Origin of the sequence: Sphingorhabdus sp., assembly GCF_023910635.1 — a bacterium.
Classification (GTDB): Bacteria; Pseudomonadota; Alphaproteobacteria; order Sphingomonadales; family Sphingomonadaceae; genus Sphingorhabdus_B.
Genome location: NZ_JAAVVZ010000009.1, coordinates 57,672 through 110,864 on the forward strand (window position 1 = coordinate 57,672; position 53,193 = coordinate 110,864).

The 53,193-nt window shown below is 55.0% G+C and carries 44 protein-coding genes, 2 tRNA genes and 1 pseudogene (1 of these 47 cut by a window edge); 21 read left to right on the plus strand and 26 right to left on the minus strand.

The annotated features are described in order from the left end of the window. Together mfd and HEQ34_RS07400 are read right to left on the minus strand one after the other, a co-directional pair. Positions 1–3,212, minus strand: the 5' portion of a protein-coding gene (gene mfd / locus HEQ34_RS07395) for a transcription-repair coupling factor (protein ID WP_296199272.1). It extends 259 nt beyond the left edge of the window; 3,212 of the gene's 3,471 nt are visible here — the first part of the coding sequence; the start codon lies at positions 3,210–3,212; its stop codon lies off the left edge, out of view. Then, entirely contained in the window at positions 3,209–3,496 is a 288-nt protein-coding gene (locus HEQ34_RS07400; protein ID WP_296199274.1) for a succinate dehydrogenase assembly factor 2, read from the minus strand. The genes mfd and HEQ34_RS07400 overlap by 4 nt, the downstream gene beginning before the upstream one ends. A 60-nt stretch (positions 3,497–3,556) precedes the next feature. Here HEQ34_RS07400 and recG point away from each other — a divergent pair, with 60 nt between their 5' ends. Further along, positions 3,557–5,617: an ATP-dependent DNA helicase RecG gene (gene recG / locus HEQ34_RS07405; protein WP_296199276.1), complete on the plus strand. Its 2,061-nt coding sequence runs from the start codon at positions 3,557–3,559 to the stop codon at positions 5,615–5,617. A gap of 34 nt (positions 5,618–5,651) precedes the next feature. Here recG and HEQ34_RS07410 read toward each other — a convergent pair whose 3' ends face one another. Beyond that, on the minus strand, positions 5,652–5,939 hold the full coding sequence (locus HEQ34_RS07410) for a PilZ domain-containing protein (RefSeq protein ID WP_296199279.1): 288 nt from the start codon (positions 5,937–5,939) through the stop codon (positions 5,652–5,654). 120 nt (positions 5,940–6,059) lie between these two features. Further along, on the minus strand, positions 6,060–7,286 hold the full coding sequence (gene tyrS, locus HEQ34_RS07415) for a tyrosine--tRNA ligase (RefSeq protein WP_296199280.1): 1,227 nt from the start codon (positions 7,284–7,286) through the stop codon (positions 6,060–6,062). 32 nt (positions 7,287–7,318) lie between these two features. Here tyrS and HEQ34_RS07420 point away from each other — a divergent pair, with 32 nt between their 5' ends. Further along, positions 7,319–7,879, plus strand: coding sequence for a DOMON-like domain-containing protein (locus HEQ34_RS07420; RefSeq protein ID WP_296199282.1), 561 nt, complete (start codon positions 7,319–7,321; stop codon positions 7,877–7,879). After that, positions 7,876–9,075, plus strand: a complete 1,200-nt coding sequence (locus HEQ34_RS07425) for a DUF1343 domain-containing protein (RefSeq protein WP_296199284.1) — start codon at positions 7,876–7,878, stop codon at positions 9,073–9,075. The genes HEQ34_RS07420 and HEQ34_RS07425 overlap by 4 nt, the downstream gene beginning before the upstream one ends. On the opposite strand, the gene HEQ34_RS07430 is transcribed toward HEQ34_RS07425, so the two are convergent. From HEQ34_RS07430 to HEQ34_RS07455, 6 genes are all read right to left on the minus strand, one after another. Then, positions 9,072–10,256 carry a VWA domain-containing protein gene (locus HEQ34_RS07430; RefSeq protein ID WP_296199286.1) on the minus strand — a complete coding sequence of 395 codons (1,185 nt, stop codon included), beginning with the start codon at positions 10,254–10,256 and terminating at the stop codon, positions 9,072–9,074. The genes HEQ34_RS07425 and HEQ34_RS07430 overlap by 4 nt on opposite strands. An 81-nt stretch (positions 10,257–10,337) precedes the next feature. Further along, the gene (locus HEQ34_RS07435; protein ID WP_296199288.1) at positions 10,338–11,183 is read right to left on the minus strand and encodes a MoxR family ATPase; all 846 of its coding nucleotides are present in this window, start codon (positions 11,181–11,183) and stop codon (positions 10,338–10,340) included. Between the two features lie 173 nt (positions 11,184–11,356). Next, positions 11,357–13,396 (minus strand): RNA polymerase sigma factor RpoD, encoded by a 2,040-nt coding sequence (gene rpoD / locus HEQ34_RS07440; RefSeq protein WP_296199290.1) that lies wholly within the window; start codon positions 13,394–13,396, stop codon positions 11,357–11,359. 18 nt (positions 13,397–13,414) lie between these two features. Then, positions 13,415–15,280: a DNA primase gene (dnaG, locus tag HEQ34_RS07445; RefSeq protein WP_296199292.1), complete on the minus strand. Its 1,866-nt coding sequence runs from the start codon at positions 15,278–15,280 to the stop codon at positions 13,415–13,417. 88 nt (positions 15,281–15,368) lie between these two features. Then, on the minus strand, positions 15,369–15,767 hold the full coding sequence (locus HEQ34_RS07450) for a DUF559 domain-containing protein (RefSeq protein WP_296199293.1): 399 nt from the start codon (positions 15,765–15,767) through the stop codon (positions 15,369–15,371). A gap of 51 nt (positions 15,768–15,818) precedes the next feature. Further along, positions 15,819–16,271, minus strand: coding sequence for a GatB/YqeY domain-containing protein (locus tag HEQ34_RS07455; RefSeq protein ID WP_296199295.1), 453 nt, complete (start codon positions 16,269–16,271; stop codon positions 15,819–15,821). Positions 16,272–16,561: 290 nt separating this feature from the next. On the opposite strand from HEQ34_RS07455, the gene HEQ34_RS07460 reads away from it, so the two are divergent. Next, on the plus strand, positions 16,562–17,896 hold the full coding sequence (locus tag HEQ34_RS07460; protein WP_296199297.1) for a carbamoyl phosphate synthase small subunit: 1,335 nt from the start codon (positions 16,562–16,564) through the stop codon (positions 17,894–17,896). Further along, positions 17,893–18,342 (plus strand): hypothetical protein, encoded by a 450-nt coding sequence (locus HEQ34_RS07465; RefSeq protein WP_296199299.1) that lies wholly within the window; start codon positions 17,893–17,895, stop codon positions 18,340–18,342. Before HEQ34_RS07460 ends, HEQ34_RS07465 begins: the two co-directional genes overlap by 4 nt. 176 nt (positions 18,343–18,518) lie before the next feature. Here HEQ34_RS07465 and HEQ34_RS07470 read toward each other — a convergent pair. Next, a pseudogene (locus tag HEQ34_RS07470) lies at positions 18,519–18,878 on the minus strand (DUF559 domain-containing protein). Positions 18,879–18,957: 79 nt separating this feature from the next. Here HEQ34_RS07470 and carB point away from each other — a divergent pair. The 3 genes from carB (at position 18,958) to HEQ34_RS07485 (ending at position 23,558) form a co-directional block, all read left to right on the plus strand. Then, positions 18,958–22,278, plus strand: coding sequence for a carbamoyl-phosphate synthase large subunit (gene carB, locus HEQ34_RS07475; RefSeq protein ID WP_296199301.1), 3,321 nt, complete (start codon positions 18,958–18,960; stop codon positions 22,276–22,278). A 98-nt stretch (positions 22,279–22,376) separates the two neighbouring features. Then, a complete protein-coding gene (gene greA / locus HEQ34_RS07480) occupies positions 22,377–22,853 on the plus strand; it encodes a transcription elongation factor GreA (protein WP_296199303.1) in 477 nt (158 codons plus the stop codon). A gap of 42 nt (positions 22,854–22,895) precedes the next feature. After that, positions 22,896–23,558 (plus strand): rhomboid family intramembrane serine protease, encoded by a 663-nt coding sequence (locus tag HEQ34_RS07485; RefSeq protein ID WP_296199305.1) that lies wholly within the window; start codon positions 22,896–22,898, stop codon positions 23,556–23,558. 198 nt (positions 23,559–23,756) lie between these two features. Here HEQ34_RS07485 and HEQ34_RS07490 read toward each other — a convergent pair whose 3' ends face one another. From HEQ34_RS07490 to HEQ34_RS07510, 5 genes are read right to left on the minus strand one after another with little or no spacing between them, the layout of a single operon-like run. After that, entirely contained in the window at positions 23,757–23,975 is a 219-nt protein-coding gene (locus HEQ34_RS07490) for a DUF4170 domain-containing protein (RefSeq protein WP_296199307.1), read from the minus strand. Positions 23,976–23,985: 10 nt separating this feature from the next. Beyond that, a complete protein-coding gene (locus HEQ34_RS07495; RefSeq protein ID WP_296199308.1) occupies positions 23,986–24,471 on the minus strand; it encodes a hypothetical protein in 486 nt (161 codons plus the stop codon). A 14-nt stretch (positions 24,472–24,485) separates the two neighbouring features. Next, a complete protein-coding gene (locus tag HEQ34_RS07500) occupies positions 24,486–24,821 on the minus strand; it encodes a hypothetical protein (protein WP_296199310.1) in 336 nt (111 codons plus the stop codon). Then, complete coding sequence (locus tag HEQ34_RS07505; RefSeq protein WP_296199312.1) at positions 24,802–25,203, minus strand: phage holin family protein; 402 nt, start codon at positions 25,201–25,203, stop codon at positions 24,802–24,804. Before HEQ34_RS07505 ends, HEQ34_RS07500 begins: the two co-directional genes overlap by 20 nt. Before the next feature lie 51 nt (positions 25,204–25,254). Next, positions 25,255–25,752, minus strand: a complete 498-nt coding sequence (locus HEQ34_RS07510) for a hypothetical protein (protein WP_296199314.1) — start codon at positions 25,750–25,752, stop codon at positions 25,255–25,257. Between the two features lie 198 nt (positions 25,753–25,950). Between HEQ34_RS07510 and eno the strand changes: the two genes are divergently transcribed. The 6 genes from eno (at position 25,951) to HEQ34_RS07540 (ending at position 31,320) form a co-directional block, all read left to right on the plus strand. After that, entirely contained in the window at positions 25,951–27,225 is a 1,275-nt protein-coding gene (gene eno / locus HEQ34_RS07515) for a phosphopyruvate hydratase (protein WP_296199316.1), read from the plus strand. 46 nt (positions 27,226–27,271) lie between these two features. Then, the gene (locus tag HEQ34_RS07520) at positions 27,272–27,583 is read left to right on the plus strand and encodes a septum formation initiator family protein (RefSeq protein ID WP_296199356.1); all 312 of its coding nucleotides are present in this window, start codon (positions 27,272–27,274) and stop codon (positions 27,581–27,583) included. Between the two features lie 119 nt (positions 27,584–27,702). Beyond that, a complete protein-coding gene (gene pdhA, locus HEQ34_RS07525) occupies positions 27,703–28,779 on the plus strand; it encodes a pyruvate dehydrogenase (acetyl-transferring) E1 component subunit alpha (protein WP_296199318.1) in 1,077 nt (358 codons plus the stop codon). Further along, complete coding sequence (locus HEQ34_RS07530) at positions 28,779–30,137, plus strand: pyruvate dehydrogenase complex E1 component subunit beta (protein ID WP_296199320.1); 1,359 nt, start codon at positions 28,779–28,781, stop codon at positions 30,135–30,137. The genes pdhA and HEQ34_RS07530 overlap by 1 nt, the downstream gene beginning before the upstream one ends. 75 nt (positions 30,138–30,212) lie before the next feature. Continuing rightward, positions 30,213–30,812, plus strand: coding sequence for a squalene/phytoene synthase family protein (locus tag HEQ34_RS07535; RefSeq protein WP_296199322.1), 600 nt, complete (start codon positions 30,213–30,215; stop codon positions 30,810–30,812). Between the two features lie 43 nt (positions 30,813–30,855). Then, a complete protein-coding gene (locus tag HEQ34_RS07540; protein WP_296199325.1) occupies positions 30,856–31,320 on the plus strand; it encodes a hypothetical protein in 465 nt (154 codons plus the stop codon). A gap of 274 nt (positions 31,321–31,594) precedes the next feature. On the opposite strand, the gene trmFO is transcribed toward HEQ34_RS07540, so the two are convergent. Continuing rightward, positions 31,595–32,932, minus strand: a complete 1,338-nt coding sequence (trmFO, locus tag HEQ34_RS07545; RefSeq protein WP_296199327.1) for a methylenetetrahydrofolate--tRNA-(uracil(54)-C(5))-methyltransferase (FADH(2)-oxidizing) TrmFO — start codon at positions 32,930–32,932, stop codon at positions 31,595–31,597. Positions 32,933–32,990: 58 nt separating this feature from the next. Between trmFO and HEQ34_RS07550 the strand changes: the two genes are divergently transcribed. Both HEQ34_RS07550 and HEQ34_RS07555 read left to right on the plus strand, forming a co-directional pair. Then, complete coding sequence (locus tag HEQ34_RS07550; RefSeq protein WP_296199329.1) at positions 32,991–33,851, plus strand: NAD(P)H-hydrate dehydratase; 861 nt, start codon at positions 32,991–32,993, stop codon at positions 33,849–33,851. Further along, on the plus strand, positions 33,829–34,512 hold the full coding sequence (locus HEQ34_RS07555) for a lysoplasmalogenase (protein ID WP_296199330.1): 684 nt from the start codon (positions 33,829–33,831) through the stop codon (positions 34,510–34,512). Before HEQ34_RS07550 ends, HEQ34_RS07555 begins: the two co-directional genes overlap by 23 nt. A gap of 533 nt (positions 34,513–35,045) precedes the next feature. Here the strand turns inward: HEQ34_RS07555 and gyrA are convergent. Together gyrA and HEQ34_RS07565 are read right to left on the minus strand one after the other, a co-directional pair. Continuing rightward, positions 35,046–37,772 carry a DNA gyrase subunit A gene (gene gyrA, locus HEQ34_RS07560; RefSeq protein ID WP_296199332.1) on the minus strand — a complete coding sequence of 909 codons (2,727 nt, stop codon included), beginning with the start codon at positions 37,770–37,772 and terminating at the stop codon, positions 35,046–35,048. Positions 37,773–37,899: 127 nt separating this feature from the next. Further along, complete coding sequence (locus HEQ34_RS07565; RefSeq protein WP_296199333.1) at positions 37,900–38,595, minus strand: SDR family NAD(P)-dependent oxidoreductase; 696 nt, start codon at positions 38,593–38,595, stop codon at positions 37,900–37,902. 128 nt (positions 38,596–38,723) lie between these two features. On the opposite strand from HEQ34_RS07565, the gene HEQ34_RS07570 reads away from it, so the two are divergent. Further along, complete coding sequence (locus HEQ34_RS07570) at positions 38,724–40,052, plus strand: hypothetical protein (protein WP_296199334.1); 1,329 nt, start codon at positions 38,724–38,726, stop codon at positions 40,050–40,052. A 48-nt stretch (positions 40,053–40,100) separates the two neighbouring features. Here the strand turns inward: HEQ34_RS07570 and HEQ34_RS07575 are convergent, their stop codons facing one another. Further along, the gene (locus HEQ34_RS07575) at positions 40,101–40,577 is read right to left on the minus strand and encodes an Lrp/AsnC family transcriptional regulator (RefSeq protein WP_296199336.1); all 477 of its coding nucleotides are present in this window, start codon (positions 40,575–40,577) and stop codon (positions 40,101–40,103) included. 164 nt (positions 40,578–40,741) lie between these two features. Between HEQ34_RS07575 and HEQ34_RS07580 the strand changes: the two genes are divergently transcribed. The 3 genes from HEQ34_RS07580 (at position 40,742) to HEQ34_RS07590 (ending at position 42,662) form a co-directional block, all read left to right on the plus strand. Then, the gene (locus tag HEQ34_RS07580) at positions 40,742–42,337 is read left to right on the plus strand and encodes a histidine kinase dimerization/phospho-acceptor domain-containing protein (RefSeq protein ID WP_296199337.1); all 1,596 of its coding nucleotides are present in this window, start codon (positions 40,742–40,744) and stop codon (positions 42,335–42,337) included. 106 nt (positions 42,338–42,443) lie between these two features. Further along, positions 42,444–42,520 (plus strand) — tRNA-Ile (locus HEQ34_RS07585). Positions 42,521–42,585: 65 nt separating this feature from the next. Continuing rightward, a tRNA-Pro gene (locus HEQ34_RS07590) sits at positions 42,586–42,662 on the plus strand. Between the two features lie 126 nt (positions 42,663–42,788). Here the strand turns inward: HEQ34_RS07590 and istB are convergent. From istB to HEQ34_RS07620, 6 genes are all read right to left on the minus strand, one after another. After that, a complete protein-coding gene (istB, locus tag HEQ34_RS07595) occupies positions 42,789–43,568 on the minus strand; it encodes an IS21-like element helper ATPase IstB (RefSeq protein WP_296199340.1) in 780 nt (259 codons plus the stop codon). Further along, complete coding sequence (gene istA, locus HEQ34_RS07600) at positions 43,558–45,096, minus strand: IS21 family transposase (protein ID WP_296199342.1); 1,539 nt, start codon at positions 45,094–45,096, stop codon at positions 43,558–43,560. Before istA ends, istB begins: the two co-directional genes overlap by 11 nt. 402 nt (positions 45,097–45,498) lie before the next feature. Then, on the minus strand, positions 45,499–46,809 hold the full coding sequence (locus HEQ34_RS07605) for an MFS transporter (protein ID WP_296199344.1): 1,311 nt from the start codon (positions 46,807–46,809) through the stop codon (positions 45,499–45,501). Beyond that, positions 46,809–47,705, minus strand: coding sequence for an ROK family protein (locus HEQ34_RS07610; protein WP_296199345.1), 897 nt, complete (start codon positions 47,703–47,705; stop codon positions 46,809–46,811). Before HEQ34_RS07610 ends, HEQ34_RS07605 begins: the two co-directional genes overlap by 1 nt. Then, positions 47,702–48,838, minus strand: a complete 1,137-nt coding sequence (locus tag HEQ34_RS07615) for a glycoside hydrolase family 68 protein (RefSeq protein WP_296199346.1) — start codon at positions 48,836–48,838, stop codon at positions 47,702–47,704. Before HEQ34_RS07615 ends, HEQ34_RS07610 begins: the two co-directional genes overlap by 4 nt. Before the next feature lie 85 nt (positions 48,839–48,923). Further along, positions 48,924–51,371 carry a TonB-dependent receptor gene (locus HEQ34_RS07620; RefSeq protein ID WP_296199348.1) on the minus strand — a complete coding sequence of 816 codons (2,448 nt, stop codon included), beginning with the start codon at positions 51,369–51,371 and terminating at the stop codon, positions 48,924–48,926. A gap of 176 nt (positions 51,372–51,547) precedes the next feature. Here HEQ34_RS07620 and HEQ34_RS07625 point away from each other — a divergent pair, with 176 nt between their 5' ends. Further along, positions 51,548–52,603 (plus strand): LacI family DNA-binding transcriptional regulator, encoded by a 1,056-nt coding sequence (locus HEQ34_RS07625; RefSeq protein ID WP_366934847.1) that lies wholly within the window; start codon positions 51,548–51,550, stop codon positions 52,601–52,603. Positions 52,604–53,193: the final 590 nt, after the last annotated feature.

Genomic DNA, 53,193 nt, shown 5'->3' on the forward strand with positions numbered 1-53,193 from the left:
TGGATAAGCTTGAGCAGGTTTTGCGTGGGTTCGGGGATCGGACCAAATCGGTCGGTCATTTCCGCAGCGAAGCCTTCGACGTCTTGGCTTTCTTCGAGGTCGTTCAGGCGGCGATACAGCGCCATGCGGACCGACAGGTCGGGGACATAATCTTCGGGAATAAGGATTGGGGCGTCGATGGTGATTTGCGGTGAGAAGCTGCCACGTGGTTTGGCCAGCCCCTGCGCGCCCGCGCGGGCCTCAAGGATCGCTTCTTCCAGCATCGATTGATACAATTCAAAGCCGACTTCTTTGATATGGCCCGATTGTTCATCACCCACCAAATTGCCTGCGCCGCGAATGTCGAGGTCATGGCTTGCAAGCTGGAATCCTGCACCCAGGCTATCCAGATCGCCAAGCACCTTCAGGCGCTTTTCTGCCGTCTCCGTAAGCACATGGTTGGGTTCGTGGGTCAAATAGGCATATGCGCGCGTTTTGGAGCGTCCCACGCGCCCGCGAAGCTGATATAATTGCGCAAGGCCGAAACGGTCGGCGCGCAGGATGATGAGGGTGTTGGCGCTTGGAATATCGAGGCCGCTTTCGACGATGGTCGTTGAAAGCAGCACGTCGTATCGCTTTTCATAAAAAGCGCTCATGCGCTCCTCAACTTGTGTGGGCGACATTTGGCCATGTGCGGTAACATATTTCACTTCGGGTATTTCGGTGCGCAGATATTCCTCAACCTCAGTCAAATCTGAAATGCGCGGCACAACGAAAAAGCTTTGCCCGCCGCGATAATGCTCGCGCAGCAAAGCCTCGCGCAGCACGACCGGGTCCCACGGCATGACATAGGTGCGCACGGCCAGACGGTCGACCGGTGGGGTTTGAATGACCGACAGATCACGCAAGCCCGACATTGCCATCTGCAATGTGCGTGGTATGGGAGTCGCGGTGAGCGTTAGCATATGCACGTCGGTCTTGAGCGCCTTGAGCTGCTCCTTGTGATTAACGCCGAAGCGTTGTTCTTCATCCACAATGACAAGCCCAAGGCGTTTGAATTGTAGTGACTTTGCCAGCACGGCATGCGTCCCGATCACAATGTCCACGGTCCCGTCGGCAAGGCCCTCACGCGTTTGCGTGGCTTCTCCGGTGGGCACAAGCCGCGACAGGCGCCCCAGTTTCAAAGGCAAATCACGAAAACGTTCGGCAAAGTTCGCATAATGCTGCCGCGCCAGCAGGGTCGTTGGCGCAATGACAGCGACCTGAAGCCCCGCCATGGCGGCGGCAAAAGCGGCGCGCATCGCAACCTCGGTTTTGCCAAAGCCAACATCGCCGCACACCAGTCTGTCCATAGGCTTGCCAGCGGATAGGTCCTGAAGCACTTCTTCAATCACGCGGAGCTGATCTTCGGTTTCTTCATAAGGGAAGCGGTCAACGAAGCTTGCATAAGCAGGGCCATCAACTTCAATAACCGCGCCCGCCCGTAATGCGCGTTCGGCGGCGGTTTTGAGCAATTCTCCGGCAATGGCGCGGATACGTTCTTTCAGCTTCGACTTACGCCGCTGCCACGCTTCGCCGCCCAATTTGTCGAGCGCGACATGTTCGCTGTCTGAACCATAACGCGACAGCACGTCGATATTTTCAACAGGGACGTATAATTTGTCGCCGCCCGAATAGGTAAGCGCAACGCAGTCATGCGGGCTATTGCCGACGGGGATGGAAATCAGGCCATCATACCGCCCGATACCATGGTCTTGGTGGACAACGAGGTCACCCGGCGTCAGCGCGGCCAATTCGGCCAAGAAAGCGTCCGCCGACTTACGCCGCTTCTGGCGACGCACAAGACGGTCGCCAAGCATGTCCTGTTCGCTCAGCACCACAAGGTCGGGCGTGGTATAGCCATGGTCCAGCGGCAGAACGACCATGGCGGTTTGGCCAGCGGCGACGCCCAAGGCTTGCTGCCAACTATCGACTGCGACAATCGTCGGTGCCTTATGCTCCGCCAGCAACCCCTTCAGCCGTTCGCGCGCGCCACCGGAGTAGCTGGCAATGACTGTCTTGGTTTTGGCGGCATGAAGCGATTTAAGATGCGCGGCCACCGCCTCATACACATTTGCCTTTTGCGCCCGTTCCGGCGCGAAGTCGCGCGCGGCACCAATGCCGAAGTCAACGATATTTGCCGAGTCCGGCTGCGAAAAGGGTGTGACGAGATGCGCGGCATTATCCGCAAACAACTGGTCGAGTTCGTCGCCGCTTAGGTACAGCATTTCGGGCGGGAGCGGGCGATAGCTGCCAGGTTCAGCCGCCTGCGCCTTTACGCGGTTTTCGTGATAGTCGGTGATGGAGTCGAGCCGTGACTGGCCAGCCGCCGTCGCGCCGCTATCGCGTATTACCAACGTGTCAGCGCCGACATGATCGAATATGGTCGCCATGCGCTCTTCAAACAATGGCAGCCAATGGTCCATACCGGACAGCCTGCGGCCTTCGGATACCGCCTGATATAATGGGTCGCCGGTTGCAGTGACGCCAAATCGATCACGGTAGCTTATGCGGAAGCGTTTAATGGCCTCTTCATCCATTAAGGCTTCTACAGCGGGCAAAATGTCGAAATGATCGACCTGATCAATGCTACGTTGGTCCGATGGGTTAAAACGGCGGATGCTTTCAATTTCATCGCCGAAGAAATCAAGGCGAAGGCCGACTTCGCTGCCGGCGGGAAACAGGTCGACAATGCTGCCGCGTATCGCGAATTCGCCAGCGTCGGCGACTGTGTCCACGCGGAAATAGCCGTTGGATTGTAATAAGGACGCCAGCCGTGCGCGGCTTATCTCGCGGCCAGCGGTCAACCGCTCGCCTGTCTGGCGAATGCGGAAAGGCGTCACATATTTTTGAATGACCGCGCTTATGGTCGTGACCACAAGCTGCTTCTTTTTCGTAGGCTGTTGAAGCGCTTGCAAAGTCGACATGCGCTGCGAGGTGACCGCGACCGAAGGCGAGGCGCGGTCGTAGGGCAGGCAATCCCAACCGGGCAGAATCAGGATTTCGATTTCAGGTGCGAAAAAAGGCACGGCATCCGCAATGGCGCGCATCGCCGATTCATCGGGCGCAATGTAGAGCGCACGAGTCTTTGCCGCGCGCGTGAGGTCCGCCAGCAACAACGGCGCAAAGCCATTTGGAACCGACGCAAGCGTTAGTGCTTGGCGGCTGTTTATGATGCGTTGCAGGTCAATCATGACTTATGGGTGCTGAGCCCTTCAGGAAGCACAATGAAATCCAATTGCATCATCTGGTCCATCAACGGGCCAGTAAAGGCCGGGTCCGGCGCAGCCGTGCCGAGCGCCCATGCCATGATGTCAACATCCTGTTCATCCAGCAGACGTTCAAACCATTCATACTCAACCGCGCCCCATTGCGCGGAGCAATGATCGAAAAACCCACCGACCATAGCGTCGGCCTCTCGCGTGCCACGGTGGTGCGCGCGATAATGTAGTTTGCGACGATAGGGGTCAGCGTCCATGTCACGACTCCTTTAAGCTTCTGGTGGAATATGATTTGCGGGTTATAAGAGGCCCTAGTCATGCGCCCCGATATACTCAATCCGTTATTTGCAGACATACGTGCACTAAAGGGCGTCGGGCCTGGTCTTGCCAAGCCGTTGGAGCGGCTTGGGCTGGAACGGGTGAAGGATGTTCTGTACCATTTCCCCCATAGTTGGACCTATCGCAAGGCGGTGTCGCGTTTGGATGTGGCCGATGTGGGCCAAAACATCATCCTCAATGTGACCGTCATGGATCATCGCGGTGGAAATAGCCCACGTGCGCCATTACGCATATTCGCGGCAGATGTGGACGGCAATTACATCACGCTGACTTTCTTTGGCCGGAATGGTGGTTGGGCGCGTAAGCAGCTTCCCGTTGGCGAAACGCGCATAATATCGGGCAAATTGGACCGTTATGGCGACGAGCTTCAGATGGTCCATCCCGACCATATTGTGCCCATCGGCAGCGACGCCTCGCCGGGGCTGGCCGAACCGATTTATCCCTTGTCCGATGGGCTGACAAACAAGCGCATGGGGCAATTGGCGGCGGCATCGTTGCAACACGTGCCTGATTTGGCGGAGTGGATTGAACCGACCTTGTTATCCAGTCGGGGATGGCCAAGCTGGTCGAAGTCTATCAACCTACTGCACAACAAGGATGACCAAGACGCGCGGAATAGGCTGGCTTATGATGAGCTATTCAGCAACCAACTTGCGATGCGGTTGATCCGCGCGGCGATGGACAAAAGAACCGCCGTGCCGATACGCGGTGATGGCTCTTTGGTGACAAAGCTACAGTTGCCTTTTGCCCTCACAGGCGCTCAACAGCGCGCCATAACCGAGATTGAAGGCGATCTTGCGCAGTCGCGGCCAATGTTGCGCTTGCTGCAAGGCGATGTGGGCGCTGGAAAGACGATGGTCGCGCTGATGGCGCTGCTGCGCGGCGTTGAGGCAGGGATGCAGTCGGCGATGCTCGCGCCGACAGAAATCCTTGCGCGGCAACATTATGCCAGCCTTCAAAAAACACTTTCTGGCCTGCCCATCAACATTGCGATTCTTACGGGTCGCGAAAAAGGCCGCTTGCGTGAGGCAACTTTGATGGGGCTTGCCGATGGATCCATTCACATCCTTGTTGGCACCCATGCGATATTTCAGGAAGCTGTGACCTATAAGGCGCTTGCGGTCGCGGTGATTGATGAACAGCACCGCTTTGGCGTTTCACAACGGCTGATGCTGTCCCGCAAGGGCAGGGGCGTGCCGCATTTGTTGGTCATGACGGCTACCCCAATCCCACGCAGCCTTGCGCTTGCCGCTTATGGTGAAATGGATAGCTCGATACTGGACGAGCTTCCCCCCGGACGGACGCCGGTTGAAACCCGGGTGATGTCGCAGGATCGGCTATCGGAACTCGTCGATGGCGTCGCGCGGCATCTCGCCGCTGGAAAACAGGCGTTTTGGGTGTGCCCATTAATAGAGGAAAGCGACAAAAGCGACCTCGCCGCCGCCGAACAACGCGCTGAACAGCTTCGCTTGCGCTTTGGTGATCAGGTTGCGCTGGTGCACGGGCGGATGCGGGGCCCGGAAAAAGACGTCGTCATGGAACACTTTGTTGCAGGCAAAACGCGGTTGCTGGTTGCTACAACGGTGATTGAGGTTGGCGTGGACGTTCCAAATGCCAGCCTTATGGTGATTGAGGCAGCGGATCGCTTTGGCCTTGCACAACTGCACCAGTTACGCGGGCGGGTTGGTCGAGGGGCCGAGAAATCAGCCTGCATCCTTGTCCGCAGCACGCAAATTGGCGAAACAGCGCGGGCACGACTGGCGTTGATGCGCGAGACGAACGACGGTTTCCGCATTGCCGAAGAGGATTTGAAACTGCGCGGCGCGGGTGAATTGCTGGGCACAAGGCAGTCGGGCGAAAACCCGTTTCGCGTGGCGACGCCCGAACAAGTCCGCGCGCTGATTGGCGTCGCCGCAGATGATGCGCGCCTGTTGCTTGACCGCGACGGCGGGCTTGATGGCAAACGCGGTCAGGCGGCGCGGATGGCGTTATACTTATTTGAAAGAGATGCAGGTGTTGCCACCCTGCGCGGCGGTTAGCGGCTTTTGTAACCAGGGCGTGATATATATGGGTTCATGGCCTAATTTCGTCCAGCAGCACTTGAAAATCAGGGAAACGCAGCACGCGTTCAAATTGCAGTCCCGCGCGTTGGGCCACTGTCCAGATAACCAGCGCTTCAATCCGGCCAATAATCGGCAATCGTAATTCAACCCTTTCTCCGCGTTCGTAGCCGGGGTTGTTGTCGATCATAAACCCTTGCGCAGAAATGTTCACTATATGGATATACTGATCGCCATGCCGCCGGCTTTCGGCAATCACCTTATGGTTGGCACGGTGCCGCGCCGCGCGACGTAAATTCATATCTGAATTTTGTAAGGCTTGCGCCATGCTCAGCACCCCGTGCGCTGTTTAATTGAAACAGCAATATGGACCAGAGTTACGAATAAATGGTAAACCCGCCCTTTGGGACGAAACGGCAGGTTATATGAAGTTGATTAAACCGTGTTTTTTCTTTCCCGCTGAGATTTTTACAGGGGCTGCTTGAGCCGAAATGACTGCGTCTTCTGCGGTAACTGCGTCGCCATCAACGCGTGCGCCGCCGCCTTGGATCATGCGGCGTGCCTCTTTCTTTGAAGCGACAAAGCCCAAGCCAACCAACGCATCAATGAGGGAAATGTCGCCCAAAGCGTCAAAGCTAGGTAGATCGCCGCCGCTTGAGCCTTCTTCAAACGTCTTGCGTGCGGTTTCCGATGCAAGGGTCGCTGCGTCCGCGCCACGGCACAATTCGGTCGCAGCATTGGCCAAGGCGATCTTGGCCGCGTTGATTTCCGAACCGCCGAGGGCCTCAAGCCGTTGTATCTCGTCTAACGGCAAGTCTGTGAACAGGCGCAGAAACCGGCCAACATCGCGGTCGTCGGTATTCCGCCAAAATTGCCAATAATCATAGTCAGGCAATTGTTCGCGGTTCAGCCAAATCGCGCCAGACACCGATTTGCCCATCTTTGAACCATCGGCCTTGGTAATCAGCGGGGTCGTTAGGCCAAACACTTCTGCGCCGTCCATCCGGCGGGCAAGTTCCATGCCGTTAATGATGTTACCCCATTGGTCGGACCCGCCCATTTGCAGGCGAACGCCCATAGTCTTGCTCAAATGACGGAAATCATAGCCTTGCAAGATCATATAGTTGAATTCGAGGAAGGTCATCGGCTGTTCGCGCTCAAGGCGCAGCTTCACCGAATCGAACGTCAGCATGCGATTGATGGTGAAATGTGTGCCAACCTGCTGTAGCAATTCGATATATCCCAACTGTCCAAGCCAGTCATGATTGTTGACCATCACCGCGTCGGTCGGACCATCGCCAAATGTCAGAAATTTTTCGAAAGCCGTTCGGATCGAATTGATGTTCGCTTCAATCGTCTCATCGGTGAGCATCTTGCGGACTTCGTCCTTGCCCGTCGGGTCACCAATCCGCGTCGTTCCGCCACCCATAACCACTACCGGCTTGTGGCCCGATTGCTGCAAGCGTCGCAGCAGCATGATCGAGACAAGGTTGCCGACATGAAGCGATGGCGCGGTTGCGTCGAAGCCTATATAGCCCGGCACAATCTCTTTGGATGCCAATGCGTCCAGCGCCGGAGCGTCGGTTGTTTGGTGAATATAGCCACGTGCATCGAGCAGGCGGAGGAGGTCGGATTTATAAGCAGTCATAGTGCGCCCGCGCCTAGCATGGAGTTTCGACATTGGCCAATATTTCAATAACTGAGGTGCCGTTGACTTGTCACGCGCAGTCGCCGGCCGGCGGTATTGAGGGTGTCGGTGTCACGATTACGCGTGGGACGAGCGGGGAAGTTACGTTGACCTATCGCGTGTCTGGCGAAACAGGCGCTCTGGAAATTCCGGCCCGATCAACACCGCACCGCATTGATGGTCTTTGGAAAAATACGTGTTTTGAATTATTTATAGGCAATTTTGAAGATGAAAACTATTTAGAGTATAATTTTTCACCGTCGCGCCAATGGGCAGCATATCAGTTTGCGGCCTATCGTTCGGATATGGTTGAGTTGGAAACAAAAGCTCCAAACATCGGAGTCGCGCAAGCTGCCGACGCTCTCACGCTGACTGCGACGATTGCGTTACCCGATGCTTGGCGGGAGCGTGGCCTGCGGGTAGGCATCAGCACGGTTATTGCCACGAAGAGTGGTGACATCTCCTATTGGGCCGTGGCGCATCCCCCGGGTAAGCCGGATTTCCATCATAAGGATTGCTTTGCCCTGCAACTGGAGGCACGAAGCGCAACATGAAATTTGGAATTGATCGCCTTTTGGCAGAAGCTGAACTACGCGCTCCTTTGAAGGGCAAGCGTGTTGCTTTATTGGCGCACCCCGCTTCCGTTACGGCGGACCTCACCCATTCGCTTGATGCACTCGCGGCTGTAGGCGACGTGACCGTCACCGCCGCGTTTGGACCCCAACACGGGCTGCGCGGTGACAAGCAGGACAATATGATGGAATCGGCGGATTTCATGGACCCTGCGCACAATATTCCAGTGTTCAGCCTGTATGGCGAAGTGCGCCGCCCGACCGCCGCCTCTCTGGAGACTTTCGATGTTATTCTGATTGATCTGCAGGATTTGGGTTGCCGCATTTACACGTTTATCACGACGTTGCTGTACATATTGGAGGCCGCTGCGGAGCATGGAAAGTCGGTTTGGGTGCTGGACCGCCCAAACCCCGCTGGACGCCCTGTAGAAGGGCTCACGCTGCGTTCTGGATGGGAAAGCTTTGTAGGGGCAGGGCCGATGCCCATGCGCCATGGCCTGACGCTGGGCGAAATGGGGAAATGGTTCATTGATCATTATAAAATCAACGTCGATTATCGCGTCATCGCAATGGAGGGCTATGCCCCCGACGCTGCGCCAGGCTTCGGCTGGCCGACAGACCGGCTTTGGATCAACCCAAGCCCCAATGCGGCAAATATCAACATGGCGCGGGCTTATGCGGGCACCGTTTTGCTTGAAGGCACGAATTTGTCCGAGGGCAGGGGCACAACGCGTCCGCTCGAGATATTCGGCGCACCTGATATTGATGCGCGTGCCGTCATCGCTGAAATGCACAGCTTCGCGCCGTCATGGTTGAAGGGCTGCAGCTTGCGCGAAATCTGGTTTGAACCAACATTCCACAAACATGTGCATCAGCTTTGCCATGGCGTGCATATCCATGCCGAAGGCCCAAGTTATGACCATCAGGCGTTCCAGCCATGGCGGTTGCAGACTTTGGCGTTCAAGGCCATCCGGCGGCTGTACCCGGATTATGACCTGTGGCGCGATTTTCCGTATGAATATGAAGTCGGCAAGCTCGCAATCGACGTCATCAACGGCGGACCAGCCCTGCGCGAATGGGTTGATTCTGCCGACAGTACACCAGAGGCATTTGACGCCTTAACCTCTGTAGATGAGCAAGCTTGGATCGAAGAACGGCGGAAGCACTTGCTCTATTAATGCCCGTGCTTGCGGCTTAGCTCGCGCATAGCGTCATCCAGACCTTCTAGCGTCAGCGGGTACATGCGGTCGTTGACCAGTTCCTTGATGATCTTGGTGGACTGCGAATAGCCCCATTGCTTTTCCGGCACGGGGTTCAGCCAAACCGTTGCAGGATAGGTGCTCGTGATACGGTGCATCCACACCGCGCCCGATTCTTCGTTGAAATGTTCAACCGAACCGCCGGGATGGGTGATCTCATAAGGGCTCATGGAGGCATCGCCGACCATCACAACCTTATAATCGTGCGGGAATTTGTGGAGTACATCCCACATCTGCGTACGCTCGCTAAACCGGCGCTTATTGTCTTTCCAAACGCCTTCATATGGGCAGTTGTGAAAATAGAAAAACTCCAAATTTTTGAACTCGCTAGTGGCCGCACTGAATAACTCTTCACAAAGTTTTATGAAGGGATCCATCGATCCGCCAACGTCCAACATCAACAGCACCTTAATGGCGTTGCGCCGTTCAGGGCGCATTTTGATGTCCAGCCAGCCTTGGCGCGCGGTGCCGTTGATCGTGCCTTCAATATCCAGCTCTTCCACTGCACCATCGCGCGCGAAACGGCGGAGGCGGCGCATTGCGATTTTGATATTGCGCGTACCCAATTCTTTGGTGTGGTCGAGATTCTGAAACTCGCGCTTGTCCCATACTTTGACCGCACGCTTATGCTTGGATTCGCCACCAATCCGAACGCCTTCGGGGTGATAACCTGAATTGCCATAAGGTGACGTGCCGCCAGTGCCGACCCATTTGTTGCCACCCTGATGACGCTTTTCCTGTTCTTCCAGACGCTTTTTCAACGTCTCCATCAATTCGTCCCAGCTACCCATTTTTTCGATATTCGCCATTTCTTCGGGCGACAGATATTTTTCCGCGATGGCTTTCAACCAGTCGGCGGGAACATCAACGGGGTTTTGGCCATATTCGGTGAAGATACCTTTGAAGACTTTGCCAAAAACCTGGTCGAAGCGATCAAGCAATGCTTCGTCTTTGACCAAAGTGGTGCGCGCCAGATAGTAAAACTCTTCCGGGCTTTGGCCAATCACGTCAGCGTCGAGCGCAGCAAGTAACGCCAAATGCTCCTTCAGCGATGCCGAGATACCCGCAGACCGCAACTCTTCCATGAATGAGAAAAACATCGGCTGGCTCCTGTATAAAGTGAGCGATTATGCATTTAGCTGCTTGGCGGCGATGGCATCAATACAACGCGCGGACGAATTTTAGCTGTTCGGGCGGCGGGCCATGAACGCAAGCCGTTCGAACAACATGATGTCCTGCTCATTTTTGAGCAGCGCACCGTGCAAAGGCGGGATCGCCTTGGTCGGGTCACGCGACTGAAGCACATCCAATGGCATATCCTCATGCAACAACAGCTTTAGCCAGTCGAGCAATTCGCTTGTGCTTGGCTTTTTCTTCAGGCCTGGCACGTCACGAACCTCGTAAAAAATGTCCATTGCCTTTGAAACCAGCATTTTTTGAATACCGGGAAAGTGGACATCGATAATCGCCTGCATTGTCGTACGATCCGGGAATTTGATATAATGGAAGAAACAACGGCGCAAAAACGCGTCGGGCAGTTCTTTCTCATTGTTGGATGTGATGATGACGATGGGGCGCTCGACCGCTTTGATGGTCTCTTGCGTTTCGTAAACGAAAAATTCCATACGATCGAGTTCTTGCAACAAATCGTTGGGGAATTCGATGTCGGCCTTGTCGATTTCGTCGATCAACAACACGGGCAATTGGGGGGCGGTGAAAGCCTCCCACAACTTGCCTTTTTTGATGTAATTTTTGATGTCATGCACGCGCGCATCGCCCAATTGGCTGTCGCGCAGGCGGGCAACGGCATCATATTCATACAGGCCCTGATGCGCCTTGGTCGTGGACTTGATATTCCATTCGATGAGCGGTGCACCAAGCGCGGTCGCAATTTCCTGCGCAAGCACGGTCTTGCCGGTGCCTGGCTCACCCTTGACCAGCAAAGGCCGACGCAACTTGGTGGCGGCATTAACGGCGACCTTCAAGTCATCAGTGGCGACGTAATTATCGGTGCCTTCAAAGCGCATGGACGAACCCTTTTTGTTAATCGAACGATTAATTCGTTAAGTGGGCTAATCAGGATATGCAACAGGATAGTGCGCGACCAAGCAGGTTGCATAACGCCAGAGCATGGATTGCATCGGCTCACACAAAAACGGGCCCAATCCTGAGAGTAAGAAAGGGCCCAGCTTTCGAGATTTTATTGGTCGAGGAAGCTGCGCATTTTGCGGCTACGGCTTGGGTGCTTGAGCTTGCGCAACGCTTTGGCTTCAATCTGGCGGATACGCTCACGCGTCACGCTGAATTGCTGCCCAACTTCTTCAAGCGTGTGGTCGGTGTTCATGCCAATGCCGAACCGCATACGCAATACGCGTTCTTCACGCGGGGTGAGCGATGCCAAAACGCGAGTCACTGTTTCCTTCAGATTGGCCTGAATCGCGGCATCCACTGGTATGACTGCGTTTTTGTCTTCGATGAAGTCACCCAAATGGCTGTCTTCTTCGTCGCCAATCGGGGTTTCAAGGCTGATCGGTTCCTTTGCGATTTTCATCACCTTGCGCACTTTTTCAAGCGGCATGGACAGGCGTTCGGCCATTTCTTCGGGTGTAGGCTCGCGCCCTTGTTCGTGCAGGAACTGGCGGCTCGTGCGTACCAATTTGTTGATCGTTTCGATCATGTGCACAGGGATACGGATGGTCCGCGCCTGATCGGCAATCGACCGGGTGATCGCCTGACGGATCCACCATGTCGCATAAGTGCTGAACTTATAACCACGGCGATATTCAAACTTATCGACCGCCTTCATCAGGCCGATATTGCCTTCCTGAATAAGGTCGAGGAACTGCAAACCACGGTTGGTGTATTTCTTGGCAATGGAAATCACGAGGCGTAAATTCGCCTCAACCATTTCCTTTTTCGCGATGCGTGCTTCGCGCTCACCCTTTTGCACCATGTTCACGATACGGCGGAACTCGCCAAGTGACATGCCGGTATTGGCGGCAATATCGGCGATTTCGCTGCGGATGCGTTCGACGCTTTCGGCTTCGTTCGTTGCGAAGGCCGTCCATTTCTTGTCGATGTTTGACACTTCGGAGAGCCAATTCTCATCGAGCTCATGACCCATATAGCTATCGAGGAAGGCCTTGCGCGGAACCTTATGCCGTTCCGCCAAGCGCAGTATCTGACCACCCAACGCCGTCAGGCGACGGTTGAATGAATATAATTGATCGACCAGATATTCGATCTTGTTTGCATGGAACTGAACGCTTTCAACTTCTGCGGTCAGTTCTTCACGCAATTTGTGATATTTGTTTTCCGAAGCTGTGGAAAAATCTTCCCCCGCGTTCAGGGCGCGCATGCGCTCAAGCTGAATGTTTGAGAATTTCTTGAACAGCGACGTGATCTTGGCGAAACGCTCAAGCGCAGCGGGCTTTAATGCCTCTTCCATTTGCGCGAGGCTGAGGGTGTTATCTTCTTCCTCTTCCTCGACAGGACGCGAGCGCCGCTCCGTCATGTCTTCATCATCTTCGCTCACCGCTTCGGGCTCGTCTTCGACTTCGTCTTCCTCTTTATAGGAAGGACCGGCGGTCTTCTCGCTGATTTCGCCATCGCCTTCTTCTTCGCCATCTTCGGTCAGCGATTCAGGGGCAGGCTCTTTCGAGAGCATGGCATCCAGATCAAGAATTTCGCGCAACTGCATTTCGCCGTCATTGAGCGCATTGGACCAGTCGATGATCGCGTGGAAAGTGATCGGGCTCTCGCACAGGCCCAAAATCATGGTGTCGCGACCAGACTCGATTCGCTTGGCAATAGCGATTTCGCCTTCGCGGGACAGCAACTCCACTGCGCCCATTTCACGCAAATACATGCGGACGGGGTCATCGGTGCGTTCGCCAGTGCCCGTTTTCTTGATAGTGTTCGTCAGCGAACGGGGATCATTTTCGGAAATATTGTCGATGGTTTCGACTTCTTCCTCGGCATCCTCCTCATTATCGTCGCCGGCTTCGTCATTCTCAACAATTTGCACGCCCATGTCGTTAATCGCCGACATGACGTCTTCAATCTGTTCGGACGACATCTGATCCTGCGGCAGGGCCGCATTTAGTTCATCATAGGTCAGGAAACCCCGGCGCTTGGCCTTGGCGAGCAGTTTTTTTACGGTCGCATCATTCAGGTCGATCAGCGGTGCATCACCGTTTTCGCCGATATCTTCTTCATTTTCATTTGCGCGACTTGCCAAAATAATTCCCCGATAAACTTATAAACTATCCGCATCACGCCGAAAAAATTCGATGATACGATCGTCAAATGCCTTTTTCTCGTGTCGCAACCTTTGCTGTTCGGCAAAAGTCTCTTCAGTCATCTCCAAACTCGCCAACCGCGTGGCGCGTTCCAGAGCTTCTTCCAGCGCAGGGCGCTGCTTCATGAGCCTGATTGCTTCACCCAAATTTTTTGAAGCGTTAGAAAATCCGTCGCCTCCCGTACCGAACTCTCCGCGGTTAAAGGCAAAAACCTTACCGTTGCTGTGGAGCAGTGCCGACGCGACATTATACAACTTCTCGCCCAATATGGTAATTAGCCCCTCGGTATCAAGCGTTTCTTTGCTAAAAGATTCGTTGAGCATCACGTTGAGCAATGCCGCATGATTCGGGTCGGGCGGAACGAAGTCGCTCAGGGCCTCATGATGTTGTGCAATAAGCGCGGGATGACGCAGCAGCGCCGCCAGTATACCTTGGATGAGAAAGTCCGAACCCTTGGCATTGAAGCTTTTGGTTTCAGCGCCCGGCGGCAAAATTGGCGGCTTGCGCCAATCGCGCTTTTGTCCGCGCACAAAAGGTGCAGATGGCGTAAATGCAGAGCTGCGTCGCGGCGCGAATAGATTGTCGAACCGCTCGCGAAAGGCATCGGCATAATGGCGACGAATTTCTCCGTCCGCGATATTTGCCATATGCGCACCTAAACGCTGTTTAAGCCCCGCACGGTCCTCTGGCGTGCTGAGGGGGGCTGCCGACACCTCGGCCTGCCAAAGCCTCTCTACGAGCGGCTGAGAGGCTTCTAGAAGCACATTGAGGGCATTGGCGCCCGATGCCTTTACCAGGTCGTCTGGGTCTTGTCCTTCGGGCAAGGTCACAAACTGAAGACTATGGCCGGGTTTCAACAATGGCAGTGCGCGTAAAGCCGCGCGCATGGCGGCTTTTTGCCCGGCAGCATCACCGTCAAAACACAATGAAGGCTTTTCTGTCATCCGCCACAGCATCTGTATCTGCTGTTCGGTCAGCGCTGTGCCCAAAGGTGCCACAGCATCGGCAAAGCCAGCCTGCGCAAGGGCGATAACGTCCATATAGCCCTCAACCACAATTGCGCGGCCCGTCTGACGCGAAGCAGGAGAACATTTGTCGAGATTGTAAAGCGTACGGCCCTTGTCGAATAAAGGCGTGTCCGGTGAGTTAAGATATTTCGGCTCACCTTCGCCTAAAATCCGGCCTCCAAAGGCAATCACGCGGCCCCGCGGATCACGGATCGGTATCATCAGCCGCCCGCGAAACCGGTCATAGGGTGCCTTGCCATCGACCGAGATAAGCAACCCTGCCTCAATCAACATCTGGTCGCCAAATTGTTTGAGCGCGGTTTTTAAGCCAGCGCGGTTGTCGGGCGCGAGGCCAAAACCAAAGTCGCGGATTGTTTGCTCCGTAAACCCGCGTTGCTTGAGATATCCCCGTGCGGCGGAGCCCTCAACGCCAAGCAACTGCGTCACAAACCACGCCTGCGCTGCCGTCATGACGTCATACAGGCTGTTTGCCTTCTCGGCCCGCTGAGCTGCCTTCGGATCAGCGGCGGGAACCTCCATCCCGGCCTCCGCCGCCAGTTCCTTAATGGCATCCATGAAAGACAGGCCGCGCTGGTCGGTCATCCAGCGAATGGCATCGCCATGGGCGGAACAGCCAAAGCAGTGGTAAAAACCCTTTTCATCGTTGATCGTGAAGCTGGGTGATTTTTCGTTATGGAACGGGCAGCATGCCTTAAACTCGCGGCCAGCCTTGGTGACCTTAACGGTGCGGCCAATCAACGCAGAAAGCGTGATCCGCGCGCGTAATTCATCCAGCCATTGCGGGGTAAGTGTCATTGGGCCTTCATCCTCGAAGCCCACCCCCGACCCCTCCCGCCTGCGGGAGGGGAGTAGAATGACGACATCACTTCTATGGGATTAAATTTCACCTGTTCCCCTCCCGTAAACGGGAGGGGCTAGGGGTGGGCAGCGACATTTCGGCCAAAACCTGACCGATCATCACAAGCACCCCTTCCAAATTCTGCATCACATCCCCATTCGTAAATCCGATCAGCCGATACCCTTGACCTTCAATCCACTCGGTACGGTCGCAATCATACTCAACCTGCACGTCATGGGAAGGGCCATCAATTTCGACAACGAGCCTTGCTGACCGACAAACAAAGTCCGCGAAATACGGCCCAATCGGTATTTGGCGGCTAAACTTAAATCCATCCAGTTGGCGCTTTGACAGGCGTTGCCATAACTTTATTTCGGCAGGCGCGCCCTGTTTCCTCAGGTCACGAGCGCGTCTTGTGTCTCTGGAGTTGAATGCTCTTTCCATTGTTGCTGGATGCCCACCCCCAACCCCTCCCGCCTGCGGGAGGGGAGAATATCAACCCAACGCGGCTTTTACCAAAGCGCTGGCCTTGCTCATGTCGAGTTGTGGGCCATGCCGCTCTTTCAGCACGGCCATGACGCGGCCCATATCTTTTAAGGTTTCTGCGCCAAGCTCGACTTTGATGCTCTCGATCGCCGCGCTGGTTTCCGCGTCGCTTAGCTGCGTAGGCAGAAAATCTTTGATGATCGTCAATTCCGCCGCCTCAACCGCAGCAAGTTCCGCGCGGCCGCCTTGTTCATATAAAGCAATCGATTCGCGGCGTTGCTTGATCATTTTCTGCATGACCTCAACCACCATCGCGTCATCATCGGGTTGCTGCGATGCGGTGCGCAGTTCGATGTCGCGGTCTTTGATCTTGGCGAGGATCAGGCGGAGTGCGGCCAAGCGGTCCTTGTCACCCGCCTTCATCGCGGTGATTTGGGCGGCTTTGATGGTATCACGAATCATATTTGGTTCCGAATTTTTGATGATGCCATGCGTTAGACGAACATCCAAATTCCGTCACCCTGAACTTGTTTCACCTTCGGTGACTGTCGTTCCAGGGTCTATTACCCAGCATGAGCGGGGCTTGAAAGGATAAATGGACCCTGAAACAAGTTGAGCGTGACAGTGGAAAACGCATTGTAGGAAACATTCCACAGCTTTCTCGATTTCCGCATTGACGCTATGGCTCACCATCTCTAGGCGCGGTGCCTTAGCGACATTGCTGTATTTTGTTTAACAGGAGCGACCCCATCATGGCCGACCCCAAATCTTCGCGCGCGCCTTTTGGAGCGACGGGGGTATTGGTTCTGGCGTCCGGGGAAGTCATCTGGGGCAGGGGCTTTGGCGCCGAGGGGCAGGCGGTTGGTGAAGTGTGCTTCAACACCGCAATGACGGGGTATCAGGAGGTGATGACCGACCCGTCCTACGCCGGGCAAATCATAAACTTCACCTTTCCGCATATTGGCAATGTCGGCACGAACCCAGAGGATGTCGAGGCGCTGAACCCGCATACCTTGGGCGCGATTGTGCGGCAAGATGTAACGGACCCATCCAATTTCCGCAGCACGCAGCATTTTGACGCATGGATGAAGGCCAATGGCCGCATCGGCATTTCGGGCGTTGATACCCGCGCGCTGACCCGGCTTATCCGCGTTGCCGGTGCACCAAACGCCGTGATTGCGCATTCGGCGAAGGGTGATTTCGATGTGCCTGCCATGCTGGCGCGGGCAAAGGCTTGGGCAGGGCTTGAGGGCATGGACCTAGCCAAGGATGTGACGACGTTGCAGACCTACGGATGGGATCAGGGGTTGTGGACGTTGGGTGATGGTTACGCCTCACCCCTCTCCTTCAGGGGAGGGGGGCTCGCCAGCTCTGTCCCCCGGACAGAGCAAAAGGGCGAGCCGGGTGGGGTCTCTCCGTCTGGCGCTGCGTTTGCCGATATGTCGCCGCCCACCCCTAACCCAGTGGAGCCTCTCGGACCAGTCCGGGGGACTGGTCCCTCCACTCGCCTGCGGGAGGGGAACAAAAAACCACGCGTCGTCGCCATTGATTATGGCATAAAGCACAATATCCTGCGTAACCTCGTCGATGTCGGTTGCGACGTTACCGTCGTTAGCGCCACCGCGAGCTTTGAGGAAATCATGGCCCACGCGCCCGATGGCCTGTTCCTGTCAAACGGCCCCGGCGATCCTGCCGCAACGGGCGTTTATGCCGTCCCCGTCATCAAGCAATGGCTTGAGACCAAAAAGCCTTTATTCGGTATTTGCCTCGGGCATCAGATGCTTGGCCTTGCCGTTGGCGCGAAGACCGAGAAGATGCATCAGGGCCATCGCGGCGCAAACCATCCGGTCAAGCGCCTCAGCGACGGTGCGGTCGAAATCACCAGCATGAACCACGGCTTTGCAGTGGACGCCGCGACCTTGCCCGCCAACGCGAAGGCCACGCATATCAGCCTGTTCGACGGCAGCAATTGCGGCTTCGAACTCGCCGACCAGCCGGCATTTTCGGTACAATACCACCCCGAAGCCTCACCCGGCCCGCAGGACAGCCATTATCTGTTCGAGAAATTCGCGGGGATGATGAAATGATTTTGAACTTTAAATCGGGCTTGCTTTTTTTTGGGTTGGCGATGTTACCTACTGAAGCAGCAATGGCTCGGATTGTAGCAGATTGTGGAGTCTCTAACGGCAAGGCATACTACGCGCATCCGGATCGCAACCGTTGGCAAGATGACCAAACGTCTGAAGGAAGGACTATTGTTGATGTTCTGCCAGACGGAACTGCGACGGTTATCGTGCGAAATGCGTTTGAGGTAACCTCTGACGTCAGAGATTTCGGCGGCAAACCGCTCGTTCTATCACGCTCTGCCGATTGGAGTGAGTTTACTATCGTCGTAGCGTATGAAGGTGGAACGGTTGAAACTTATTTGTTGACGGACAAAGGCGGGTTTCGGTCGATGTTGATGACGGTCACGCGGCATAGTGCTGGTCCAGTGCCACCGAAGGTGTCTGCCTACGTTGCTCGGTGCGAGTAGCTTAAATGCCCAAACGCACTGACATAAATTCTATCCCTCCCTCACCCCCTTTAGGGGGAGAGGGAGAGCTTCGCGTAGCGAAGCAGGGAGAGGGGGCAGTGTGCTTTGGGGACTGCCCCCTCTCCCTGACCTCCCGTTGGTCGGTCTGTCCCTCGCCCCCTGAAGGGGGTGAGGGATTAAGACCAATCCCTATTAATCGCCGCCAAGATCATCCGCGCGACGCCTTCGGGGTTTTCAAAAACGTCGCGATTGGCGAAGCGGATAACCTTGTAGCCCTTGCTTTCCATGAAACTGGTGCGCGCGGCGTCTTGGGCTTCGTTCCCCGCATGGCTGTCGCCATCAAGTTCGATGACAAGCCTGTGGCTCCGCGCAGCGAAGTCGGCGATTTAATGCGGGCCAAAGACCATTTGGCGGACGAATTTAATGCCCTCCAGCCTGCCACCGCGCAGGATCGACCAGAGCTTTGCCTCGGGCGGGGTCATTTCGGTTCGCAGAGTTTTGGCGTTCGCGCGGGTGCCGATATTGCGCTTGGTCATCTTACTCCCCCCTCTCCCTGGCGCTTCGCGCCTGTCCCTCTCCCCCTGAAGGGGGTGAGGGAAGTTCCGGACCTACATTATGCCTAAAAGAACCGATATAAAATCCATCCTCATCATCGGCGCTGGCCCCATCATCATCGGGCAGGCGTGCGAGTTTGATTATTCGGGGACGCAGGCGTGTAAGGCGCTGCGGGAGGAGGGGTATCGCATCATTCTCGTCAATTCCAATCCGGCGACGATCATGACCGATCCGGATATGGCGGACGCGACCTATGTTGAGCCGATTACCCCCGAAATCGTCGCCAAAATCATTGAAAAAGAACGCCCCGACGCGGTGTTGCCGACGATGGGTGGGCAGACGGCGCTAAACGTTGCTTTGGCGTTGTTCAACGATGGCACGCTGGCAAAATATGGCGTCGAGATGATCGGCGCGGATGCCGAGGCGATTGATAAGGCCGAGGACCGGATCAAGTTCCGCGACGCGATGACCAAAATCGGGCTGGAATCGGCGCGTTCGGGCATCGCGCATTCGATGGAAGAGGCGTTGGAGGTGCTGGAACGCACGGGCCTGCCATCGATCATCCGCCCCAGCTTCACCATGGGCGGTACCGGCGGCGGGATTGCCTATAATCGTGACGAATTTATCCATATCGTCACGGGCGGGTTGGATGCTTCACCGACGACCGAAGTGTTGATTGAGGAATCGCTGCTCGGTTGGAAAGAATATGAGATGGAAGTCGTGCGCGACCGCGCCGACAACGCCATCATCATTTGCTCCATCGAAAATATTGACCCTATGGGCGTGCATACCGGCGATTCCATCACCGTTGCGCCAGCACTGACGCTGACCGATAAAGAATATCAGATCATGCGCAACGCCAGCATCGCGTGTTTGCGGGAAATTGGTGTAGAAACAGGTGGTTCGAACGTACAGTTCGCAGTAAATCCAGCCGATGGCCGCTTGATCGTCATCGAAATGAACCCGCGTGTGTCGCGTTCTTCGGCGCTGGCGTCAAAGGCAACGGGCTTCCCCATCGCCAAGGTCGCGGCGAAGCTGGCGGTCGGCTATACGCTCGACGAGATTACCAACGACATTACGGGCGCAACGCCAGCGTCGTTTGAACCGACGATTGACTATGTCGTCACCAAAATCCCGCGTTTCGCCTTTGAAAAGTTCAAGGGAGCCGAACCATTGCTGTCCACGGCGATGAAGTCCGTGGGTGAAGTGATGGCGATTGGCCGTAACATTCACGAAAGCATGCAAAAGGCGCTGCGTGGGTTGGAGACTGGGCTTTCGGGTTTCAATTATATCGATGCCCTGCGTGGCGCATCTAAGGATGAATTATCGGCGGAACTCAGCCGCGCAACACCCGACCGCTTGTTGGTCGCGGCGCAAGCCCTGCGGGAGGGTATGAGCGTCGCAGAAATCCATGCCATCGCGAAGTTCGACCCATGGTTCCTCGAACGGCTACAAGAAATCATCGCCGCCGAAAATGACGTCAAGACCAACGGACTGCCCAATAGCCAAGAGGCGCTGCGCCGTTTGAAGGCCATGGGCTTCTCCGACAAAAGGCTTGCCTATCTTGCGGTGGAATCGGTCAATATGCGCCCTGGCATGGAAACGGCCATTCGCCGGGGTTCGGGCATTGCGATGCAGGCCGCCCGCGCGATGGCAGGCGCGGTGACCGAAGACGAAGTGCGCGCGCTGCGCCACAAATTGGGCGTGCGTCCGGTGTTCAAGCGTATCGACACATGTGCTGCGGAATTTGAGGCAAAAACGCCATATATGTATTCCACGTATGAAGCGCCAAGCTTTGGCACGCCAGAGTGTGAGAGCGCGCCTACGAACCGCGAAAAAATTGTCATCTTGGGCGGCGGGCCGAACCGTATTGGGCAGGGGATCGAATTTGATTATTGCTGCGTCCATGCGTGCTTTGCACTGGCGGATGCAGGCTATGAAACGATCATGGTCAACTGTAACCCGGAAACGGTGTCGACCGATTATGACACATCGGATCGGCTGTATTTCGAACCGCTGACCGCCGAGGACGTGCTGGAAATCCTGCATGTCGAGCAACAGAATGGCACGCTGAAGGGCGTCATTGTCCAGTTCGGCGGGCAGACGCCGTTGAATTTGGCAAAGGCGCTTGAGGCGGCGGGTATTCCTATCTTGGGCACGTCGCCTGACGCTATTGACTTGGCCGAGGACCGCGAACGCTTTGCCGCGCTGATCAACAAGTTGAAGCTTAAGCAGCCCGAAAACGGCATTGCGCGCAGCCGGGAAGAGGCAATCAAAGTCGCCGAGACCATTGGTTACCCCGTGCTGATGCGGCCATCTTATGTGCTTGGCGGGCGCGCGATGGAAATTGTTGATACGCAAGCGCAGTTGGAAAACTACATTCAGACAGCGGTGATCGTCTCCGGCGACTCGCCGGTTTTGATCGACAGCTATTTGCGCGACGCGATTGAGGTTGATGTCGATGCCTTGTGCGATGGCGACGAAGTTGTTGTCGCTGGCATCCTGCAACATATCGAAGAGGCAGGCGTGCATAGCGGCGACTCTGCGTGCACTATCCCGCCATATAGCCTACCTGCCGACATCATTGCGGAAATCCGCCGCCAGACCGAATTGCTTGCGGTCAACCTGCATGTGCTCGGCCTGATGAACATCCAATTTGCGGTGAAAGAGGGCGAAGTTTACCTCATTGAGGTCAATCCACGTGCATCGCGCACCGTCCCGTTTGTCGCCAAGGCCATTGGCGCGCCCATCGCCAAGATTGCCGCGCGCGTTATGGCGGGTGAGAAGTTGAAAGATCTGCCGCCCATCAATCTCGATATTGATTATATCGCGGTGAAAGAGGCGGTGTTCCCCTTTGACCGCTTCCCCGGCGTTGATCCCGTGCTATCGCCCGAAATGAAATCAACGGGCGAAGTCATGGGCATTGACCGTGATTTCGCGACGGCCTTTGCCAAATCACAAATTGGCGCGCGCATGCCACCGCCGATGAGCGGGAAATTGTTCGTGTCCGTGAAAGATACCGACAAGCCGGTGATCGTGCCTGCCGTCCGTCAGGTTATCGCATGCGGTTTCACCGTCTGCGCGACCGGCGGCACTGCGGACTATTTGTTGGCGCAGGGCATAGAGGTCGAGCGCGTGAACAAGGTTGCACAAGGCCGCCCGCACATTGTCGACAAGATTAAGGATGGCGAAATTCAGCTTATTTTCAACACGACCGAAGGTTGGCAAAGCCTGAAAGACAGTGAAGAAATCCGTCGTTCCGCGTTGGTGGGCAAGGTTTCGCAATATACTACGGCTGCGGGAAGTGTTGCGGTTGCGCAGGCGATTGCCGCACTGCAACAACGGCAACTTGAAGTTCGGCCACTTCAAGACTATTATTAATAGGCGCAGTATCTTTCCCCGACAATTGAACTGCATATCGGATGCGTTGTTAGCATGCGTCCGGTCGGGATATTTTTGTGACGAAGGGTTTTTGCCTGATGGCGAGTTTTGAGAAATATCCGATGTTGGCCGAAGGCTATGAAAAGCTGACGACCGACCTGAAGCGCCTTCGTGACGAACGGCCGTTGATTGTGGAAGCAATCGAGGAAGCGCGTGCGCATGGTGATCTATCGGAAAATGCCGAATATCATGCTGCCAAGGAACGTCAGGGCCAGGTTGAAGCCGCGATTTCGGACATCGAGGACAAGATTGGTCGTGCGCAGATTATCGACCCTTCAACCCTGTCGGGCGACAAAATCGTCTTCGGTGCGACCGTTAACTTGTTAGATGAAAATGATAAGCCCGTGCGCTATCAACTTGTTGGCGAGACCGAAGCAGACGCAAAAGCGGGCCGCATTTCGTATAATTCGCCCCTGGGCCGCGCCCTCATCGGACGCGTTGTCGAAGACGAGGTCGAATTGACTGTGCCGTCTGGCGACAAATATTATCTCGTATCGAAAATCGAGTTCATCTGATCATGCGCTTCGGTGGGAAGCGTCAAACGGCCACGGCCTGATATGCAGTTTCCGCGTGGCCCTGTTACCAACGCATTGGTGGTCATCAATTTGGTGATCGCAGTAATATTGTTGGTTCCGTCTTGGTGGCAATATGCGGTGATATCGGGCGGGCTATTCCCGATCCGCCTAAGCACTGGTAGCGGGGCGTTTTCAGATGTCGCGTTCTTGGTGCCAGCGTTTTTGACGCCTTTATCGGCGGCGTTTCTGCATGGCGGTGTCGCGCATGTCGTGATGAACATGCTGATGCTTTTGCTTATCGGTAAGATGGTGGAGCGCGTATTAGGCGGTGGGCTCTATCTCGCGCTTTACATCGGATCGGCTTATATTGCCGCAGCTATGGAGTGGTTTGCGTCATTCATGGCTTGGCCGATGTCTGTAGACATGATGGCGCCAGCCATTGGTGCAAGCGGTGCTATTTCGGGTATTATTGGCACTTTTGTGCTGCTCTTTCCGAACAAAAAACCAAAGGCTTGGGGACCGATCCCCGCCGAATATGCGCGGCCATTGCATTTAACCATAGCTTGGGCTGGGTTAAATCTTGCGCTTGGGTTCGTGGGGCCTAGCTTTGGAATCGCTATCGCAATATGGTCGCACATTGGCGGGTTTATCGCCGGATTATTGCTGGCGCGGCCCTTGTTATTGTGGCGGTATAGGCACGCTTAATCGGCGCTGCGTGCCGTTATTAGGGTCAGGACCACTTAAATCCACCTTCGCGGCGTCAAGACGTCCTTCGGATTTGACCCATACTGCCCATTGCCGCGTTGGCAAAGCTAGACTTAGAACCACTAAGCCTGCGCCTTGCCGCCTTGCACTGAACAGTATGGCCTCAAACCGCGAAGGTGGATTTAAGTTGTCCTGACCCTAGCTTTCGGGCTGCAAAAGCTTGTGCAAATGCACCACAACATATTTCATTTCGGCATCATCAACCGTGCGCTGGGCCGCTCCGCGCCATGCCTCCTCCGCACTGGCATAATCGGGAAACATACCGATAATGTCCAAATCTTCGAGGTTGGTAAAGTTTAACGTCTGCGGGTTGTCAACGCGGCCGCCGAAAACGAGATGTAATTTCGTATCGCTCAAACAACTATCCTTAACTTTTTTCCTTGGCCGCCTCTGTAGCGGCCTGACCTGCGGCTTTTACTGCGAGAGCTGCCTTGCTGACAAGCTCTCTGAATTGCGCACGCATCGCTTCGCCATTTAGCCCAAGCGTGTCCACTTGGCTCATGCCCGCAACTTTTGCAGCTTCGGCTATTTTGCGGGCTTTTTTGTTCAATTTTTTGCCCGCCTTGCCCAACACTTTGGTCTCGCGTTCGGTCCGCGGTAAAAGCGCGCCGACAATCGCACCAATGGCAATTCCGCCCAATATAATTGCCAGCGGACTTTTATCGACACTCTCAATTGTTTTTGCTTTTGCCTGGCGTGCGATCACCTTCGACTGCTCTACGCCAGTCACGGCAGCATCTTTGCCTTTTTCAAAGGCCACCGAGGCCTTCTGACGCGCCGCAGCGCTTGAACGTGAGGTTTTTGCTTTCGCGCTATCAGCTGCGGATTTGATGCTGTCGCCAATCTTGCTCATATATCGTTCCTATATCATTTGCTGGTGGGCGTTTTGGTTTTACTGTGTCGCAGCCTCGAAATCCAACGCGAAATCGGACCGCGCGTCGCAATTAACAAGGCACTTACCCCTATCACACCAACTATTGGGGCATTGTTCTTCGCAATTTGAACTGTTTCGTCTGCGATCTGCTTGGCTTGGGTGGTTTGACGTTCGACGAACCGCCGAAGTTGATTGCGTGGATTAAGGACATCACGCGTGACGGCCAAGCTGTCTTTCAACTTACGCCGCAAATACCGCCGCTCCGCGTTGGATAAAATCACGCTTTCACGGTCAGTGACAACGGGTTCTTCAGGTAAGATCGTCGACATTTTTCTGTATTTCCGGGAAGTAAACTTTCCGCATCCATCTTCGGGCCAATGCGGCGAAAACTATGCCGATGATTACAAAGCTTATGGTGACCAATATGGTTGCCGCCAATGGGCCAATTAATGGCGAAAGTGTAAGGACCAGCCCGAGCACCAGCGCAATGGACGCGCCGCCAAATGCGAAGGCCGCGATTGCGCCATAGCGGAACGACCAGCGAAATACGTGGCGCGTGTAATCTAGCCGCGACCGATGATAGCGCATTTCTGCCTTCACCATCGCACGCAGATCCTCCATCACCAACGCAATCTGTTCGCTCGCGCTTGGCTCAATTGGCGGTGCTAGGTCTTCCAACGCTTCGAGCTGAGGTTCTTCGATCTTCATCATACCCGCTTATCGACCATTGGCGGCATTTTGCAATGCCGCCTGTGTTGCTACTCAGGCGTCTTTACCGCCCGAACGCACAAGACGCGCCAAAACAAAGCCTATTGCAGCCGCAGCGCCCAAGGCGACGGCCGGGCTTTTGCGGACAAATTGTCGTGCATCTTCTGCCAACGCATCCACATCCTTAGCGTCCATCTTTCCAGCGAAGCCTTCAACCATGTCGGCTGCGCTGCGGGCATAGTCGCCATATTGCTTGCCAACATTATCGTCGATGGTGCCGGCGCTATCGCGGATAAGCTTGCTGATGCTGCCAACCGCTTCAGTGGCACGATCCTTTCCTTTGGTTGCTGCCGCGCGGACGGTGTCGGTAGCTTGGGCCTTAAAATCATTCATGTCCGATTTAACCTTTGATTTGACATTTTCTGTCTTGCCTTGGGCTGGTTGCGCCTTTGCTACGGCCTTTGGCGCAGCGGTTTTGGCCTTAGTAGGCTTGGCTGCTGCTGGTTTAGTAGCTGCTTTCTTGGCGGGTGCGGACTTTACGGTCTCGGCCATAAGAGTGACTCCTTTTGAACAACTGGGGCGAAAGAAATTGTCTTGCTACCCACGGATATTTGTATTGCGGGTGCCTTAGTCAACTATAGCACCGCAAATTTAGTTTTAAAATCGATATGTCGGAGCATCGTTGCCAAAACCCGATCACATGGATAGACGCGCTGGCATATCTCCACCTACGCACAAACGGACCATTATATGACTGCTATCCTCGACATTCATGCACGCCAAATCCTCGACAGCCGGGGAAACCCTACGGTTGAAGTTGATGTTGTGTTGGAGGACGGCAGTTTCGGCCGTGCGGCAGTCCCGTCAGGTGCCTCGACAGGTGCGTATGAAGCCGTGGAAAAGCGCGATGGCGATATGTCCAAGTATATGGGCAAGGGCGTGCTTCAGGCGATTGAGGCGGTTAACGGTCCCATTTTTGAAGCCTTGGTCGAACTGGACGCCGAGGAGCAGGAAAATATCGATGCGGTCATGATTGATCTTGATGGCACCGACAATAAAGCGAACCTGGGCGCGAATGCCATTCTGGGGGTAAGCCTTGCGGTAGCGAAAGCGGCGGCGGATGCACGTGGCCTGCCGCTCTACCGCTATGTTGGCGGCGTAAATGCGCATGTTTTGCCAGTGCCGATGATGAACATCATCAATGGTGGGGAGCATGCCGACAACCCGATTGATTTTCAGGAATTCATGGTCATGCCCGTCGGCGCTGGTTCAATTGCGGAAGCTGTCCGCTGGGGCTCAGAAATATTCCATACACTGAAGAAGGGCCTGCATGAAAAGGGCCTGGCAACGTCGGTTGGTGACGAAGGCGGCTTTGCCCCCAATTTGGCGTCAACCCGTGATGCGTTGGATTTTATCATGGCGTCGGTGGAGAAGGCAGGATTTAAAGCAGGCGAAGATGTCGTCTTGGCTTTGGACTGCGCTGCGACCGAATTTTTTCGCAACGGCAAATATGAAATATCGGGTGAGGGGCTCTCGCTGACGCCGCATGAAATGGCCGACTATCTCGCTGCCTTGTGTAAGTACTATCCCATATTGTCGATTGAGGATGGCATGAGCGAAGACGATTTTGAAGGATGGAAGGCTATCACCGACAAAATTGGTTCAGAGGTGCAGTTGGTGGGTGACGATTTGTTTGTTACGAACCCGGAGCGCCTGTCGATGGGTATTGGCAAGGGACTTGCAAACTCCTTGCTGGTTAAGGTCAACCAGATCGGTACTTTGACAGAGACGCTGGCCGCCGTTTCTATGGCCCACCGTGCGTCCTACACGGCCGTTATGTCGCACCGTTCGGGCGAGACCGAGGACGCAACAATTGCCGACCTGGCCGTGGCAACCAATTGCGGTCAGATCAAAACCGGAAGTCTCGCGCGGTCGGACCGGTTGGCCAAGTATAACCAGCTCATCCGCATCGAAGAGGAGCTGGGTGCATCTGCCATATATGCCGGTCGGAGTATTTTCCGCTGACCGTGATATCCTTGCCAACTCGTGTAAAATATGATTCTGTGTGAACATGGCCCGAGGCAATAAAAAACCGGAATATATGAAGTCAGTAGTTGGGCCTGCTTTGGGGCTTCTGGCTCTGCTCGGAATCGCCTCTTACGCGTTGCTGGGGCCGACGGGAATCATCGCCTGGACCGACTATCGCTCGGCTTTGAGTGCACGTAAAGTTGAGCTGGCAAAGTTGCAGAAAGAACGGGACGCTCTAAGAAATCGGCAGATCTTGCTGGACCGGGACAATGTCGACCCGGACCTTGCGGGCGAACTCATGCGCAAAGAATTGAACGTAGTTGCCCCTGACGAGGTTGTTGTTCCGTTAAATTAAGGCGCTGGCCGTCAAATGAATAGCTATGCAGGAATTTCCGTCGCGGAAAAGCGCTTTTCACCGGGACTGATTTTGACTAGGCGGCGTTGCATTCGCGTATAAAAATTCCACCAAAGGAAATGATTTTGGCCACCACCCCAGCGAAAAAATCTGCTTCCAAGAAGTCAAGTGTTAGCGAAGACGCCGCACGCGCCAATCGCGAACGTCCGACCGAGCCCGTGCCGTATAAAGCGACAAAGGAAGAGCTTCTGAAGTTCTACCGTGACATGTTGCTGATTCGGCGGTTCGAGGAAAAGGCGGGGCAGCTTTACGGTCTGGGTTTGATAGGCGGTTTTTGCCATTTGTATATCGGGCAAGAAGCGGTCGCAATTGGGCTTCAATCTGCACTGACGCCGGGCAAAGACAGCGTCATTACCGGGTATCGGGACCATGGTCATATGCTGGCTTATGGTATCGACCCGAATATCATCATGGCCGAACTGACCGGCCGCGCCGCGGGTATTTCAAAGGGCAAGGGCGGATCGATGCACATGTTTTCGACCGAACATAAATTTTACGGCGGACATGGGATTGTCGGCGCGCAGGTATCGCTCGGCGCTGGCCTGGCTTTTGGGCATAAATATGCGAATGATGGCGGCGTGTGCCTTGCCTATTTTGGCGACGGCGCATCCAATCAGGGGCAGGTGTATGAGAGCTTCAACATGGCGGAGCTTTGGAAGCTACCCATCATTTTCGTGATCGAAAATAACCAATATGCCATGGGCACCAGCGTCAACCGCGCCTCTTCCGAAGACCAGCTTTACCGCCGTGGTGAAAGTTTCCGCATTCCCGGTATTCAGGTCGACGGCATGGATGTGCTCGCCGTGCGCGGCGCGGCCGAAGTTGCGCTGGATTGGGTGCGCAGCGGCAAGGGGCCTGTATTGTTGGAAATGAAAACCTACCGTTATCGGGGCCATTCCATGTCCGACCCTGCCAAGTACCGCAGCCGTGATGAGGTCCAGTCGGTCCGCGACAACAGCGACCCGATTGAAGGTTGCAAGGCCTATCTCGCCGAAATGGGCGTAAGCGAAGACGCGCTTAAGGTAATTGAAAAAGAGATCCGGAAAATTGTGAATGAGTCGGCCGATTTTGCCGAAACTTCACCAGAGCCCGACCTTTCCGAATTATATACTGACGTGTTGGTGGAGCAATATTGATGGCAATCGAACTTAAGATGCCGGCGCTTTCACCAACGATGGAAGAAGGCACCTTGGCCAAATGGCTGGTTAAAGAAGGCGATTTCGTCAAATCTGGCGATATTCTTGCCGAGATCGAAACCGATAAGGCGACGATGGAATTTGAAGCCGTGGACGAAGGCGTGATTTCGTCGATTAATGTTGCGGAAGGGACCGATGGCGTCAAAGTCGGCACGGTGATTGCGTTGATTACGGGTGAGGGAGAGGAACCAGCACCTGCGCCTTCTCCCAAACCAGTCGCATCGAGTCCAGTCGAGACGCCGGCACAGCGTGCGCCAGTTCCAACTATGTCGGATACTCAGCCTATAGAGACAAGCTCTGTGACCGCGAACGGCAATATGCAAACCGTCACCTTACGCGAAGCCTTGCGCGATGCCATGGCGGAGGAAATGCGTCGCGACGACCGCGTTTTTGTCATGGGTGAGGAAGTCGCCGAATATCAAGGTGCCTATAAGGTCACGCAAGGCCTGCTCGACGAATTTGGCGCACGCCGGGTCATTGATACGCCGATTACCGAATATGGCTTTGCTGGCGTAGGCACGGGGGCCGCAATGGGCGGCTTAAGGCCAATCATCGAATTCATGACCTTTAACTTTGCCATGCAGGCGATTGACCACATCATCAACTCAGCAGCCAAGACTAACTATATGTCGGGTGGCCAAGTGCGTTGCCCCATCGTGTTCCGTGGGCCCAATGGTGCCGCCGCGCGCGTGGGTGCCCAGCACAGCCAGAATTACGCACCTTGGTATGCCAGCGTGCCCGGGCTCATTGTGATTGCGCCTTATGACGCCGCCGATGCCAAAGGGCTGTTGAAAGCGGCCATTCGTTGCGAGGACCCGGTCGTGTTCCTAGAAAATGAATTGCTCTATGGTCGCAGCTACGAAGTTCCTATGGGCGACGATCATGTCCTACCCATCGGCAAAGCGCGCGTCATGCGTGCAGGAACGGACGTAACCATTGTCAGTTACTCCATCGGCGTTGGCCTTTCGCTTGAGGCGGCGGATAGGCTGGCCGAAGACGGGATTAAAGCTGAGGTCATCGACCTGCGTACCATTCGTCCCCTCGACAAGGCGACGGTTTTGGCAAGTCTTGCAAAAACCAACCGCTTGGTCGTTGCCGAAGAGGGCTGGCCAACATGTTCGGTTGGCAGCGAGATTCTGGCAATATGCATGGAAGAGGGCTTCGACGATTTAGATGCGCCGGTTTTACGCATTACGAACGAAGACGTGCCCATGCCCTATGCGGCAAATCTGGAGAAAGCGACGCTGGTGAACGTGGACAAGATTGTAGCTGGTGTTCGTAGAACTTTCGGGGTCTGATCGCGCGGTGAGCAGATTGTCTCGGCGCTGGTTATGGCAAGCCGATTATAGCTTAACTGCACAAGACGTGCGCATATGATGACGGACCCTGTTTTGGAATTGGCTCCGCCCGCCCGGCTGGCCATTGCCTATGCGCCGTCAGACGTTCGGTCTGCATTTGCGCTGCTTCTGCAAATCGACAACCGCTTTGCCGAGATATTGCGCAATGCGCGCGAGCCAATGATCGCACAAATCAAGATGGCGTGGTGGCGCGAAGCTTTTGCCAGCGCAGCAGACGCGCGACCGAAAGGCGAACCATTGCTGCAAGCGCTAAACGAAGCGGGCGACCGCATTCCGTTAAGCGCGCTTGAGGCGCTGGCTTCGGCGTGGGAGGCGCTGCTGGGCAGTGAGAGGTTCAACCAAGAGGTCATCGACGTCCATGCCGAATTGCGCGCCGAGGCGATTTTTTCGACCTATGCGGGTTGGATGGGCACTGTGCAGGATATGCGGCCCATTGGGCGGAGCTGGGCGCTTGAAGCCTTACGCACTGCTTTTCCAGACCGTGTTGCAGGCTGCAATATGCCACCCGCGCCGTTGCCAAAGGCACGGGCATTACGTCCATTGTCTATTTTGACAATGTCCGTGCGGACAGTATCGGGGCCACGGTTGATTTTACATGCGTTAACAGGGATATAGGTATAGGTTCCGGTTGCTAGGCATCAATAAGGAGGTGGTTGCAATGCAGCGTATGTTGATTGGCGGCGTTGCTGCCTTATTCATGGCGGGCGGCGGACTATTGGTCTGGCAAAGCGTGGCCAATCAGCCGTCGCTTATCCCCGCACCGCCACCGCCCGCAGCCATATCCGACAAGCTGCCGGAAGCAGGGGCCGGTGCGCCTGCCTTTGGCGCCGCGCCGCCCACCCCGCCGGAGGCACCAAAAGCGAGCCGTGAGGAAATGCGTTTCAACCGATATGACCGCAACAAGGATGAGCTTGTCTCTCGCCTTGAAATGATGGGCAGCCGGACCAAGGCGTTCAAGGCGCTGGATACCGATGGCAATAATTTGCTGACGTTTGAGGAATGGGCGGCCGCCACGGGTCAGCGCTTTGCGAGCGCCGATGGTAACAAAGATCAGCTTTTGACGCGCAAGGAATTTGCAAAAACCCGGCCCAAAACAGCGGCAAAGCCGGGATGTCGTTGCTAGGGTCAGGACCTATTAAATCCACCTTCGCGGTTTGAGGCCATACTGTTCAGTGCGAGGCGGCAAGCGCAGGACTTAGTGGGTCTAAGTCCAAGCTTGCCAACGCGGCAATGGACAGTATGGGTCAAATCCGCAGGACGCCAAAATGGCTTCGATCTCGCAGCAAAATGCCCTTGCTGGCAGAATAACTGCCTGCGGCGGACATTTTCCTTCGATACCTTTGCCATTTTGACGCCGCGAAGGTGGATTTAATAGGTCCTGACCCTAGGTCCTGACCCTAGGCCGCGATGGCTTGGGCGGCGATCCAGTTGTTCAAATCTGTCCGCGCCCTGCCGGTCATCGCTGCTTTGCGCGATTTCTTATGCACTTTTTCATCAAGCGGGGCGAATAGGCCAAAATTGATGTTCATGGGTTGATAATCGTCGGCCAGTGCATCACCCGTGATATGGCCAAGCAATGCACCAAGCGCGGTGGTGGATGGTGGTGCAGTAACCGTGCGCCCGGCCAATTCCGCTGCCGTCATAATGCCGGCCATCAAACCAACGGCGCTGCTTTCGACATAGCCTTCGCAGCCGGTAATTTGCCCTGCAAAGCGGATATGTGGCGCGGATTTTAAGCGAAGCTGACGGTCCAACAATATGGGCGCGCGAATAAATGTATTGCGGTGCAACCCGCCAAGCCGGGCAAATTCGGCCTTTTCGAGACCCGGAATTATGCGGAGCAATTCAACTTGTGCTTTATGCTTCATCTTCGTTTGAAACCCGACCATGTTCCACAACGTGCCTTGTTTATTGTCTTGTCGCAATTGCACCACGGCATGCGCCCAACGGCCGGTTCTGGGGTTGTCGAGACCAACAGGCTTCATGGGGCCAAAGCGCAACGTGTCTAACCCGCGCGATGCCATGACCTCAATCGGCATACAGCCTTCGAAATAGGGCGTATTGGTTTCCCATTCCTTGAACTCGGCTTTCTCCGAGTCCAGCAAACCTTGGTGAAAGGCGCGATATTGCGCCTCGTCCATCGGGCAGTTGATGTAATCCTTGCCTTCGCCTTTATCCCAGCGCGAGGCATACCACGCAATATCCATGTCGATGCTATCATGGTAGACAATCGGCGCAATCGCATCGAAGAAAGCGAGGCGATCTTCGCCGGTCTTTGCCATGATGCTCTCGGCGAGGTTTGTTGCGGTCAATGGGCCGGTGGCGATGATGACTGGCCGGTCGGATGGAATGACGTCCACGCGCTCACGGACGATTTCGATGTTCGTCTGGTTTTCCAGATGCTGGGTAACAGTTTGCGAGAAAACGTCGCGATCGACGGCGAGCGCGGACCCTGCGGGTACCTTGGCTACTTCGGCGGCTTGCATGATAAGCGAACCCAGATCGCGCATTTCCTGATGCAGAAGGCCAACGGCATTGTTTTCGGCATCGTCTGACCGGAAACTGTTGGAGCACACCAATTCTGCCAAGCCATCGGTTTGATGTGCTGGCGTCATATCCCCCGATCCGCGCATTTCCGACAGCCGCACGCGTATCCCGCGCCGCGCCAATTGCCACGCTGCTTCGCAACCTGCAAGGCCGCCACCGATAATCTGGACATCAAAATTTTTGTTCATGCCCGTGCGGCTATCAAAAATCCTTGGCGCTGCACAGGCAAAAGCGCCAAGATGGGATATGGGATTTACACCTAACTCTTCAGATGACGGGACGATCTTGCGGCCATCGCTGGTTCCGCCGCCTTCTGACGCGCACAAATATAGCCGTGGGCACGTTATGGTGTGGAGCGGGCCGGTCTTGCACACAGGCGCATCTAGGCTCTCTGCACAGTCGGCATTGGCGGTGGGGGCTGGCTTGGTCACTCTTATAGGCGAAAGGGCAAGGCTGGCTGAACAGGCCGCACATGTCACCGCGATCATGTTGCGCGAAACCGATATGTCCTTGGCCTGTGTCGATGATCGCGTTACCGCCTTTGCCATTGGTCCGGGGGCAGGGGCAGGGGCATCGGTTCGGCAGGCCGTCCTCAATATCCTGAGCCTTAATGTCCCGACTATACTCGATGCTGACGCGCTGACTGCCTTTGAAGGCGACCCTGCGACCTTGTTCGGCGCAACGGGGGCGACGGACGTTATGACGCCGCATATCGGCGAGTTCCGACGCCTTTTCCCGGACATACCGACCGATAATACTGCGGACGCCGCGCGCCGCGCAGCGGATCGGGCGCAATGCGTTGTGCTGCTTAAAGGTTCAGAAACTTGGGTTGCTTCGCCCGATGGCCGCACGTTGGCGAACCGCCATGCGTCACCTTGGCTGGCGACTGCCGGATCGGGTGATGTGCTCACCGGCCTGATTTGCGGGTTGGTGGCGCAAGGGGTGAAAGCGTTTGATGCGGCCAGCATGGCGGCATGGCTGCATGGTGATATTGGCGTTCAGGGCGGACCGGGGTTGACGGCGGACAATATGATTGGGCATATTCCGCTTGTCTTGCGCGGGTGTTTGCACGATGAATCGGAAGATGGCTCAGGATCTCGCACATAAACGCCCCTATTTGTTCGCTAGCTTGATTGCCGGCATAAGTTTTCCCGCGACGTGGCTGTTTCTGCCGATTGACGGCGGATTATACGCCATGCTCTGGAAAATGGCGGCGGTCGGGCTGCTGGTGCCATTTGCGTTGCGCCGTCATCATCAGGGCGAATTTATCCTGCTGGCGATCATGCTCGCATTTTATGCGCTGGGGGATGGGTTGATTGAACTCAGCATGGTTGCCGGGGCTTTGGCTTTTGCTGCCGGACATTCCGTAGCGATGCTCATCTATTTTCGTCACCGGCGCATTGGCGCGGTATTCAGCCAAAAGCTGCTGGCCGTCACCATATTATTGGCCACGCCAGTCATTGCCTATTTCCTGCCGCCGAGCCAAGACGAAGGCATTCAGGTGGCGGCCTATAGCGTCATCCTCGCTGCCATGGCGGCCATGGCATGGAGCAGCAATTTCCCGCGCTACCGCGTCGGTTTTGGTGCGATATTGTTTGTGGTGTCCGACTTGCTGATCTTTGCGGAGCTTGGGCCGTTGGCGGGATCGACAATGACGGGCATCGCCATCTGGTATCTCTATTATTTTGGTGTGCTGATGATTGCGGTTGGCGTAGCGCAGACATTGGTGAAGCGCGGGCATTTTGCCGATGGTGAAGAACGCGACTGAATTGGGAAGGTAGCTCCTCATGACGCCACCCCACCTAATGTCACCCTGAACTTGTTTCACCTTCGGTGACTGTCGTTCCAGGGTCTATGTATCCATTCTGACTCTGGTCGTGCTGCACGATGGACCCTGAAACAAGTTCAGGGTGACGCGCGTTTGTTTCAGGGTGACGCACGCCCGGCCCAAGATACCGCGGCCTTGATGTGAGGCCGAAAGGCGCGATAGGTCCCAGCCTACGCTGGGGCGACGGGCTGGGGAGTTCCCAAATCGCGCCATCCCTGCGCATGTGGGAATAAGGTCACCCCTCATAACGTCACCCTGAACTTGTTTCACCTTCGGTGACTGTCGTTCCAGGGTCTATGTATCCATTCTGACTCTGGTCGTGCTGCACGATGGACCCTGAAACAAGTTCAGGGTGACGGTGGCTTGTTTTGGGCTGACTTGCGTTTGATTCAAGGTGACGCGCGCTTGTTTAAGGGTGGCGCGCGCTTGACTCACGGTGATGTAGCATTTGTTCCAGGTAACAGTGGCTTGGGCTAATCCGCTATCGGCGTATCGGTTACCGCGCCTTCGACTTCGGCACCGCTCTGAATGGAGGCGTCTGCATCATCCTCATCGCTCTCGTCAATCTTGGCCGCGCCGACCACATGTTCATTTTCGTCGACATTGAATAAGCGCACGCCGGCGGTTCCGCGACCCAAAACGCGCAAGCTGTCGAGCGGCATGCGGATCAATTTTGCCTGATCGGTGACGAGCATCAACTGATCACCCTTTGTCGCGGGGAAGCTGGCGACGACTGGGCCGTTGCGTTCGATATTGTCGATGTTGGTGATACCCTGGCCGCCACGTCCAGTGCGGCGATAGCCATAAGCCGATGACAATTTGCCATAGCCATTGGCGCAAACGGTAAGGATGAACTGCTCACGCTCCGCCAGTTCAGCGATGCGTTCGGCGGTCATGGTTGGCTCGCCTTCCTTCTCCGGTTTCCAAGGGGCAAAGCGCAGATAATCCTCACGCTCTTCGCCCGAAGTGCCAACGCGTTTGAGGATCGACAGCGAGATAACGGCGTCGCCCTGACCAAGCTTCATGGCGCGCACACCCGTGGATGCGCGGCTTTGGAATTCGCGGATATCGTCTGCGGCAAAGCGGATCGCTTTACCATAGCGGCTTGCGAGCAGGATATCGTCCTCAGCGCTTAGCAGTTCAACGCCGATCAATTTGTCGTCGGCATCGTCGCCTTCGAACTTCATCGCAATTTTGCCGTTGCTTGGGACATTGGCAAAGGCGTCCATGCTGTTGCGACGGGCATAGCCCTTTGACGTCGCAAATACGACGCTCAGGCCACCCCATTCGGCTTCATCCTCGGGCAAGGTCAAAACATTGGAAATGACTTCGCCTTCGCCCAATGGCAGCAAGTTGACCATGGGCCGACCGCGCGTTGACGGACCGCCTTCGGGCAGCTTCCACACCTTCAGGCGATAGACCTTACCGATGTTGGAGAAGAACAATACCGGCGTATGCGTGCTGGTTACGAACAATTCGGTAACGGCATCCTCGTCCTTCGTCGCCATACCGGCGCGGCCCTTGCCACCACGGTTTTGGGCGCGGAATATCGCCAAAGCGGTACGTTTGATGTAACCGCCATGGGTGACGGTAACGACCATTTCCTCACGCTCCATAAGGTCTTCGTCGTCCAAGCCATCCCAGCTTGCGGTGATTTCGCACAGGCGCGGGGTGGAAAATTCTGCGTCAATCGCAACCAATTCGTTGCGCAACACCGCATACAGCTTTGTGCGATCGCCCAAAACTGCGAGAAATTCTGCTATGCTTTCGGCAAGCCCCTGAAGTTCCCTGCCGATTTCGTCACGACCAAGTGCCGTCAGGCGATGCAGGCGCAATTCAAGAATGGCGCGAACCTGCAGTTCGGACAATTGGTAGCTGTCGCCGGTAATCTCGGTTTCGACGGCTTCCACCAATTTGATGTAGGACGCGATTTCGGCGATTGGCCATTTGCGCGCAATCAATGCCGCGCGCGCTTCGGCGGGGCTGGCGGAACCACGAATGATTCGCACGACTTCGTCCAAATTGGTGACCGCAACGACAAGGCCAAGTAACAAATGCGCGCGTTCGCGGGCCTTGTTCAGCTCAAACTTCGTTCGGCGGGTAATCACCTCTTCACGGAACCGAATGAAAGATTCGATGATGTCACGCAGGTTCAAGACTTCGGGTCGGCCGCCACGAATGGCCAGCATATTGGCGGGGAAGCTCGATTGCGCCTGCGTGTGGCGCCACAATTGGTTGAGGACAACGTCGGTGGTCGCGTCACGCTTTAGGTCGATAACAATGCGCACGCCCTTGCGGCTCGATTCATCGCGGATGTCGGACACGCCCTCAATACGCTTGTCCTTTGCGGCTTCGGCGATTTTCTCGACAAGGCCGGACTTGCCCACTTGAAACGGAATGCTGGTGAGGACGATGGAGCGGCGGTCGCCTTTTCCTTCCTCAATCTCATGCCGCGCGCGTTGCATGATGGAGCCCTTGCCATCACGATAGGCCGCACGTGCGCCGCCAGTGCCGAGTATGAGCGGACCTGTTGGAAAATCGGGGGCAGGGACGATTTCGATAAGTTCGTCGATGGTGATGGCGGGATTGTCGATATAGGCCAAGCATGCCTTGATTACTTCGCCCAGATTATGCGGCGGGATGTTGGTCGCCATGCCAACGGCAATACCGCCCGCGCCATTGACCAACAGGTTCGGGAAACGCGCGGGCAGAACCTGCGGCTCTTCACGGCTGCCGTCATAATTGGGTTGGAAATCAACCGTGTCCTTATCAAGATCATCCAAAAGCGCGTTGGCGACCTTGTTCAACCGCGCCTCGGTGTAGCGCATCGATGCTGGCGGATCGGGGTCCATCGAACCGAAGTTGCCCTGACCATCGATCAACGGCACGCGCATCGACCAATCTTGAGTCATACGCGCCAGTGCGTCGTAAATCGCGCTGTCGCCATGCGGGTGATAATTGCCCATCACATCGCCGACGATCTTCGCCGATTTGCGATAGGGCCGCCCGGCGACAAAACCGCCTTCTTGGCTGGCGAACAAAATCCGGCGGTGAACCGGCTTTAAACCGTCGCGCACATCGGGCAGGGCGCGCGATACAATGACCGACATCGCATAATCGAGATAGCTCGACTTCATTTCATCGACAATGTCGACGGGAGAAATGTCCGATGGGTCCAAGGTAACTGTGTCGTCGGTCACGCCGCGATAATCCTTATATTTTCATGAACCACGGACCCTAGACCCAACGCGCCGAAATGGCCACATGCGACTGCCCTAATTGCGCGGTTTTCACCAGCTTATCCACAGATTCACAGCTTGGCGGCGGTTAGGGTGCTATCAGGCTTGCGTCATATGCGAAAATTTGCCCGCTTTGTTCCGGTTTCAGACCATGGAGCGTGGCAAGCATGTCCCCGGCAGCCCGTGTGGGGGTGAAGCGTTCATGGGCAGGATTGCCTTTGAACGGGGCGCTGAGCGCCGTCTCGACGGTGCCGGGATGAAGGCCGACGACAACGGATTGCGGATTTTTGCGTTGCCATTCGATAGCGATATTGCGGATAAACATATTCAGTGCGGATTTTGATGCACGATAGCTGTGCCATCCACCCAAGCGATTATCTGAGATGCTGCCCACCCGCGCGGACAAGGCCGCAAAGCAGATCGGGCCTTGCTTGGCCATGATAGGCAGGAAATGTTTGGCGACGAGCGCAGGCCCGACCGCGTTGATGCGGAAGTTTTCCATCATCCAGTCAGGATCGAGCTCGCGAAGGCTCTTCTCTGGGCCGTTTTGGGCTGAATGCAGTAGGCCGGTCGCCACAATGACCAAGCTTATGGGAGGATGTGCACCCGTGAGAGAACCGGCGGCGGCCGCAATGCTGGCCTCGTTCGCTATATCTAAGGGCGTGGCGCTCTCCCGGTGAAACCGGATGACCTGGGCATAATTTGGATCATTTTCCAAAAGTTCTGCCAGCGCGGCCCCAATGCCACCACGCGCACCAATGATCACTGCACTGCTTTCATCCACTTGTTTTTTGCTCCGGTTCGTTCAACGGGAATTCATGCAATGGCGCTATGGCAATTGCACAGACGATAGCAAGGTCCTATGAACCAAGTTTTAGCAGGTCCAAGGCTCAATAATTTGCGGAGAGTTACATGAAACTGGTTTCAAAATTTGCCCTCGCTTTGTCGTTGGTAGCGGTATCAGCTGCGCCTGCCGCATTTGCGCAGTCCAATGAAAAGCCTAAGAAGGACAAAAAGGGCAAGGAAGCGGCCGCAGCGCCAAAGAAAAATTACTCCAAACCTTTCATCGCCGCTTATGTCCCCGTGGCAGATTTGTTAAACAAAACCAAGGATGCCGCAGCTGCCAAGGCAGAATTTCCAAAGGTTGTTGCTGCTATTGGCAATGACGATGACCGATACGAAGCAGGCATATTGGCCATTAATATCGGCGCAGGGTTGAAGGATCTGGCGTTTCAGGAGCAGGGCATCGATTTGTTGATTGCATCGGCGTCAACCCCTGCCGATTTGAAGAGGGAATACACGTTTCGTAAGGGTGCCATTGCATATGATAGCAAGAGATTTGCGGATGCCGAAAAAAATATGCTCGACGCCTATAATTTGGGGCACCGCGCTAACAATATCGAATTTTTGATTTCAAACGCCATGTCGCAGCAAAACAAAGAGGCTGAGGCAATTGCATGGATTGGTAAGGCGATTGATGCCAGCAAGGCAGCGGGCCCTGTGAACAAGACTTATCTCGTGCGTGCTGCCGTCTTGTCCGCTAAGGCGAAGAATTACGCAGGCGCAGCCAATTTCTACAAGGATTTGATCATCGCCGAAAATAACCCGGATTATTGGCATGATGCGCTTGCATTTTTTGACCGCTCGCGGGACTTCAATCCAGAAGAAACACTCGACATCTTGCGCTTGATGCGCGCCACCGATGGTCTCCGCTTCCAACAGGAATATTCCGCATATCTCGACAGCCTCAGCTATATCGGTGTGCGTTACCCGGCAGAAGCGGTTTCCTTGCTGGACGAAGGTTTCGCCAAGGGGTTGATCTCGCGCAACAATGTGACATTCAGCGAGCGATACAACGAAGCTAAGGGGCGTCTCGCGGAAGATACGCGCACGCTGGCCGGAACAATCGCGCCTGCCAAGGCAAGTCCGAAGGGTATGCTGGCATCACTTACTGGCGACTCCTTTTTCTCGCACAAGGATTATAAGACCGCGAAGGACCTGTATGAATCGGCGTTGAGCAAGGCACCTGTTCTGGACAAGGACGGCGTCGACCAGACCGACCGCACGCGCTTCCGTCTTGCGATGTCCAAGACGATGCTTGGCGATTATGCCGGTGCGAAGGCTGAATTTGATATGGTCACGGGCGCGAACCGTAAGGCAATCGCCGAATATTGGGTGGCATTCATCACCCATCGGGCAAATGCCACGGCAACGCCGGCTGCGACTGCGCCAGTCTCCTGAGATTTGGTCAGATAAAGAAAAATGGGGCCCGCGCAATCGGGCCCTTTTTTATGCCTGGGGAATAGGGACGCCGGGCTCGTCTTTGGCCGTGCGGATCGTCAACGATGTTTTGACGCTGCTCACATTGGGTGCCGACGTTAGTTTTGAGGTCAAAAATTCCTGAAATGACTGAAGATCGCGTGCTACAATCTTCAAAATAAAGTCTATTTCTCCATTGAGCATGTGACACTCACGCACATCTGGTAATGCGCGGACATGTTGTTCAAACGCCTTTAGGTCATCTTCAGCCTGGCTTTTCAGGCTGACCATGGCGAAAACGGTAATGGTGTAGCCCAACGCGCTTGCGTCCACATCGGCATGATAGGATTTGATCGTGCCCGATTGTTCGAGCGCACGCATACGTCGTAAACAAGGGGGCGCGGTCAGTCCCACCTTAGTAGCGAGTTCAACATTGGTTATGCGACCGTCGGCCTGCAATTCGGCCAAAAGCTTCATATCTATCGCGTCAAGGTTCGTATTGGCCATGATCTGGTAATTTCCATTTCTATTTCGCCGTATGCTTATAATATAATTATGTCGCATTGCAATTGTCCCATAGTGTGACGCCTTAAAATTGCGGCTTTCGCGCTGCCGAAATCGGGTTTATCGCGCGGATATTGCGGGTATCGGTCCACTGGGAATGAACATCATTGCGTTTTGACGATCGTCTTGAAACCACCTTGCGTCAGACCGATGATGAGGGCTTGGGCCTGTCTGCCAAATGGCAGCAGCTGGTGGATATACTCGCACAGAATGCTCAGGATTTTGATCCGGACTTGGTTGTACTTGGATTGCAAAAAGTGCGGCAGTTCATGGGTGCTGTTCCAGCCGACATTCGCGAACAATGTGTTCGTGCGTTAGCAGGGCGGCTTCAATCCGTGCCCTTGATGTTGTTGTTATCCGGCGATGTCCCCGCTGTTGCATCGGCTGCGATCCAAGGGGCCTTATTGGATGATCACGAATGGGCAGAGATTGTTCCGCAATTATCGACGCGGGCCATTGGGTTTTTACAGAACCGTCGCGATCTTGGCCCCATGACTTTGCGCGCCTTGGCGCAATGGTCTTCGGCTGACCTTGTGCAGCCGGACGAAGCTGTTGATCCATCCACGCCTAAGGTCATATCAGCACCCGTCGCTACCGCGTTGGAAGCATCAGCATCGGATCAGCGCCAAGAAGAGCATTTCGATGTTACGATTGACCCCGTCGATCTGATCCGATTTGAGGCAGATGAATATGGGACAATTTGCTGGGTAGAAGGTGCGCCGTTGGGCGCCATAGTCGGCGTAGATATCGCTGAACCTGCTTTTGACGATGGTCCGGGGCCAGATGCCTATGGAGCAGCAGCCTTCCGGCAGAAAATGCCGCTGGAAAATGCGCGCATGCGGCTGTGTGGCGCTCCTGCCATTGCTGGCGATTGGCGCATAAACGCCGTGCCGTTTTTCGATGGCGTGAGCGGGCGCTTTAATGGCTATCGGGGTGTTTTGCGTCGGCCCAACCTCTCCGAAACTGCGGTAATTGCCGAAAGCTACGCCGATGAGGCCGAGCATATTCAGCAGCTTTTGCACGAGCTACGCACACCATTAAACGCCATCATCGGTTTTTCCGAGATCATCGAACAGCAGCTTTTTGGTCCCGTGACGGAAGATTATCGCATATTGGCGGGCAACATCCTGCATGATGCAGAACGCTTGCTGTCTGGCTTTGACGACCTGTCTATGGCGGCGACTATCGAAACCGGAACTTATGTTGCCGAAGAGGGGGTAACGGAATGTGAGTGGCTTTCGCAAAAACTGGCTGAACGCTTGCATGGCCTGACTGATTTGCTTCGGGTCAGGCTCAACCTTGTCCAAGCCCACCCGGTCCTGCCGTTTGCGGTAGACCACCAAACGGCAGAGCGCCTGTTTTCGCGTTTGTTGTCGGCGGTAATTATTGGTTGTGAACCCGGCGAAGTGCTTGATGGTTGTTTCCGAACGGAGTTGGGCCTTAATGCGACCAACCGATTTGTGCTAACTTTGCCTGAGAAACTGCGCGACCTTAATGCAAGCGAACTTTTCGGTTCAGGATCAGGATCGATTGACGATAATGATGCGGCGCCTTTGCTTGGTCTGGGTTTCTCCTTGCGGCTTGTGCGCAGCCTCGCGCGAAGTTTTGGCGGGGATTTAAGATTTTCTCATCAAGCGCTCATCGTGTCCTTCCCAGCCGTAAGCGACAGTAGGTTAAATTACAAAAACGAAGAGCGGGAATGAACAAAAATAAGATTGCCAACCAAATTGCGTCTTTTATGTAAGATAAAGACTTGCGTATTCTCCCAAAGTTCGGCTATCCGCCCGCAGGTAGTTGGCGAGCCGGTCAGGGCCTGTAGCTCAGTTGGTTAGAGCTGGCCGCTCATAACGGCTAGGTCGGGGGTTCGAGTCCCTCCGGGCCCACCAGCCTCGCATCGCGAAGTTGGCAGGCAGCCAGCCGCGCGGACATTGTTATACCAGTGATCCCATGTCGGGGAGTAGCGCAGCCTGGTAGCGCATCTGGTTTGGGACCAGAGGGTCGCAGGTTCGAATCCTGTCTCCCCGACCATTTTGCAAAAAAACTGATTAAAAAGCACGAAAAACCGACATTCTTGGTTGTCGTTGAGAAGTGACCCGTTATTTTCACTGAGAAGTGACCCGGGTGGTTGTTATATCCCGCATTGCGGGTTTTGGGTTAAGAGGCTGGTTTTTCCTTTCTGTTTTTGGGCGCTGCGGCACTGGCGCGGAAGCGGAAGCTGTCATTCCCGGTCTCAAGGGTGTGGCAGTGGTGCGTAAGCCGATCGAGCAAAGCGGTCGTCATCTTGGCATCACCGAACACACCGCCCCATTCGCTGAACGATAGATTGGTGGTGATGATGACGCTGGTCTGCTCATAAAGCTTGGAGAGCAGATGGAACAGCAGCGCGCCGCCTGATGGACTGAACGGCAGATAGCCTAACTCATCGAGAATGACGAGATCAAGGCGCAGCAGGCGCTCGGCAACCTGGCCAGCTTTATTCATAGCCTTTTCCTGTTCCAGCGCATTGACCAGATCAACCGTGGAGAAGAAGCGGACCTTTTTGCGGTGATGCTCGACAGCCTGTACGCCAAGTGCTGTAGCCATATGGCTTTTGCCTGTCCCGGGACCGCCGATCATTACGATATTGTCGGCACCGTCTATAAAATCTCCACGATGGAGCTGACGGATGAGGGCTTCATTCACCTCGCTGGCTGCAAAGTCGAACCCGGCCAGATTCTTGTAGGCCGGGAACCGGGCTGCCTTGATGTGGTAAGCGATGGATATGACCTCGCGTTCGGTCATCTCCGCCTTGAGCAGCTGCGAGAGGATCGGCACAGCCGCTTCGAACGCAGGGGCACCCTGTTCGATCAGGTCGCTGACGGGGCCAGCCATGCCGTACATCTTGAGGCCGCGTAGCATGACCACGATCGCAGCGCTGGCGGGATCATGACGCATGACGCGCCTCCTTGTTCCGGAGGGCATCGTAGCGCCCGACATTGGCTAGAGGCTCGCGCGCAAGGCGCAAAGCCTGTGGTGCATCTATAGGGGTTGGCGGGATCGCTTTGCCATCGGTCAAACGGTGCAGGATATTGAGAACATGGGTCTTGGTCGCCACCCCGGCATCAAGGGCAAGCTCGACCGCGCATAGCACGGCCTGCTCATCATGATGCAGCACAAGCGCCAGTATCTCGGCCATCTCCCTGTCGCCGCCAGGCCGCTTGAGGATCAGCCCCTGCAACTGCCGGAACGCTTGCGGTAGCTCGGTGAAGGGCGCCCCGTTACGCAAGGCGCCAGGCTTGCGTTGGATTACTGCCAGATAGTGGCGCCAGTCATACACCGTTTGGCCTGGCAGATGATGCGAGCGCTCAATAATCCTAACATGCTCGCACACGATCTGCCCTTCGGCAACAACAACGACCTGGTTCGGGTATATCCGCAGGCTTACCCGCTGGTTCGCAAACGATGCCGGCACGCTATAACGGTTACGGTCAAAGTTCACGAGGCAGGTCGGGGATACCCGCTTGCTGTGTTCGACAAAGCCGTCGAAGATACGGCCCTGCGGCATCAAGCTGGCGACTTCCTCGGCATGCACATCAGCCACGGTACCAGGCAGGCTACCGTGCTTAATATACCCCCATTGCGCAATGCAATGTTCCTCCAGCCAAGCGTTCAGGGCATCGATATTGGGGAAGCTGGGCCCAGAGGCACTAAGGGGCTGCCACAGCCGTCGCCGCGCATCCTGCACGTTCTTCTCGACCTGTCCTTTCTCCCACCCCGACGCCGGGTTACAGAAGTCTGCTTCAAACAGGTAATGGCTCGCCATAGCGGCAAAGCGCGCGTTGACCTGTCTGACTTTGCCCCGGCCAATGCGATCGACCGCCGTCCTCATATTGTCAAAAATACCCCGCTGGGGAACACCGCCCAGCACCCTGAACGCCTCAGCAAGCGCGTCGAACAGCATCTCGTGGGTCTGAAGTGGATATGCCCGAACAATGAACGCCCGGCTGTGTGACAGCTTGGTAAGCGCTACCTGCAACTTGGTATGCCTGCCACCTATAATGGCCCAGTCTTCGCTCCAGTCGAACTGGAAGGCTTCACCCGCCGCAAACACCAAGGGCACAAAAGTGCCGCGCCCGCTGGTCTGCTGCTCGCGTTGGCGTTCAGCCTTCCAAGCGCGTACAAAGGCTGCAACCCGCTCGTAAGAACCGTCATAGCCCAATACCAAAAGATCAGCGTGCATCTGCTTGGCCGTGCGCTTCTGCTTTCGCGACTTGCCAACCTCGATCCGCAGCCACCCCGACAGCATCTGTGCAAACGGATCGAGCTTGCTCGGCCGAACAGAGGCCCTGAATACCGGTTCTAACGTGTCTGTCCGCAAATACTTGCGGATCGTGTTCCGCGACAATCCTGTCCGCCGTACAATCTCACGGATCGGCATCCCTTGCCGAAAACGCCAACGACGTATCACACTCAATAAATCCATGTTTATCACTCCTCATCCCCCCAACCGGTCGGTCAGGGTGTGGTTCAAACATGGGTCAAATCTCAGTGAAAACTTATGCCGCTAACGGGTCACTTCTCAACGACAATCAACACTGGAACAATGTAGTTTCCTACCTGTCCACTTTTGGCATCTTAATCGGCCGAAGTAGATATAAAAAGGAGCTAGCAGGCATGACAGGATTGCTCCCAAAAGCGGGCATTTACATCCATAAAATGCATCAAGGTTTGCGGTTTTCATGGAGGCCGACGCCATCTTAGGGGCGATATGTTCTGTTGTGCGGGGCCACTGCGGAATATTGCCGCACGGTCAGTGAACCGAGTGCACCCATCAATTTACGGGCCTTCATGCGTAAGTCAGTTTCATATGCTTGCTTTCAGGGTTTTAAGCTTGTTCGCGGACCCTTGTCATAAAAATTGCGGCAATCAAAAGGAAGCTGCCGGCGAGCATTATGACATTCTGCGGATTTCCGCCTAAGATGCTATCATAAAACAACGGTAGCGTGACCGTTTGAATCAACATCGGGATGACGATCATCATGTTGAAGATGCCCATATACACGCCGGTTCTTTCTGGCGGGATTGACCGCGCGACGATGACATAAGGGTTGCCCATGATGCTGGCCCAGCCAAGTCCAATACCGACCATCGGGATGAAAAGCAGAGAGGACTTTTCAATATAGGGCAAAGTCAGCATGGCGATGCCTGCGAATCCAATGCTGACGACATGCATGATTTTTGGCCCGAACCGGCGCGAAAAAGGGATCAAGGCAAAGCCGGCCAGAAACGCAACGAAATTGTAAAAGCCACCAATTTGACCATTGAGCAACGCCGCATCCCGATACCCTTGGGAGGCCGCATCCGTGGTGTCAAACACGCCCCGCGCCAGGGCATTAACAATATATTGCCAGTAACAAAACATGCCATACCATTGAAATAGCATCATCAGGACGAGCTGACGCATAGTAAGCGGCATGTCCCGGATGGCGTTCCATATTTCCAAAATAGTCGCTTTAGGCGTCAAGGGATTTGCACGAATGTGTTTGATCTGCGCTTCGCTGAGCGGAAGTTCGCGTATGCGGAATACGGACCATGCGATGGTGGTAATCGACAGAAACGCGCCCGTATAAAATGCAGCATGGGCAATGTGGGGAATACCGTTGGCGTCAACCGCATCCTTATTCATGCCTAAAGCCACAAAGATGACCGGCGCGAGATAGGCGAGTGTTTGCGCCAGCCCGGTAAAGCTGGCCTGCATCAGGAACCCGGCTGGTTGCTGCTGCGTAACGAGGCGATCACTAACATAGGCACGATAAGGTTCCATCGTGATGTTATTTGCAGCGTCCAGAATCCACAGGAGACTGACGGCCATCCATAGTGCCGCGCTTAACGGCATCAACAGAAGGCATATGCTGCACAAAAGCGCGCCAATAAGGAAATACGGCGTCCGGCGACCATATTTGGACAATGTCCGGTCACTCATTGCGCCCACGATCGGTTGCACGATCAGGCCCGTTACCGGCCCCGCCAAAAACAGCAATGGCAGCGTAGATTCTTCCGCGCCCAAATAATTATAAATCGGGCCCATATTGCTTTGTTGCAGACCAAAGCTGAACTGGAGGCCAAAGAAACCCAGGTTCATCTGAGCAAGATTGGCAATGGACAATATTGGTTTTTGAATTGCTTGTTCTGACATTACGCCCCCTCCATTGCGCGCTCTGCCAACACAAATGCGCCCAATAATCCTGAATTATCGCCAAGCGCTGGCGCCATGATGATACTGCTGGGGGACACTGCGAAGTAATCGCCGGCCAACATATCAGCGACCTTGCGCACGCGCTCTATCAGTCCGGGGGTCTTCATAACCCCCCCGCCCAGAATAATCTCGTCGGGTGCCAGAACCGATTGCAGCGTGACGGCAAGTTGCGCCAGATACCAGGCAATCATTTCATGCGCGGGATGGGTATCCGGCAAATCGGACAAGGTTGCGCCAAATCGTTTCAGGATCGCCGGGCCACTGACAAGCCCTTCGCAGCAATCGGCGTGGAAGGGACATACCCCGGCGAACCGAGTATCTGCGGGGTGACGGGGTAGTCGCATATGCCCCATTTCGGGATGGCCTTTGCCATGCATGGGAACGCCGTTGATGACCGTCCCGCCGCCGACGCCCGTGCCAATGGTCACATAAACCGATGTGTGATTGTCTGCGCCTGCGGCGCGGCCCCATCTTGCCTCCCCAAGCGCAGCGCCATTCACATCCGTATCAATACCGACCGGAACACCCAAAGCGGCGCGCAGTGCGGGAGCAAAATTGAAATTGCTCCACCCCGGCTTGGTCGTTTTGTTGATATGCCCCCAAGTTTCAGACGCAGGGTCCAAATCCAGCGGGCCAAAGCTTGATATACCAAGTGCCGATATAGGGCCCTGATCAGCGAACCAATCCATGATGTTCTGCAACACGGTTTCGGGCGAAGACGTTGGGATCACCATGCGGGCTTCAATGTCATTAGGACCAGTGCCAACGCCCATGACGATCTTTGTGCCGCCCGCCTCAATCCCGCCGACACGCGCATTGATGCGGTAATTGTTCATGCCTGTTTCGGTCCGGACGCCAACGTTGCCGTTGCTCCATCTAAAACTATTTTTATCATGGGAGCAAGTGAACCGCCGAAATGGGTGCGTGCGTCGTCGGAACTTAATATTTGTAATCCGGCGTTCGGATAATCTGTGAAGCTGGTGACGCGCAAATCATTTAGAACTTGCCAGCTATAGGCCTGTCTGGGTTCGCTTGCCGGATTGGCAATGACAAGCCCGCTGCCATTTAACGGCGTGTATGGGCCCGATATTGTCTCTGCAACCATGCCATATAATCCGGTGGGCCCGGCGGGGCCGTCTGGCGCAAAAACCAAGTTCTGCGTCGACCAAAACAGATAATATAGATCGTTCCTAAACAACAGATGTGGCCGTTCGAGTTCGTTATTCAATGAATCTGCGACGACCAAAGGTGGTAATAAATCCCATTGGGTGTGCGCCTCCGAGGAACTCCGCGCCCATCCTACGCATCCGTTATGGCTGCTGCTCGATTGTGCGAGAGAGGCTGCAAATAACAAATAACTTGCACCGTCAGCGGGATCACAAAAATAAGCAGGGTCGCGAAATGCCTTAACTGTGCCCGGTTTTCCGTCAAGTTGATCGACGATAACATAATGCTGGCCATCACTTTTAACCGATTCAATGGGGGGTGACCAACCCGTTAGCTGCGGCAATTCGTCAGCGAATGTCAAAGTCGCCTGTGTCTGAAACAGCCGCTGTTGCCATCCACCAGAGGTGCCGGTCAATCCTGCTGCGGTGTAGAATAAAGTTACATGATGTGCATCGGTCAATATTGCGGATCCCGACCATTCACGATTACCCGGGTTTAGACCGGCGGGCAAAACGAAACCTAAATCGGTCCACTGCCCCGACTTTTCATGCAAAAGCCGGATGCGGGCGTGCAGGTGTCGGTCAATAGGATCACCCGATGCAGGGGCGGCCAGCACCATCCACAATGTGCCGTTTGCGACGTCAGCAACGCTACCATCCGGGTTTTGGACTGGCCAATAATCCCAATGATCAAAGCCGGGCACGGTGCCGTATCGGTCGCCTGCCGCAATGACCGATGCGGCTGGGATTGGCGCAGCGGCAATCGACGCAACGTGTTTGGGAGTCCAGAACGATGCGATCACAACGGTGCCTTATAAAACGAACTATGAATTGGATTTTCTAATACACGCCCACCTCGATACCGAGGAGGGCGTGCTGTAGATTGGATTAAAAATCAATCCGAACAGATGCGGATACGGTGCGACCATTGATGGATCGTGCCCGTATGATACCGTTCGTTGGAATGGAACCTTCTTCGCTTTCGGTGAAACCTTGCGTGTTGAAGAAGTTATTGGCGTTCAATGACAACTGCACTTTTTCCATGGGGCGCACGTTGAAGAACGCATTCACCTGGGTGAAAGCAGGCAGCTTCAACTCATTGCTGTCCTGCGCGTAACTGGCAGATGTCCCGACAATATTGGCACCCACGGTAAAACGATCACCATCATATTGCGGCGTGACCTGATACACCAATTGCGCTTGCCGACGGGGGCGTTTGCCTTCGTTCGCAGGCGAAATATTGTCGCGGCTGATGCTTGCATCGGTATAGGTTCCCGACGCCGTCAGCGAAAATGGTCCGCTGCGATAGCTTCCCTCTAGCTCTAGTCCCGTCGCCTTATACGCACGGCTAAACACTTTTTGGGTTGTCGCTTCGAAATTTTCTTCTTCTGTGGTGGCGCGGAACAAGGTTCCGAAAATCTGCAAACCATCAGACGAATATTTCGCACCCAATTCGGCTTGATTAACAAAATCAACCGCAACGTCATCGTTAAGCAGTTGACCGCTCGTTACGCTGATATTGTTGCTGTTCAGCAATATTCTGTCCGCGTTGGCCCGTCCGCCGCGACTATATCGTGCAAACACGGCAAGGTCGCTGGTTATCCGATAATTCACACCGCCCGAATAGGACCAATAATTTGTGTTATAGTTGATGGGTTGCGGACTGGTAAGTTGCAGGACGGTAACCTTGGTTTCAGGTACCGAAATTGTGCCGTTGCCGTTGACATCTTTGGTGACAACAGGGCCATCGGCGGTCACAAATCCACGTGCTTCCAATGAATCGTAACGTATGGACCCGTCAATCGAAAGGCGATCGGTGTCATAGCTTAACGAAGCAAATGGGGCGTTGATATTGTAGTCGACATCATAAGCGCGGCGGCAGCAATTGCCGAAGAATGTGGCACCATAGCCCACAAGTCCATTTTCCGTCTGCAACACACCAGCCGCGTTACGGACATTGATAAGCGCCGCATTATTGCCAATCGGCTCCAAAAGATAGCTGTTCCAATTCCATGTCGTCGCCAAAGACTGGCTCGATTTGTAGAGCCCGGCCGTTGCCGTCACATTACCACCACCGGCATCCATCGTCTTCGAAAGACGAATGTCATTTACGATGTTGTTCAGGCTTTCGATTTCGGTGTTGAACAGCACGACGGGGATGAGCAAGTTGGTACCGGCATATGCCTGTCCTGCTTTTGGTCCATTGGCGTAAGACAAAGTCGAACCTGCGCCGCCAATTCCGTTGGCGACCGATTGCGCGGTATCAATGCCCGAAGGGAATGGAGATACAAATTTGCCGGAAACATCAGAATATTTGAATTTTTCCGTCAGCGTCAAGCCATCAGCGATTTCAACCTGCGCCTCAAAACCGACCGAGTTAACCAGTGGCCTTTGACCATCCCGAATATCGCTTATGGCAGCATTATTGTTGCCATCCAAACCGAGGACTCGCGTGAAGTTCACGCTGTGCAGCGTATCTTGATTAGGACTGAGATTAGGCAGACCTTGGTATTTTGGATCAGAGTTTGTGCCGGTAACCCGCACGGGGCTTGGTAGATACCCAATGGCACGATCATCAAGACGCTTGAAGTTCAACCGGATGAAGCCGTTCGCCAGTTCCTTTGTGATGTTGGCTTTGATCTGGTAACCTTTATTGCCATCATATCCAGCGCGGCGCGGGCCTTCACCCTGGCGGTAAAAGCCACCAACATGGAAGCGAACCGTATCGGTCAACGCTCCACCATAATCCGCATCAAGGCGATATTCACCATAATCAAGGCCAAGTGATCCTTGGACCGACCCACCTTCTTGCTCGCCTGTTTTCGAAATCAGGTTGATGACGCCGCCAGGGGCATTGGACGCAAAGGTCGACGCCGATCCGCCACGAACCGACTCAACGCGCCGGACGTTGAAATCTGAACGCAAAAATATGTCCGCATTGCCAAAGGCGATGTCGCCAAATTCTAAAACGGGCAAACCATCTTCTTGAAGTTGCAGAAACTTCGATCCGCCCGATGCGACAGGAAGGCCGCGAACTGATATATTGGCATTGCCTTCGCCGCCGGAGCTTTCCGAACGCATACCGGGCAAGTTGCGAAACAATTCGGCAACGGATCGCGGCGCGGCATTGGCAATGGCCTCTTCGCTGATTGAGCTGACAGAGATCGAAGTTTCAAGCTTGTTTTGGCCACGTGAAACAGCGGTAACTACTATCTCGTCATCGGTCACGGTCGCATCTTGAATCGGTGCTTCTTGGGCGGCAGCAGATGAAGCAACTCCGGTAGCTAAAGCAATCGCAAGTGTCGAAGCGAGCGCGCGGTTATATCGAATTTTCATAATTCCTCCCCAATTGAACGTCGCGAGGGAATTAAACCACTGTTCCATCGCATACCTGTAAACGGTATAAAGAAATTAAATCGATTGCAATAACAAAATGCAATCGATTTAATTCACCCTTAGCCCATCATGGGCCGCTAATTTTTCTTGCTTTCTAATACATCTGGAACAAAGCCATGGCGATGACCAAACGACCAGCCAGAACCCAAGATGTTCCCATTCCCATAGATGTGCGCGCGCGCACGATCACAGATATTGCGCGGTTGGCTGGTGTTTCGGCTGGCACTGTGTCCCGGGCGCTGAGCGGCTCATCCTTAGTAAAACCGCGCACCAGCGAGAAAATCCGGATGCTGGCTACCGCGCATGGCTTCAGCCCAAATATTGCTGCACGCAATCTGCGGACACGCCGCACGGGTGCTGTCGGCGTCATCATACCTTTGGGGCATGAGGCGGGGCAACATATTTCAGACCCGTTCTTTATGGCATTGCTCGGTCACCTCGCCGACGCGTTGACGGATCGCGGTTATGACTTATTGCTGTCCCGCGTGCTGCCATCGAACAAAGACTGGTTAGCTCAGTTCGTCGACTCAGGTCGCGTAGACGGCGTCATTATTATCGGACAGTCTGATCAATCTGCAGTGCTCGACGAAGTAGCATCGCGCTATCTGCCTATAGTGGTTTGGGGCGGTCACATCGAAGGACAGGTTTACTGTTCGGTCGGCTCGGACAACAAGTTGGGTGGACGCCTAGCAACCGAACATCTGATTAACAAAGGATGCAGACGCATTGCCTTTTTCGGTGATGCCGCTGCACCAGAAATAGCACAGCGACTTGATGGCTGCCGCGAGGCATTGGCGGAGGCGGGTATTGACGCAACGATTGACTATCTGCCTGTCCATCTCACCGCCGAAAACGCCCACCCAGCAATCTTGGCGCGACTGAGCGAAAATCGCATAGTCCCGGACGGAATCGTTGCGGCATCAGATGTCGTAGGAATGAGCGCGCTTCGTGCACTGTCTGAATTTGGTTTAAGTGTCCCATCTGATGTGCGCGTGGTGGGTTATGACGACCTTTCGATAGCAGCACAAACTACTCCACCGCTTTCATCGATTAAACAGGACTTGGCGACCGGCGCGGCACACCTCGTTGATATTCTTTTTCGGCGGATGGCGGGTGAGGCAACGGAGTCTGTTGTAATGGCTCCAAGCTTGATTTGCCGATCATCCACCTAATTTACCTTATCGCAATGAGGTACTGGCCGTGATCATGAGAGAAAAGATAATAGTTTTGTTTTCAGCTCGCTCCTGTTCACTCTCCTGCGACTGCACCCACCGCTGCGGATACTCTAATATCTGCAGGATACCCTCATCCTCCAAATTTCAATGTGTCATGCAGGACGAAAAGCGGGTAGGCCGCTCTCGGCCCAGTTTCTGCCTGTTCCGATTACCTAGACAAATGTCCGCTTGTGGATGTTACTATGCCGCCGGAAATGTCAGCCATGTTGTCATGTCCGGACAAGCAGCTTCGAGGACAACATCGCAGAAAGCTGCCATTCCAGACACACATAATGGGGAAAGGCGGTTCTCGCTAACTTTTCGGACGTTCGTTAAGCGTTTTGCATTTCGCAAATCCTGCCATTGGTACATCTCGCAAATTACTATTGCCAGCGACCGGCTCTGCGGATCAGATCAGTAGGCGCTAATGGCTTACCTATACTAACACTACTTTGGCAGATTTGTAATTTGGGGGATTCCCTTTTTGTCCGATCGGTGATTCATAGGGAGCTAGCTTATGGAGGCTGGCGATGGTTGGTGATTGGCGG

What these genes read in the sequence shown, in the direction of transcription:
- HEQ34_RS07485 (WP_296199305.1), top strand. Translation starts at nt 22,896, where the DNA reads ATGCAGTTTCCGCGTGGCCCTGTTACCAACGCATTGGTGGTCATCAAT.
- istA (WP_296199342.1), bottom strand. Translation starts at nt 45,096, where the DNA reads ATGGATTTATTGAGTGTGATACGTCGTTGGCGTTTTCGGCAAGGGATG.
- HEQ34_RS07530 (WP_296199320.1), top strand. Translation starts at nt 28,779, where the DNA reads ATGGCAATCGAACTTAAGATGCCGGCGCTTTCACCAACGATGGAAGAA.
- HEQ34_RS07520 (WP_296199356.1), top strand. Translation starts at nt 27,272, where the DNA reads ATGGCCCGAGGCAATAAAAAACCGGAATATATGAAGTCAGTAGTTGGG.
- HEQ34_RS07510 (WP_296199314.1), bottom strand. Translation starts at nt 25,752, where the DNA reads ATGGCCGAGACCGTAAAGTCCGCACCCGCCAAGAAAGCAGCTACTAAA.
- carB (WP_296199301.1), top strand. Translation starts at nt 18,958, where the DNA reads ATGCCTAAAAGAACCGATATAAAATCCATCCTCATCATCGGCGCTGGC.
- tyrS (WP_296199280.1), bottom strand. Translation starts at nt 7,286, where the DNA reads ATGACTGCTTATAAATCCGACCTCCTCCGCCTGCTCGATGCACGTGGC.
- HEQ34_RS07410 (WP_296199279.1), bottom strand. Translation starts at nt 5,939, where the DNA reads ATGAATTTACGTCGCGCGGCGCGGCACCGTGCCAACCATAAGGTGATT.
- eno (WP_296199316.1), top strand. Translation starts at nt 25,951, where the DNA reads ATGACTGCTATCCTCGACATTCATGCACGCCAAATCCTCGACAGCCGG.
- pdhA (WP_296199318.1), top strand. Translation starts at nt 27,703, where the DNA reads ATGATTTTGGCCACCACCCCAGCGAAAAAATCTGCTTCCAAGAAGTCA.
- HEQ34_RS07425 (WP_296199284.1), top strand. Translation starts at nt 7,876, where the DNA reads ATGAAATTTGGAATTGATCGCCTTTTGGCAGAAGCTGAACTACGCGCT.
- HEQ34_RS07495 (WP_296199308.1), bottom strand. Translation starts at nt 24,471, where the DNA reads ATGAGCAAGATTGGCGACAGCATCAAATCCGCAGCTGATAGCGCGAAA.
- dnaG (WP_296199292.1), bottom strand. Translation starts at nt 15,280, where the DNA reads ATGACACTTACCCCGCAATGGCTGGATGAATTACGCGCGCGGATCACG.
- HEQ34_RS07465 (WP_296199299.1), top strand. Translation starts at nt 17,893, where the DNA reads ATGATTTTGAACTTTAAATCGGGCTTGCTTTTTTTTGGGTTGGCGATG.
- HEQ34_RS07505 (WP_296199312.1), bottom strand. Translation starts at nt 25,203, where the DNA reads ATGATGAAGATCGAAGAACCTCAGCTCGAAGCGTTGGAAGACCTAGCA.
- HEQ34_RS07550 (WP_296199329.1), top strand. Translation starts at nt 32,991, where the DNA reads ATGGGATTTACACCTAACTCTTCAGATGACGGGACGATCTTGCGGCCA.
- trmFO (WP_296199327.1), bottom strand. Translation starts at nt 32,932, where the DNA reads ATGAACAAAAATTTTGATGTCCAGATTATCGGTGGCGGCCTTGCAGGT.
- HEQ34_RS07400 (WP_296199274.1), bottom strand. Translation starts at nt 3,496, where the DNA reads ATGGACGCTGACCCCTATCGTCGCAAACTACATTATCGCGCGCACCAC.
- HEQ34_RS07500 (WP_296199310.1), bottom strand. Translation starts at nt 24,821, where the DNA reads ATGTCGACGATCTTACCTGAAGAACCCGTTGTCACTGACCGTGAAAGC.
- HEQ34_RS07435 (WP_296199288.1), bottom strand. Translation starts at nt 11,183, where the DNA reads ATGCGCTTTGAAGGCACCGATAATTACGTCGCCACTGATGACTTGAAG.
- istB (WP_296199340.1), bottom strand. Translation starts at nt 43,568, where the DNA reads ATGCGTCATGATCCCGCCAGCGCTGCGATCGTGGTCATGCTACGCGGC.
- HEQ34_RS07620 (WP_296199348.1), bottom strand. Translation starts at nt 51,371, where the DNA reads ATGAAAATTCGATATAACCGCGCGCTCGCTTCGACACTTGCGATTGCT.
- HEQ34_RS07570 (WP_296199334.1), top strand. Translation starts at nt 38,724, where the DNA reads ATGAAACTGGTTTCAAAATTTGCCCTCGCTTTGTCGTTGGTAGCGGTA.
- greA (WP_296199303.1), top strand. Translation starts at nt 22,377, where the DNA reads ATGGCGAGTTTTGAGAAATATCCGATGTTGGCCGAAGGCTATGAAAAG.
- HEQ34_RS07450 (WP_296199293.1), bottom strand. Translation starts at nt 15,767, where the DNA reads ATGGAAAGAGCATTCAACTCCAGAGACACAAGACGCGCTCGTGACCTG.
- recG (WP_296199276.1), top strand. Translation starts at nt 3,557, where the DNA reads ATGCGCCCCGATATACTCAATCCGTTATTTGCAGACATACGTGCACTA.
- HEQ34_RS07455 (WP_296199295.1), bottom strand. Translation starts at nt 16,271, where the DNA reads ATGATTCGTGATACCATCAAAGCCGCCCAAATCACCGCGATGAAGGCG.
- HEQ34_RS07540 (WP_296199325.1), top strand. Translation starts at nt 30,856, where the DNA reads ATGCAGCGTATGTTGATTGGCGGCGTTGCTGCCTTATTCATGGCGGGC.
- HEQ34_RS07605 (WP_296199344.1), bottom strand. Translation starts at nt 46,809, where the DNA reads ATGTCAGAACAAGCAATTCAAAAACCAATATTGTCCATTGCCAATCTT.
- HEQ34_RS07535 (WP_296199322.1), top strand. Translation starts at nt 30,213, where the DNA reads ATGATGACGGACCCTGTTTTGGAATTGGCTCCGCCCGCCCGGCTGGCC.
- HEQ34_RS07555 (WP_296199330.1), top strand. Translation starts at nt 33,829, where the DNA reads ATGGCTCAGGATCTCGCACATAAACGCCCCTATTTGTTCGCTAGCTTG.
- HEQ34_RS07430 (WP_296199286.1), bottom strand. Translation starts at nt 10,256, where the DNA reads ATGTTTTTCTCATTCATGGAAGAGTTGCGGTCTGCGGGTATCTCGGCA.
- HEQ34_RS07460 (WP_296199297.1), top strand. Translation starts at nt 16,562, where the DNA reads ATGGCCGACCCCAAATCTTCGCGCGCGCCTTTTGGAGCGACGGGGGTA.
- HEQ34_RS07575 (WP_296199336.1), bottom strand. Translation starts at nt 40,577, where the DNA reads ATGGCCAATACGAACCTTGACGCGATAGATATGAAGCTTTTGGCCGAA.
- HEQ34_RS07610 (WP_296199345.1), bottom strand. Translation starts at nt 47,705, where the DNA reads ATGAACAATTACCGCATCAATGCGCGTGTCGGCGGGATTGAGGCGGGC.
- HEQ34_RS07625 (WP_366934847.1), top strand. Translation starts at nt 51,548, where the DNA reads ATGGCGATGACCAAACGACCAGCCAGAACCCAAGATGTTCCCATTCCC.